At 70.7% G+C, this 55664-nt stretch carries 57 protein-coding genes, 1 tRNA gene and 1 riboswitch (2 of these 59 only partly in view); of the genes, 36 read left to right on the top strand and 22 right to left on the bottom strand.

All coding sequences use genetic code 11. The annotated features are described in order from the left end of the window. Positions 1-330 carry the 3' end of an ABC transporter ATP-binding protein gene (locus tag NVV95_RS09535; protein ID WP_259486304.1) on the top strand. It extends 1494 nt beyond the left edge of the window, so the window shows 330 of its 1824 coding nt (coding positions 1495-1824); the start codon falls outside the window, past its left edge; its stop codon occupies positions 328-330. A gap of 264 nt (positions 331-594) precedes the next feature. Here NVV95_RS09535 and NVV95_RS09530 read toward each other — a convergent pair whose 3' ends face one another. From NVV95_RS09530 to NVV95_RS09515, 4 genes are all read right to left on the bottom strand, one after another. Then, a complete protein-coding gene (locus NVV95_RS09530) occupies positions 595-1848 on the bottom strand; it encodes a DUF222 domain-containing protein (protein ID WP_259486303.1) in 1254 nt (417 codons plus the stop codon). A gap of 65 nt (positions 1849-1913) precedes the next feature. Further along, positions 1914-2294 (bottom strand): hypothetical protein, encoded by a 381-nt coding sequence (locus NVV95_RS09525; RefSeq protein WP_259486302.1) that lies wholly within the window; start codon positions 2292-2294, stop codon positions 1914-1916. Between the two features lie 53 nt (positions 2295-2347). Continuing rightward, positions 2348-2662, bottom strand: a complete 315-nt coding sequence (locus tag NVV95_RS09520) for an MGMT family protein (protein ID WP_259486301.1) — start codon at positions 2660-2662, stop codon at positions 2348-2350. A gap of 16 nt (positions 2663-2678) precedes the next feature. Then, positions 2679-3131, bottom strand: a complete 453-nt coding sequence (locus NVV95_RS09515) for a GNAT family N-acetyltransferase (protein ID WP_259486300.1) — start codon at positions 3129-3131, stop codon at positions 2679-2681. 168 nt (positions 3132-3299) lie between these two features. Here NVV95_RS09515 and NVV95_RS09510 point away from each other — a divergent pair, with 168 nt between their 5' ends. Continuing rightward, a complete protein-coding gene (locus tag NVV95_RS09510) occupies positions 3300-4517 on the top strand; it encodes an NADP-dependent isocitrate dehydrogenase (RefSeq protein ID WP_259486299.1) in 1218 nt (405 codons plus the stop codon). A 61-nt stretch (positions 4518-4578) separates the two neighbouring features. Here NVV95_RS09510 and nagA read toward each other — a convergent pair whose 3' ends face one another. Both nagA and NVV95_RS09500 read right to left on the bottom strand, forming a co-directional pair. Continuing rightward, positions 4579-5730, bottom strand: a complete 1152-nt coding sequence (gene nagA / locus NVV95_RS09505) for an N-acetylglucosamine-6-phosphate deacetylase (RefSeq protein ID WP_259486298.1) — start codon at positions 5728-5730, stop codon at positions 4579-4581. Next, the gene (locus NVV95_RS09500) at positions 5727-6080 is read right to left on the bottom strand and encodes a YrdB family protein (protein WP_259486297.1); all 354 of its coding nucleotides are present in this window, start codon (positions 6078-6080) and stop codon (positions 5727-5729) included. Before NVV95_RS09500 ends, nagA begins: the two co-directional genes overlap by 4 nt. A 99-nt stretch (positions 6081-6179) precedes the next feature. Between NVV95_RS09500 and NVV95_RS09495 the strand changes: the two genes are divergently transcribed. The 7 genes from NVV95_RS09495 (at position 6180) to NVV95_RS09465 (ending at position 13886) form a co-directional block, all read left to right on the top strand. Next, positions 6180-7304, top strand: a complete 1125-nt coding sequence (locus NVV95_RS09495; protein ID WP_259486296.1) for an ROK family transcriptional regulator — start codon at positions 6180-6182, stop codon at positions 7302-7304. Positions 7305-7347: 43 nt separating this feature from the next. After that, complete coding sequence (locus tag NVV95_RS09490) at positions 7348-8625, top strand: extracellular solute-binding protein (RefSeq protein ID WP_259486295.1); 1278 nt, start codon at positions 7348-7350, stop codon at positions 8623-8625. 132 nt (positions 8626-8757) lie between these two features. Beyond that, a complete protein-coding gene (locus NVV95_RS09485; RefSeq protein ID WP_259486294.1) occupies positions 8758-9729 on the top strand; it encodes a carbohydrate ABC transporter permease in 972 nt (323 codons plus the stop codon). Positions 9730-9779: 50 nt separating this feature from the next. Continuing rightward, the gene (locus tag NVV95_RS09480; protein WP_375163803.1) at positions 9780-10577 is read left to right on the top strand and encodes a carbohydrate ABC transporter permease; all 798 of its coding nucleotides are present in this window, start codon (positions 9780-9782) and stop codon (positions 10575-10577) included. Further along, entirely contained in the window at positions 10574-12136 is a 1563-nt protein-coding gene (locus NVV95_RS09475; protein ID WP_259486292.1) for a glycoside hydrolase family 3 protein, read from the top strand. The genes NVV95_RS09480 and NVV95_RS09475 overlap by 4 nt, the downstream gene beginning before the upstream one ends. Further along, a complete protein-coding gene (locus NVV95_RS09470; protein ID WP_259486291.1) occupies positions 12133-13110 on the top strand; it encodes an ROK family protein in 978 nt (325 codons plus the stop codon). The genes NVV95_RS09475 and NVV95_RS09470 overlap by 4 nt, the downstream gene beginning before the upstream one ends. After that, positions 13098-13886, top strand: a complete 789-nt coding sequence (locus tag NVV95_RS09465; RefSeq protein WP_259486290.1) for a glucosamine-6-phosphate deaminase — start codon at positions 13098-13100, stop codon at positions 13884-13886. Before NVV95_RS09470 ends, NVV95_RS09465 begins: the two co-directional genes overlap by 13 nt. A gap of 67 nt (positions 13887-13953) precedes the next feature. Here NVV95_RS09465 and NVV95_RS09460 read toward each other — a convergent pair whose 3' ends face one another. From NVV95_RS09460 to NVV95_RS09445, 4 genes are read right to left on the bottom strand one after another with little or no spacing between them, the layout of a single operon-like run. Then, a complete protein-coding gene (locus tag NVV95_RS09460) occupies positions 13954-14955 on the bottom strand; it encodes a sugar kinase (protein ID WP_259486289.1) in 1002 nt (333 codons plus the stop codon). Then, positions 14952-15587 (bottom strand): bifunctional 4-hydroxy-2-oxoglutarate aldolase/2-dehydro-3-deoxy-phosphogluconate aldolase, encoded by a 636-nt coding sequence (locus NVV95_RS09455; RefSeq protein WP_259486288.1) that lies wholly within the window; start codon positions 15585-15587, stop codon positions 14952-14954. Before NVV95_RS09455 ends, NVV95_RS09460 begins: the two co-directional genes overlap by 4 nt. After that, positions 15584-16351 carry an SDR family oxidoreductase gene (locus NVV95_RS09450; protein WP_259486287.1) on the bottom strand — a complete coding sequence of 256 codons (768 nt, stop codon included), beginning with the start codon at positions 16349-16351 and terminating at the stop codon, positions 15584-15586. The genes NVV95_RS09455 and NVV95_RS09450 overlap by 4 nt, the downstream gene beginning before the upstream one ends. Continuing rightward, entirely contained in the window at positions 16348-17373 is a 1026-nt protein-coding gene (locus NVV95_RS09445) for a zinc-dependent alcohol dehydrogenase (protein ID WP_259486286.1), read from the bottom strand. Before NVV95_RS09445 ends, NVV95_RS09450 begins: the two co-directional genes overlap by 4 nt. Positions 17374-17510: 137 nt before the next feature. Here NVV95_RS09445 and NVV95_RS09440 point away from each other — a divergent pair, with 137 nt between their 5' ends. The 14 genes from NVV95_RS09440 to NVV95_RS09375 all read left to right on the top strand — a co-directional run bounded on the left by NVV95_RS09440 (position 17511) and on the right by NVV95_RS09375 (position 31225). After that, positions 17511-18719 (top strand): CaiB/BaiF CoA transferase family protein, encoded by a 1209-nt coding sequence (locus NVV95_RS09440; protein ID WP_259486285.1) that lies wholly within the window; start codon positions 17511-17513, stop codon positions 18717-18719. After that, positions 18716-19864 carry an extracellular solute-binding protein gene (locus tag NVV95_RS09435; RefSeq protein ID WP_259486284.1) on the top strand — a complete coding sequence of 383 codons (1149 nt, stop codon included), beginning with the start codon at positions 18716-18718 and terminating at the stop codon, positions 19862-19864. The genes NVV95_RS09440 and NVV95_RS09435 overlap by 4 nt, the downstream gene beginning before the upstream one ends. After that, positions 19861-20310: a MaoC/PaaZ C-terminal domain-containing protein gene (locus NVV95_RS09430; protein WP_259486283.1), complete on the top strand. Its 450-nt coding sequence runs from the start codon at positions 19861-19863 to the stop codon at positions 20308-20310. Before NVV95_RS09435 ends, NVV95_RS09430 begins: the two co-directional genes overlap by 4 nt. Positions 20311-20346: 36 nt before the next feature. Next, a complete protein-coding gene (locus NVV95_RS09425; RefSeq protein ID WP_259486282.1) occupies positions 20347-21357 on the top strand; it encodes a LacI family DNA-binding transcriptional regulator in 1011 nt (336 codons plus the stop codon). Between the two features lie 94 nt (positions 21358-21451). Then, positions 21452-22336, top strand: coding sequence for an amidohydrolase family protein (locus NVV95_RS09420; protein WP_259486281.1), 885 nt, complete (start codon positions 21452-21454; stop codon positions 22334-22336). A gap of 130 nt (positions 22337-22466) precedes the next feature. Further along, complete coding sequence (locus tag NVV95_RS09415; RefSeq protein ID WP_259486280.1) at positions 22467-23786, top strand: ABC transporter substrate-binding protein; 1320 nt, start codon at positions 22467-22469, stop codon at positions 23784-23786. A 59-nt stretch (positions 23787-23845) separates the two neighbouring features. Beyond that, on the top strand, positions 23846-24877 hold the full coding sequence (locus tag NVV95_RS09410; RefSeq protein ID WP_259486279.1) for a carbohydrate ABC transporter permease: 1032 nt from the start codon (positions 23846-23848) through the stop codon (positions 24875-24877). After that, a complete protein-coding gene (locus NVV95_RS09405) occupies positions 24874-25809 on the top strand; it encodes a carbohydrate ABC transporter permease (RefSeq protein ID WP_259486278.1) in 936 nt (311 codons plus the stop codon). Before NVV95_RS09410 ends, NVV95_RS09405 begins: the two co-directional genes overlap by 4 nt. Further along, positions 25806-26909 (top strand): Gfo/Idh/MocA family protein, encoded by a 1104-nt coding sequence (locus NVV95_RS09400; RefSeq protein ID WP_259486277.1) that lies wholly within the window; start codon positions 25806-25808, stop codon positions 26907-26909. The genes NVV95_RS09405 and NVV95_RS09400 overlap by 4 nt, the downstream gene beginning before the upstream one ends. Beyond that, the gene (locus tag NVV95_RS09395; protein WP_259486276.1) at positions 26906-27229 is read left to right on the top strand and encodes an L-rhamnose mutarotase; all 324 of its coding nucleotides are present in this window, start codon (positions 26906-26908) and stop codon (positions 27227-27229) included. The genes NVV95_RS09400 and NVV95_RS09395 overlap by 4 nt, the downstream gene beginning before the upstream one ends. A 69-nt stretch (positions 27230-27298) precedes the next feature. After that, positions 27299-28624 (top strand): L-fuconate dehydratase, encoded by a 1326-nt coding sequence (locus tag NVV95_RS09390; protein ID WP_259486275.1) that lies wholly within the window; start codon positions 27299-27301, stop codon positions 28622-28624. Then, the gene (locus NVV95_RS09385; RefSeq protein WP_259486274.1) at positions 28621-29640 is read left to right on the top strand and encodes an aldo/keto reductase; all 1020 of its coding nucleotides are present in this window, start codon (positions 28621-28623) and stop codon (positions 29638-29640) included. Before NVV95_RS09390 ends, NVV95_RS09385 begins: the two co-directional genes overlap by 4 nt. Next, a complete protein-coding gene (locus tag NVV95_RS09380; protein WP_259486273.1) occupies positions 29637-30479 on the top strand; it encodes a fumarylacetoacetate hydrolase family protein in 843 nt (280 codons plus the stop codon). Before NVV95_RS09385 ends, NVV95_RS09380 begins: the two co-directional genes overlap by 4 nt. Beyond that, on the top strand, positions 30476-31225 hold the full coding sequence (locus NVV95_RS09375) for an SDR family NAD(P)-dependent oxidoreductase (protein ID WP_259486272.1): 750 nt from the start codon (positions 30476-30478) through the stop codon (positions 31223-31225). The genes NVV95_RS09380 and NVV95_RS09375 overlap by 4 nt, the downstream gene beginning before the upstream one ends. A 50-nt stretch (positions 31226-31275) precedes the next feature. Here the strand turns inward: NVV95_RS09375 and purU are convergent, their stop codons facing one another. After that, positions 31276-32133: a formyltetrahydrofolate deformylase gene (gene purU / locus NVV95_RS09370; RefSeq protein ID WP_259486271.1), complete on the bottom strand. Its 858-nt coding sequence runs from the start codon at positions 32131-32133 to the stop codon at positions 31276-31278. A 209-nt stretch (positions 32134-32342) separates the two neighbouring features. Here purU and NVV95_RS09365 point away from each other — a divergent pair, with 209 nt between their 5' ends. The 6 genes from NVV95_RS09365 (at position 32343) to NVV95_RS09340 (ending at position 38274) form a co-directional block, all read left to right on the top strand. Continuing rightward, complete coding sequence (locus tag NVV95_RS09365; RefSeq protein WP_259486270.1) at positions 32343-33593, top strand: MFS transporter; 1251 nt, start codon at positions 32343-32345, stop codon at positions 33591-33593. A gap of 7 nt (positions 33594-33600) precedes the next feature. Further along, positions 33601-33682: riboswitch (ZMP/ZTP riboswitch) on the top strand. Positions 33683-33724: 42 nt separating this feature from the next. Then, a complete protein-coding gene (glyA, locus tag NVV95_RS09360) occupies positions 33725-34999 on the top strand; it encodes a serine hydroxymethyltransferase (protein WP_259486269.1) in 1275 nt (424 codons plus the stop codon). Further along, positions 34993-35874 carry a bifunctional methylenetetrahydrofolate dehydrogenase/methenyltetrahydrofolate cyclohydrolase gene (locus NVV95_RS09355; protein WP_259486268.1) on the top strand — a complete coding sequence of 294 codons (882 nt, stop codon included), beginning with the start codon at positions 34993-34995 and terminating at the stop codon, positions 35872-35874. Before glyA ends, NVV95_RS09355 begins: the two co-directional genes overlap by 7 nt. Before the next feature lie 84 nt (positions 35875-35958). Beyond that, a complete protein-coding gene (locus NVV95_RS09350) occupies positions 35959-36888 on the top strand; it encodes an aldose 1-epimerase family protein (RefSeq protein ID WP_259486267.1) in 930 nt (309 codons plus the stop codon). Positions 36889-37002: 114 nt separating this feature from the next. After that, positions 37003-37314, top strand: a complete 312-nt coding sequence (locus NVV95_RS09345) for a DUF7882 family protein (protein WP_445727691.1) — start codon at positions 37003-37005, stop codon at positions 37312-37314. A gap of 27 nt (positions 37315-37341) precedes the next feature. After that, a complete protein-coding gene (locus NVV95_RS09340; protein WP_259486265.1) occupies positions 37342-38274 on the top strand; it encodes a DUF8686 domain-containing protein in 933 nt (310 codons plus the stop codon). Here the strand turns inward: NVV95_RS09340 and NVV95_RS09335 are convergent. Then, complete coding sequence (locus NVV95_RS09335) at positions 38245-38955, bottom strand: M50 family metallopeptidase (protein WP_259486264.1); 711 nt, start codon at positions 38953-38955, stop codon at positions 38245-38247. The two genes, NVV95_RS09340 and NVV95_RS09335, sit on opposite strands and share 30 nt — an antisense overlap. Positions 38956-39089: 134 nt before the next feature. Between NVV95_RS09335 and NVV95_RS09330 the strand changes: the two genes are divergently transcribed. Further along, positions 39090-39500: a helix-turn-helix transcriptional regulator gene (locus NVV95_RS09330; RefSeq protein WP_259486263.1), complete on the top strand. Its 411-nt coding sequence runs from the start codon at positions 39090-39092 to the stop codon at positions 39498-39500. Next, positions 39493-40794 (top strand): HipA domain-containing protein, encoded by a 1302-nt coding sequence (locus NVV95_RS09325; RefSeq protein WP_259486262.1) that lies wholly within the window; start codon positions 39493-39495, stop codon positions 40792-40794. Before NVV95_RS09330 ends, NVV95_RS09325 begins: the two co-directional genes overlap by 8 nt. A 25-nt stretch (positions 40795-40819) precedes the next feature. Here the strand turns inward: NVV95_RS09325 and NVV95_RS09320 are convergent. Then, a tRNA-Lys gene (locus NVV95_RS09320) sits at positions 40820-40892 on the bottom strand. 114 nt (positions 40893-41006) lie between these two features. Between NVV95_RS09320 and NVV95_RS09315 the strand changes: the two genes are divergently transcribed. From NVV95_RS09315 to NVV95_RS09305, 3 genes are all read left to right on the top strand, one after another. Beyond that, complete coding sequence (locus NVV95_RS09315) at positions 41007-41636, top strand: DNA-directed RNA polymerase subunit beta (RefSeq protein ID WP_259486261.1); 630 nt, start codon at positions 41007-41009, stop codon at positions 41634-41636. A gap of 240 nt (positions 41637-41876) precedes the next feature. Further along, positions 41877-42482: an ECF RNA polymerase sigma factor SigK gene (gene sigK / locus NVV95_RS09310; protein WP_375163797.1), complete on the top strand. Its 606-nt coding sequence runs from the start codon at positions 41877-41879 to the stop codon at positions 42480-42482. Beyond that, positions 42479-43384, top strand: a complete 906-nt coding sequence (locus NVV95_RS09305; RefSeq protein ID WP_259486259.1) for an anti-sigma factor — start codon at positions 42479-42481, stop codon at positions 43382-43384. The genes sigK and NVV95_RS09305 overlap by 4 nt, the downstream gene beginning before the upstream one ends. A gap of 91 nt (positions 43385-43475) precedes the next feature. Here NVV95_RS09305 and pstB read toward each other — a convergent pair whose 3' ends face one another. The 9 genes from pstB to NVV95_RS09260 all read right to left on the bottom strand — a co-directional run bounded on the left by pstB (position 43476) and on the right by NVV95_RS09260 (position 54639). Beyond that, positions 43476-44255 carry a phosphate ABC transporter ATP-binding protein PstB gene (gene pstB / locus NVV95_RS09300; protein WP_259486258.1) on the bottom strand — a complete coding sequence of 260 codons (780 nt, stop codon included), beginning with the start codon at positions 44253-44255 and terminating at the stop codon, positions 43476-43478. Between the two features lie 39 nt (positions 44256-44294). Then, a complete protein-coding gene (gene pstA / locus NVV95_RS09295; protein ID WP_259486257.1) occupies positions 44295-45395 on the bottom strand; it encodes a phosphate ABC transporter permease PstA in 1101 nt (366 codons plus the stop codon). Positions 45396-45397: 2 nt separating this feature from the next. After that, a complete protein-coding gene (pstC, locus tag NVV95_RS09290; protein ID WP_259486256.1) occupies positions 45398-46354 on the bottom strand; it encodes a phosphate ABC transporter permease subunit PstC in 957 nt (318 codons plus the stop codon). A 140-nt stretch (positions 46355-46494) separates the two neighbouring features. After that, positions 46495-47598, bottom strand: coding sequence for a phosphate ABC transporter substrate-binding protein PstS (gene pstS / locus NVV95_RS09285; protein ID WP_259486255.1), 1104 nt, complete (start codon positions 47596-47598; stop codon positions 46495-46497). A 139-nt stretch (positions 47599-47737) separates the two neighbouring features. After that, positions 47738-48664 (bottom strand): NUDIX hydrolase, encoded by a 927-nt coding sequence (locus NVV95_RS09280; RefSeq protein ID WP_259486254.1) that lies wholly within the window; start codon positions 48662-48664, stop codon positions 47738-47740. Next, positions 48661-50841 carry an RNA degradosome polyphosphate kinase gene (locus NVV95_RS09275; protein ID WP_259486253.1) on the bottom strand — a complete coding sequence of 727 codons (2181 nt, stop codon included), beginning with the start codon at positions 50839-50841 and terminating at the stop codon, positions 48661-48663. Before NVV95_RS09275 ends, NVV95_RS09280 begins: the two co-directional genes overlap by 4 nt. A gap of 43 nt (positions 50842-50884) precedes the next feature. Next, positions 50885-53077: a glycosyl hydrolase family 8 gene (locus tag NVV95_RS09270; RefSeq protein ID WP_259486252.1), complete on the bottom strand. Its 2193-nt coding sequence runs from the start codon at positions 53075-53077 to the stop codon at positions 50885-50887. A gap of 4 nt (positions 53078-53081) precedes the next feature. Next, a complete protein-coding gene (gene mshD, locus NVV95_RS09265; protein ID WP_259486251.1) occupies positions 53082-53978 on the bottom strand; it encodes a mycothiol synthase in 897 nt (298 codons plus the stop codon). Beyond that, positions 53947-54639: a response regulator transcription factor gene (locus NVV95_RS09260; RefSeq protein ID WP_259486250.1), complete on the bottom strand. Its 693-nt coding sequence runs from the start codon at positions 54637-54639 to the stop codon at positions 53947-53949. Before NVV95_RS09260 ends, mshD begins: the two co-directional genes overlap by 32 nt. Positions 54640-54706: 67 nt before the next feature. Between NVV95_RS09260 and NVV95_RS09255 the strand changes: the two genes are divergently transcribed. Further along, positions 54707-54973 (top strand): hypothetical protein, encoded by a 267-nt coding sequence (locus tag NVV95_RS09255; RefSeq protein WP_259486249.1) that lies wholly within the window; start codon positions 54707-54709, stop codon positions 54971-54973. A 132-nt stretch (positions 54974-55105) separates the two neighbouring features. Further along, positions 55106-55664, top strand: partial view of a nitrobindin family protein gene (locus tag NVV95_RS09250; RefSeq protein WP_259486248.1) — the 5' portion only. It continues 80 nt past the right edge of the window; only the first 559 of its 639 coding nucleotides appear in the window; it begins with the start codon at positions 55106-55108; its stop codon lies beyond the right edge, outside the window.

Genomic DNA, 55664 nt, shown 5'->3' with positions numbered 1-55664 from the left:
AAGCGCGGCGGGCGCGTCTCGGCGGGCCAGCGTCAGCTGATCTCGTTCGCGCGGGCCTTCCTCGCCGATCCCGCGGTGCTCATCCTCGACGAGGCGACGGCATCGCTCGACATCCCGAGCGAGCGCCTGGTTCAGGATGCTCTGCAGACCCTGCTCGCCGACCGCACCGCGGTCATCATCGCCCACCGCCTCTCGACGGTCTCGATCGCCGATCGCGTGCTCGTCATGGAGCGGGGGCGCATCGTCGAGGACGGCACTCCCGACGAACTCATCGCGGGCGACGGACGGTTCTCGCAGCTGCACGCATCCTGGCGCAACTCACTCGTCTAGCCGAAAAGGCCAGTCCTCTGGGGCGAACCAACCATCCATAGAACCGGGCGGAAGTTGCTGGGGCATGTGTACCGGTTGGTGCGTTCCTGACCCGGCGGTGACAATCTCGGGCAAGCGCGTCAGCGCGCGGCAGCCCTGTACTGCCGCGCGCTGACGCGCTTGCCCTCGATGACTGTGGCCGGTTTAGGCAGGTGGGCGCGTTGTCACGCAGCCGGGCGTGTGATGGTGCGCCGGCGGGTGGTCGGGATCGGGGTCTGTTCAGGATCATTCCACCGAGGCGGAATCAGATGCGGGACCCCATCCTGCATGACCAATTTCCATGGCGCCTTGTGCAGGTGGGAGTGGTGGAAGTGGCAGAGCAGAACCCCGTTGTCGATGTCGGTTCTGCCGGGTGGGTGGTCGTCGGAGACCCACTCGTCGGCGTGGTGGGTTTCGCAGTACGAGGGTGGCCGGTCGCAGTTCGGCCACACGCACCCGCCGTCTCGAGCAGCTAGTGCCCCGGTTCTGCGCGGGAGTGAACAGCCGCTTCGTTTTCCCGTGGAAGAGGACCTCGCCCCGGTCACCGAACAGCGTCACCGCCATCGGCGAGCTGCACCGCAGCTGCGCCACGGTCGACGCGGGCACCGGCTCGTCAAGCCCGTCGATGTACCCGACCCCGCGCCCGGCCTCGAGATCGGCGAGCGTCACGTGCAGGTTGAGAGTCGTGGTGGCCCCGTTCAGCCGGGGCATGTCCTCGGCTCCGGCCGTGCGGGCGATGAGCTCGGTGATCGTGTCGGCGTTCTTCTGCGCCGAGGTGCGACCGTCCGCGGTCACATAGTCGCTTTCCTCCATGAATCGGGGCCCGCTCACGCGGGGGCTCTGCATCGCTTGGAGGCTGGACATCCAGATGCCGCCTTGCTCGGGCGCCAGGGCAAACTTCCCCCGGACCATCCCGTCGGAAGACTGCCAGATCGTCAGGGAGCGCAACTGCTGGTGCACCTCGTCCCGCGGTTCGGCACCGTCGGGGTCGAGAATCTCGCGCAGGTGGATAGCCATCTTGGCGGTCTCGTCAGCCGAGAAGTGGCAGGTGAGGGTCCGCTCGACGAGGGTCTCTTCCGCTCCGGCGACGACGTCGGGCGAGCATCCGCGGTCAGCGAGTTCGCCGCAGCGTTTGACGATCGTGGCGGCGGCCTCGATGGGCAGGTCGCCCGAGTCGAGCGCCTCGGAGACCAGGGGGAACGGCGCGGGCCCCTCGCCTCCGCCCAGAAGGATCTCGCCCCGCAGCCGCTTCCCGAGATCGAGCCGGTTCTTGCACTCCTTCGCGGACGCCCCGGTGACAGTGGCGAGCAGTGCCACCGGCGAGGTGAAGTTCTGCGACCGGCTCAACCCCTCGTCGCCGAGCTCGGGCCGCGACCGCACCCCCACCTCACCGGCGAGCCGAATCACCCACGCTTGGACCGCCCGCAGCCGGGCCTCACTAGCTGCGATCTCCTCGAGCAACGCGACGTCGCTCACGGTGGGGAGATCGCCTTGCAGCATACTGAGATTCTATCAGAAACTCCTGATGAATGCTCGGTTACTTCGGGTGCTTCAGTGCCTGAAGGTCAGGGGGTCCAGGCGAAGTACTGCGAGCCGTAGAGGAAGACGATGTGCCAGCCGTCCTGGCAGGTCGCCTCCTGCACCGGGAGGTTCTGCGGCCACCAGGTGTCTTGCATGGGAGGCGCGTTGTCGATGATCGACGGGTCGCAGGTGCCGCCGATCGGCTCGGGAGCCGGGTCGCCGAACTGCATGATCTTGGCGCCGGTCTCGGTGTTCTCCTTGATGCGGATGAGCGACGCGTCGTCGGGCACCCAGCTCGGGATCTCGATGGTGGCGTCGGAGCCTCGAGCCTCGGTGATCGTCGGGTAGAGCTGGGATTCGATCGGCGGGGTGATCGCATTGGCGAGCGTGCAGCCCGACAGCGCCGCTGCGAGGCCCGTGGCCATGACCGCAGCGAGGAGAGCGCGTCTTTTCATCTGCTGTGGGAGGTCCTTCCGAGTCAGGCGGCCGGGTGCGACGGCCGCCACCGTGCTACAGCGTACTCGACGGCGTAACCCGGTTCCCGCGAGATCACCCGGACGGGGGTGCCCTCGGCCTCGTAGTGCTCACGGGCGCGGGCCTCGTGGCCGGCGGGCGGGAGGCCCCCGGAACGCACCACGCGCCACCACGGGTGACCGCCGCCGGACATCCGCAGCGTCGTGCCCACCGCCCGCGCCGCCCGTGACCCGAGCAGTGCGGCCACGTCGCCGTAGCTCAGCACCCGCCCGGGCGGGATGGAGTCGACCACCTCGAGGACGTCGTCGGCGAAGGCCACCGTGCGCCGCCGGCCGTCAGAGCTCGAGCGCGGCGACCGTCTCGCCGTAGGGCGTCTCGCCGTAGGGGGTGAAGCCGATCTTCTCGAAGAAGGCGGCCGGCCCGTCTTCGCCCGGGTCGTAGATGACCGTGATGCGCTCGAGGCCGCGGCGGCGCGCCTCCTCGGCGACCGCGAGCACGGCGAAGCGGCCCACGCCGTGGCCCTGGGCGTCGGCGGCGACGTTGATGCGCCAGATGCAGGCCTTGAACTCCTCCTCGTGCGCGTCGGGGTCGAAGTTGCCCATGATGAAGCCGACGACCTCGTCGTCTTCGAGCACCACGCGCGGCCACGCGGTGGCGGGGTTCACGTACGCCTCGGCGATGGAATGCGAGACCGGGGCGACGAACTGCTCCTGCCCCGGCTTGAGCGACAGGGTGTTCGCCGCGACGATGTTGGATGCCGCCAGCTCTTCGAGCCTCAGTTCACTCATGCGATCAGGGTATCGGGTGGCGGGCAGGGGTGCCAGCCTCTTGCGGGCCGGTGCAGGTGGGCGGTGTCGGGCGGGATGCGCATCCGGAACTATCTCGACGTCGAGATATCTCGACGGAGCGGCTAAACTGACCAGTGGCCCATTTCCGGCGGCTGATGAGGAGCTGAATTGTCCAAGATCAAGGTTGAAGGCACGGTCGTCGAACTCGACGGCGACGAGATGACCCGCATCATCTGGCAGGCCATCAAAGACACGCTGATCCACCCGTACCTCGACGTGAACCTCGAGTACTACGACCTCGGCATCGAGTACCGCGACGCCACCGACGACCAGGTGACGATCGACGCTGCGCACGCCATCCAGAAGCACGGTGTCGGCGTCAAGTGCGCCACCATCACGCCCGACGAGGCCCGCGTCGAGGAGTTCGGCCTGAAGAAGATGTGGAAGTCGCCGAACGGCACGATCCGCAACATCCTGGGCGGCGTGATCTTCCGCGAGCCCATCATCATCTCGAACATCCCGCGCCTGGTGCCGGGCTGGAACAAGCCGATCATCATCGGCCGTCACGCCTTCGGCGACCAGTACCGCGCCACCGACTTCGTGTTCAAGGGCAAGGGCAAGCTCACGGTCGAGTTCACGCCCGAAGACGGCTCCGAGCCGATGAAGTTCGAGGTCTACGACGCCCCCGACGACGGCATCGCGCAGGTGCAGTACAACCAGGACGCCTCGATCCGCGACTTCGCCCGCGCCTCGCTGAACTACGGCCTCACCCGCAACTACCCGGTCTACCTCTCCACGAAGAACACCATCCTGAAGGCCTACGACGGCCGTTTCAAGGACATCTTCCAGGAGATCTTCGACACCGAGTTCAAGGAGCAGTTCGACGCCGCCGGCCTGACCTACGAGCACCGCCTCATCGACGACATGGTCGCCTCGGCCATGAAGTGGGAGGGCGGCTACGTCTGGGCCTGCAAGAACTACGACGGCGACGTGCAGAGCGACACCGTGGCGCAGGGCTTCGGCTCGCTCGGCCTCATGACCTCCGTGCTCGCCACGCCCGACGGCAAGGTCGTCGAGGCCGAGGCCGCTCACGGCACGGTCACGCGCCACTACCGCCAGCACCAGGCCGGCAAGCCCACGTCGACCAACCCGATCGCCTCGATCTTCGCCTGGACGCGCGGCCTCGCGCACCGCGGCAAGCTCGACGGCAACCAGGAGCTGATCGACTTCTCGCTCACCCTCGAAGACGTCGTGATCAAGACGGTCGAGTCGGGCAAGATGACGAAAGACCTGGCGCTGCTGGTTGGCCCCGACCAGCCGTACCAGACCACCGAGGAGTTCCTCGCGACGCTCGATGCGAACCTGCAGGAGCGCATGGCGGCGTAACGCCCTCCGCGCGACGGCCCTCGCCCTTCCGGGTGGGGGCCTTCGTCGTTCGTGGGCGGGGTCAGCGCAGGGGGCGGCCCGCGGCCCAGACGTGCGTGACGTCGAAGGTGGCCGTGAGCAGCACGAGGTCGGCGGCATAGCCGGGGGCGAGACGGCCGAGGTCGGGGCGGTCGAGCACGCGGGCCGGGGTGGCGGTGAGCGCCGTGACGGCGGCGACCGGGTCGACGCCGGCCGCGACGGTGGTGCGCAGGGCGGCGTCCTGGGTGAGGGTCGAGCCCGCGATGGTGGGGGCGGCGTCCGCCAGCGTCGCGACCCCGTCGCGCACCGTCACCGGGAGGGAGCCGAGGTGGTACTCCCCGTCGGGCGCGCCGGCCGCCGCCATGGCGTCGGTCACGAGCGCGATCCGTCCGGGCGCAGCCGCGAACGCCAGAGCCAGCACGGCGGGGTGCACGTGCACCCCGTCGGCGATCAGCTCGAGCGTGATGCGCGGGTCGTCGAGGGCGGCGGTGACCGGCCCCGGTTCGCGGTGGTGAATTCCCGGCATCGCGTTGAAGGCGTGCGTGAGCAGGGTGGCGCCGCGGTCGAAGGCCTCGCGGGCGAGGTCGAGCCCCGCATCCGTGTGCCCGACGGCGACGACGGCCCCAGCGGAGGCGAAGGTGCCGATCGCCTCGAGGGCGCCGGGCAGCTCGGGCGCGATCGTGACCTGCACGAGACGGCCCTCCGACGCCTCGAGCAGCTGCTTCAGCACGTGGTGCGTGGGCACGCCCAGGAAGTCGGGGTCGTGCGCGCCCTTGCGCGACGGCGCGAGGAACGGCCCCTCGAGGTGCGAGCCGAGAACGAGCGGATCGTCGGCGGCGATCCGGGCGATGGCGTCGAGCGAGGCCGCGAGCACGTGCGGCGGGTTGGCGACGAGCGAGATCACCGAGCGGGTGGTGCCGTGGGCGCGGTGCACCGCTAGCCCGGCGCGGATGGCGTCGGCTCCGTCGTCGAACGAGTGCCCACCGCCGCCGTGCGCGTGCAGGTCGATGAAGCCCGGGGTGAGCCAGTCGCCCGTCGCGTCGACGATCTCGGCATCGGCGGGCACGACTCCGGATGCCCGCCAGGAGTCCCCGGTCCCGGTCGCCGTGATGGTGCCGTCGCCCGTGAGCAGCCAGAAGTCGTCCACGACGCCGTCGGCGTCGAGCTTGCGGGCGCCGTGGACGAGCACGGTCACCGCAGGTTCTTCCGACCCGCGATGACGCCGCTCACCACGGCCACCACGCCGAAGACCAGGGCCACGACGGGCTGCCCCAGCATCAGCCAGGCGAGCGCCGCCGAGCCCAGCAGCACGATCTCGACGAGGGCACGCCCGAAGGCGTCGATGTGGATGACGGCCTTGGGGGAGAGGAAGAGCGCCCAGACCACGATCACGAACAGCGGCGTCGCGATGCCGAGGGCGAGGTTCCACGGGAAGGGCCACGCGACGAAGCCCCAGAAGGCGAAGGTGAAGAAGGCGAACAGCTCGACGAGCAGGCGCACGACGTCGTTCACGGAGATGCGGGGCTGGGCGGGGACGTCGGACACACGACAATGCTAGACGCCTGTGTTTCGGGTTTGTAAAGATCGCGAACGAATCCGACGAAAGTCTTGATCCGGATAAGTTCGTAAGCTTTACTAACAAACATGACGGCACTGCGGCCCTTGAGGCCCTCCTCCAAAGTGCTTCCGGTCGACGCCCGGGGTCACAACCGCTCCCTGGTGCTCCAGACGCTCTACCGCGAGGGCACGCGCAGCCGGGCCGACATCGCCCGCGAGACCGGGCTCACCCGCGTCACCGTCAGCGCCCTGGTCGCCGAGCTGATCGCCGACGGACTCGTCGTGGAGCTCGGCCAGCGCGAGGAGACCCGCCCGGGCAAGCCGGCGACGCTGCTCGACCTCGATCGTTCGGCCTTCGTGATCGTGGGGCTCGACCTGTCCGAGCACTCGGTCTTCACCGGGGCGCTGCTCGACCTCGACGGCGCGATCAGCGCCCGGGCCGAGGTCGCGCTCGAGGGCAGCACGGGCGACGAGGCCGTCGAGAAGGTCGAGGCCCTCGCGGCTCGGCTGATCGAGCAGGCGACGGCTCCGGTGCTCGGCATCGGCGTGGGCTCGCCCGGTGTCGTCGACCTCGGCGGAGTGGTGCTCAGCGCGCCGAACCTCGGCTGGAACGGGGTGCCGCTGCAGAGCATCCTGGCCGACCGCTTCGGTGTGCCGGTGCTCGTCGCCAACGACGCCAACGCCGCGGTGCTCGCCGAGCACAGCTTCGGTGGCGCCGACAGCGACGCGATGCTCATCACGATCGGCCACGGCGTGGGCGCGGGGCTGCTGCTCGGCGGCACTCCGCTGTTCGGCAGCCGATTCGCCGCGGGCGAGATCGGTCACGTCGTCGTCGGAACGGACGGGGGCGCGGTCTGCGCCTGCGGGAAGCGCGGCTGCCTCGAGACGTGGCTGAGCATCCCGAACCTGATCGACCGGTTGGAGGGGGAGCAGGGTGCCGCGCGAACGGCCGTGCTCCAGGAGGCGGGCCAGCGGCTCGGCATGTCCCTCGCGCCGGTGGTGGGAGCGCTCGACCTCAGCGAGGTCATCCTGAGCGGGCCCACCGAACTGCTCGACGGACCGCTGATGGCGGCCACCGTCGAGACCCTGCGCAGCCGCACGATGGCCGAGTTCCACGGCTCTCTCACGCTGCGCATGACGACGCTCGGGGCGGACATCGTCCTGCGCGGCGCCGCCGTGATGGTCCTCTCGGGCCAGCTCGGCGTGTCCTGAGAATCAGCAGCAGCACCCATCGCCCTAGGAAAGGCAGAACACCATGAGGAAGACGACACTCGCCGTCACCGCCCTCGGCGTCACGGCGGCGCTCGCGCTCGCCGGCTGCGCCGGAGGCTCGTCCGGAGACAGCGCGGGCGGCGACGGCACGGCCGACATCCGCGTCTGGCTGAACGGCACAGACACCCCGCAAGAGGCCCGCGACTACCTGGTCAGCACCTTCGAGAAAGACCACCCGGGCTCCACCCTCACGATCGAGGAGCAGGCCTGGACCGGTCTCGTCGACAAGCTGACGACGAACCTCTCCGGCTCCGACAGCCCCGACGTCGTGGAGGTCGGCAACACGCAGGCCGCCGCCTTCACCTCGGCCGGCGCGTTCCTCGACCTGTCGGACGTGCAGGAGGAGCTCGGTGGCGACGACCTGCTGCCCGGCTTCGTCGAGGCGGGCAGCCACGACGGAAAGCTCTTCGCCGCGCCGTACTACTCGGGCGCCCGCCTGGTGTTCTACAAGAAGGACCTGCTGGCGAACGCCGGGCTCACCGTGCCGACCACCCTCGACCAGTACGTGTCGAACGGGGTGGCGCTCGCCGCGGCGAACCCGGGTGTCTCGGGCATCTACTTCCCCGGCCAGGACTGGTACAACGCCCTGCCCTACATCTGGGAGAACGGCGGCGAGATCGCCACGCAGAACGGCGATGAATGGACCTCGACCTTCTCGAGCCCCGAGTCGATCGCCGGCCTGAAGCAGGTGCAGGAGGTCATGACGAAGGCCAGCGTCGCGCCGAAGGACGGAAACGAGACCGACCCGCAGGTGCCGTTCTGCGAGGGTGTCGTCGCGAACCTCTCCGCGCCGAGCTGGGTGAAGGGATCCATCCTCGCCCCGGCTGACGCGGACGCCCCCGGCTGCCCCGACCAGGAGGCCAACCTCGGCGTCTTCGCCCTGCCCGGCAAGGACGGCGGCGCCGCCCACGTCTTCGCGGGTGGCTCGAACATCGCCGTCTCGGCGAACTCGGCCCACCCCGAGCTCGCCACCGACGCGCTGGAGATCATGCTGAGCGACGACTACCAGACGATCCTCGGCGTGAACGGCCTTGTGCCGGCGAAGATCTCGCTGGCGTCGACCCTCGGCACCGACGAGGTCGCCGCTGCGATCGCCGAGGCCGCGGCCAACGCGAAGCTCACCCCGGCCTCGCCGAAGTGGGCCGACGTCGAGGCCTCGGGAGCACTGCAGGACTTCTTCGTCAGCATCGCCCAGGGCGGTGACGTCGAGGAGCTCGCGAAGGCGCTCGACACGAAGATCGACGGGATCCTGAACTCCTAGGAGCCGTAGGAGAACCCCAACCGGACGGTGGCCGGCGCGGTGCGCGAACACCGCGTCCGGCCGCCGTCGGCCCGATGCCCATCGCCCTAGGAAGGTGGGGGCACAACCGTAATCGTAGTGGGAGTACCGTCTATGACCTCGTCCGTGCTGCTCGTGCGCGAGCACGAATCCGGGGGTGTGCAGGAGCTGCCGCCCGACCCCGGCACGACCCGGCGCAAGCGCGCCCGGTTCACGCCGATCGTGCTGCTGGTGCCGGCGCTGATCATCCTCGCGGCCGTGATCGGCTGGCCCCTCGTGCAGCTGTTCGTGATGTCGTTCCAGGAGTTCGGCCGCGCCCAGGTGTTCGGTGCCGACGCCCCGTTCGTCGGACTCGACAACTATGCCCGGGTGCTCGGCGACCCGCAGTTCTGGGCCGTGCTCGGCCGCAGCGTGCTGTTCTGCGTCGCGAACGTGATCACGGCGATGGTGCTCGGCACCGCGGTGGCGCTTCTGATGAACCGGGTCAACCGCTTCTTCAAGACCCTCGTCTCGGTGGGGCTGCTGCTCGCGTGGGCGATGCCCGCCCTGACGGCGACGATCGTCTGGGGGTGGATGTTCGACACCCAGTACGGCGTCGTCAACTACCTGATGGAGGCCGTCAGCGGTCAGGACTTCACGAACTATTCCTGGCTGATCGACCCGTTCTCGTTCTTCGTGGTGGCCACGATCATCGTCACCTGGGGTGCGGTGCCCTTCGTCGCCTTCACGATCTTCGCCGGGCTCACCCAGGTGCCCGACGAGGTGCTCGAGGCCGCCCAGCTCGACGGCGCCGGGGCGTGGCAGCGCTTCCGCCTCATCGTCTTCCCGTATCTGCGCTCGATCTTCGTGGTCGTCATCATCCTGCAGGTGATCTGGGACCTCAGGGTGTTCACCCAGATCTTCGCCCTGCAGGGCATCGGCGGCATCAAGGAGCAGACCTCGACGCTCGGCGTGTACATCTACCAGACCTCCATCGGCGGCGGCGACTACGGCACGGGCGGTGCCATCGCGGTGATCATGGTCATCCTGATGGTGGCGATCTCGGTGTTCTACGTTCGCCGGAGCCTCAGGGAGGAGGAGCAGTGAGCGGCGTGCGCACGAAGCGCGGCACGAGCATCCTGCTCGGTGCGGCCTCGATGGTGGTCTTCGTCTTCTCGGTGTTTCCGGTCTACTGGATGGTCAACACCTCCCTGCAGCCGAACAACGAGATCCGCGGCAGCGTGCCGAACTTCGTTCCCCAGCACCTCACGACCGCGAACTACGAGACCGTCATCTTCGATCCGGGGCGCGCGCCCTTCCTGCCGGCCCTCGGCAACTCGCTGATGGTGACCGTGTCGACCGTGGTGATCGCGCTGGTCTTCGCGTTCCTCGCGTCGCTCGCCGTCACGCGGTACCGCTTCCGCAGCCGCAAGACGTTCATCTTCGCCATCCTGATCATCCAGATGATCCCGGCCGAGGCCATGATCGTCTCGACCTACCGGGTGCTCGACGGCTGGAACCTGCTCAACACCATCGCCGGGCTCACCCTGGTCTACGTCGCCACCGTGCTGCCGTTCACCATCTGGACCCTGCGCGGCTTCGTCAACGGCGTGCCCGTCGAGCTGGAGGAGTCGGCGATGATCGACGGATGCTCGCGCACCGGCGCCTTCTGGCGGATCACCTTCCCCCTGCTGGCCCCCGGCCTCGTCGCGACCGGCGTGTTCGGCTTCATCCAGGCGTGGAACGAGTTCCTGCTCGCGCTCGTCGTGAACTCCCGGCCCGAGATGATGACGCTGCCGGTGTGGCTGCGCACCTTCCAGCAGGTCACCGGCACCACGAATTGGGCGGCCATCATGGCGGGGTCGACGCTCATGGCCATCCCGGTGATCGTGTTCTTCCTGCTGGTGCAGGGGCGCATGACTTCGGGGCTCGTGAGCGGGGCGGTGAAGGGATGACCGGGGTGGACGTCTCGGGCGCCGCGACCGGTGGTGCCGGTGGTGGGCGCGATCGCGCGCGCATCCTGGGCACCCTGCTGCCCGGCTTCGAGGGCACGACGCTGCCCGACTGGGTCGAGCGGATGCTCGGCGAGGGCCTCGCGGGGGTGTGCCTGTTCGGCGAGAACATCGTCTCGCCGACGCAGCTCACGGCCTTGACGGCCGCGATCCGCGCGGCCAACCCCGCCGCTCTGATCGCGATCGACGAGGAGGGCGGCGACGTCACCCGGCTGTTCTACGACCGCGGCGCCCCCTGGCCGGGCAACGCCGTGCTCGGCCGGCTCGACGACGTCGATGCGACCCGTGCGGTGGGCGTGGCGGTGGGCCGGGCGCTCGCCGACGCCGGGGTGAACCTCGACTTCGCTCCCGACGCCGACGTGAACTCGAACCCGCTGAACCCCGTGATCGGGGTGCGCAGTTTCGGTGCCGACCCCGCGCTCGCGGCGCGTCACACCGTGGCCTGGACCGAGGGGCTGCAGGCCGCCGGGGTGGCGGCCTGCCTCAAGCACTTCCCGGGCCACGGCGACACGGCGCAGGACTCGCACCTGGCCCTGCCGACGTTGAACGCATCCGCGCCCGTTCTGCGGTCGCGTGAGCTCGTGCCGTTCGCCGCCGGGGTGACGGCGGGCGCGCGCACGGTGATGACGAGTCACATCGTGCTGACGCAGCTCGATCCGGGCACGCCGGCCACGTTCTCCCGGCCGATCCTGGAGGGTGTGCTGCGTGGGGAGCTCGGCTTCGGCGGGGTGATCGTGAGCGACGCCCTGGACATGGCGGGGGCGAGCGGGACGATCGGCATCCCCGCGGCGGCGGTGGCCGCGCTCGCGGCCGGGTGCGACCTGCTCTGCATCGGCACGAAGAACACGGGGCCGCAGCTCGACGGGATCGTCGACGCCGTGCAGGCGGCGATCGACGGTGGGCACCTGCCCGCCTCGCGGGTGGTCGAGGCCGCCGAGCGCAATCGCGCGCTGGCCGAGTGGGCGAGTGAGCCGCCGACCGATGTGGCCGCGGTCGACGCGGCACGGGACGGCGCGGCACAGGCAGACGCGGCACGGGCCGACGCAGTGACCGGGGTTCCGGATGCCCGTGCCGTCGCCTCGGCGTTCCGCTGGTCTCCCGACGCCGACGAGGCGCTGCACGGCTCCGGCTGGCAGTTCGTCCGGATCGACACCGCGGCGAACAGCGCGATCGGCGTCGTGCCGTGGGGGCCGTTCGCGGCGCTCCACGACCTCGGTGTGCACCTGGTCGGGCACGAGGTGCTCGAGGCCTCTTGGCGCGACGACATCGAGAACATTTCCCACGAGGCATACGTGCTCGTGATCGGCAAGGACAACGAGCGTCGGCCCGAGGTCGTCGCCCTGGTCGAGGAGCTTCGGGCCCGGCATCCGCAGGTCGTCGTGGTCGACATGGGCTGGCCCGGCGAGGATGCGCGCTACGCCGGCATCGCCACCTTCGGCGCCTCGGCGTTGGTCGGCGAGGCGTTCGCCCAGGTGCTCGCCGAGCGGGAGGTGCGCTCATGAGGCTGGGGCTCGACATCGGCGGCACCAAGACCGATGCCGTCGCGGTCGACGACCGGGGAACGGTGGTGGAGCGCGTGCGCCTGCCGACGGGCTTCGGGGCGGAGGCGGTGGTGTCGACGGCGCTCGCCGGGATCGCGCGCGTCGCCGAGCTGACCGGGCGGGCGCCGGAGGAGTTCGAATCGATCGGCATCGGCATCCCGGGGCAGGTCGACGTCACCGCGGGCACCGTCTCGCACGCCGTCAACCTGGGCTTCGACGAGCTGTCGCTGGGGCCGCTGCTCGGCGAACGGCTCGGCTGCCCGGTCAAGGTCGAGAACGACGTCAAGGCGGCGGCGCTGGGCGCATACCACCTGATGACCGCGCAGCCGCAGCTCACGGCCCGCTCGATGGCCTATCTCAACCTCGGCACCGGACTCGCGGCCGGGCTCGTGATCGACGGGCGGCTCTGGCGCGGCGCGCGCGGGGCGGCCGGGGAGATCGGACACATCCCCGTCGACCCGAACGGGGTGCTCTGCCCGTGCGGGCAGCGGGGCTGCCTCGAGACGGTGGCCTCCGGCAGCGCGATCGCCCGGCAGTGGACCTCGCCGGGGGCCGCCGACCCGATCCCCGCCCGCTCGCTGATGGCGGCCGCCGACGCCGGTGACCCGGAGGCCGTCGCCATCCGCTCGCTGCTCGTCGACAACGTCGCGGCTGCCGTGCGCGTCTTGGTGCTGACGGTCGACGTGGAGATCGTGATGATCGGCGGCGGGCTGTCGAACCTGGGGGAGTGGCTGCTCGACGAGGTGCGACGGGTTCTGGCATCCTGGGCCGAGGAGTCGCCGTTCCTGGCGTCGCTCGGGCTCGAGAGCCGGGTGCTGCTCGTGCCGGCCGGGTTCCCGGCGGCCGCCGTCGGGGCCGCCCTGGTCGGGGCGCCGAGCACCGCTCCGGCAGCCGCCGACGACACGGACGAGAGGATCCCCACGTGGCAGAAGTGATCGTCGTGGGCAGCCGGAGTGCTGCCGGAGCGCTCGTCGCCGAGGCGATCGAGCGGCTCGTGCAGCAGCGCCCCGACGCCGTGCTGGGCCTCGCGACCGGTGACACACCTCTCCCGGTCTACCGGGCGCTCGCCGAGAGGGTGCGCGCCGGGCTCGACCTGTCGCGGGTGCGGGGGTTCGCGCTCGACGAGTACGTCGGTCTGCCGGTCACCCATCCCGAGAGCTACCACGCGGTGATCGCCCGGCAGGTGACCGGGCCGCTCGGGCTCGAACCCGCCGCCGTGCACGTGCCGGACGGCCGTCCGCTCGGCATCGAGACCGCGGGCGAGCGCTACGAGGACGCGATCCTCGCGGCCGGCGGGGTCGACCTGCAGCTGCTCGGCATCGGCACCGACGGGCACATCGGCTTCAACGAGCCCGGCTCGTCGTTCGCCTCGCTGACACGCGTGAAGACGCTCACCCGGCAGACCCGCGAGGACAACGCGCGGTTCTTCGACGACGTCGAGCAGGTGCCGGTGCACAGCATCACGCAGGGGCTCGGCACGATCCTGCGCGCGCGCCGCCTGGTGCTGCTCGCCTTCGGGCGGGGCAAGGCGCGGGCGGTCGCCGCGGCGGTGGAGGGTCCGCTAACGGCGAGCGTGCCGGCCTCGGCGATTCAGCTGCACCCGCGCGCGACGGTGGTGGTCGACGAGGAGGCCGCCGCCGAGCTCGCCGAGCTCGAGTACTACCGCGACGCCTTCGCGCAGAAGCCGATCTGGGACCCGATCATCCTGTAGCGGGCGCGGGCCCGCGCGATCGCAAGCGCGTGGGCCCGGGCCGAAGTCGGCGCAGCGACTCAGCGGCTCAGCGCCGGACGGGGTCGACCGCGTCGAAGGCCGCCAGGTCGGCCGGGCGGGCGTAGCCCAACCAGTCGCTCGGATGCGTGCACGCGATGGCCCCGGCGATCGCCGCGACCCGCACCGCCTCGGCGAGCGGGGCGCCCTCGAGGCGCCGCGCCAGATACGCGGCGGTGAACGCGTCGCCGGCGCCGACCGTGTCGACGACCGGCACCGCGAAGGCGGCCTGGTGCACGACCTCGCCGCCCGCCGACGCGCTCGCGCCGTGCGGCCCCCGCTTCACGACCGCCTCGCGCGGACCGAGGTCGCGCAGCGCCGCGAGCAGTGCCGTCGGGTCGTCGAGCGCCGACGGCGAACCGGTGACCAGCCGGGCCTCGTCGTCCCCCGCGATGACGATATCGGCGAGGGCGGCGAGCGAGCGCAGCACCGGCGCCGGATCCTCGTCGCGCCAGAGCGACGCCCGCAGGTTCACGTCGAACGAGATCGTGCAGCCGGCGGCACGGGCGCGCTCGACGGCGGCGAAGGCCGTCTCGCGGGCCGACGCCGAGAGCGCCGGGATGATGCCGGTCAGGTGCAGCAGCGAGAACCGGGCGAAGTCGACGCGGTCGAGGTCGGCGGGCGAGAGCCGGCTCCCGGCGCTGCCGGCCCGGTAGTACGTCACGGCGGTGCGACCCGCGTGCGGGGTGTTCTTGATCATCAGCCCCGTGGGCGCCGCCGGGTCGGCGATCGCCACGACGTGCACGCCCTCGCCGCGCAGTTCGCCGGCGACCCGTCGCCCGAGGGCGTCGTCGCCGACCCGGCCGAGCCAGGTGGCGTCGACACCGAGGCGGGTCAGGCCGACGGCCACGTTGCCCTCGGCGCCGCCGGTCTCGATCCGCGCGGTCGCGAGGTGCTCCAGCCCCGCGACCCCGTCGCCCCGGATCAGCGCCATGCTCTCGCCGAGCGTCAGCACCGCCCCCGCCGCCGAAGCCCCCGGCGCCGCCGAACCGGCCACCGCGGCCCCGCTCATCGCGTCACCTCCGCGATCGAGACGACGGCCGCGCGCGCGAGCTCCGCGATGCGCCCGAAGTCGCCGGCGGCGATCGCGTCGCGGGGCACCATCCAGCTGCCGCTGATGGCGAAGACCGCCGGATGCCCGGCCCACGTCGCAGCCGTCGAGGCGTTCACCCCACCGCTCGGCAGGAACCGCACCCCGGGGAACGGTCCCACCAGCGCATCGAGGTAGTCCGTGCCGCCGAGCGCCCCCGCGGGGTAGAGCTTCACGTGGTCGATGCCCGCGCGGAGCGCCCGGGACAGCTCACTGGGCGTCGCGACCCCGGGCACCACGTCGAGGCCGCGCTCGAGGCCGAGCGCCACGACCTCCTCGTCGAAGCCGGGCGCCACCGCGAAGCGCGCCCCGGCGTCGGCCGCCGCGTGCAGCTGCGACGGGGTGATCACGGTGCCGACCCCCGCGACGAAACCGGGCACGGCCGAGACGGCCGCCAGGGCGTCGAGCGCCGCCGGGGTGCGCAGGGTGAACTCCGCGCAGCCGATGCCGCCGGCCAGCAGCGCCTCGGCCAGCCCCACGGCCTGGGCCGCGTCGTCGATCACGACGACCGGCACGATCGGCTGCCCCGCGAGCGACGCCGGCGCCCCGCTCATCGGCCCAGCCAGCCGCCGTCGACGGGCAGGGTGATGCCGTCGACGTAGTCCGAGGCGCGGGAGGCCAGGAAGACGGTGGCGCCCGCCAGGTCGGAGGCCTCGCCCCACCGTCCGGCCGGGATGCGGTCGAGGATCGACTGAGAGCGCGAGGGGTCGGCTCGCAGCGCCGAGGTGTTGTCGGTCGCGATGTAGCCGGGCGCGATGGCGTTCACGTTCACGCCCCGCGACGACCACTCGTTCGACAGGGCCTTGGTGAGCCCGGCGATGCCCGACTTCGCCGCCGTGTAGCCCGGCACGTTGATGCCGCCCTGGAAGCTGAGCAGGGACGCCGTGAAGATCACCTTGCCGCGGCCGCGGTCGAGCATCCGTCGCCCGACCGCCTGGGTCAGCCGGAACTGGCTCGACAGGTTGATCTCGATCACCCGGTACCACGACTCGAGCGGATGCTCGGCCGCCGGTGAGCGCTCGATGGTGCCGGCGTTGTTCACCAGCACGTCGATGTCGCGCTCGGCGAGGGTGGTCGCGAGGGCGTCGACCGCGGCGGGGTCGGCGAAGTCGCACGCCAGGCCCTCGAAGCGGCGCCCGGTCGCCTCGACGGCGGCGCCCACCTCGCTGCCCGACGCAGGAAGGGTCGTGCTCACGCCGATGACGTCGGACCCGGCCTCAGCCAGGGCGACCGCCATGGCGCGGCCGATGCCCCGGCTCGCGCCGGTGACCACCGAGGTCGTGCCCTCGAGCGAGAACAGATCAGCCGTGCCGCTCATGCCTTGCCCGCCACGTCGACGAGGATCTTCATGGCACGACCGCTCTCGAGCTCCTCGAGCGCCGCCTGGGTCTCGGAGAGTGGCACGCGGCTCGTGATGAGCACCTCGGCCGGCACGGTGCCGTCGGCCACCAGCTCGACCGCGCGCTCGAAGTCGGTGCGCTGGTACACGCGGGCGCCCTTGATGGTGAGCTCGCGCCAGAACACGCGCTGCAGGTCGATCTCGCGCGGTGTCGGGTGGATGGCGACCACGACGAGCGTGCCCCGCACCTTCGCCAGCGCGGTCGCGCCGAGCACCGCGGCGGCCGCGCCCGAGACCTCGAACACGACGTCGGCGCCGACGCCGCCCGTCCACTCCTCGACCCAGGCCGTCTGGTCGACGGCGCGGGGGTCGACGGTGGTGAAGCCGAGGGCGTCGACCTGCTCGCGGCGTGCGCCGTCGAGCTCGATCACCGCGACCTCGGCGCCGATCGAGCGGGCCACCGTGGCGATCAGCACGCCGATCGGGCCGCCGCCGATCACGACCGCCTTCTCGCCGGGCTTCAGCTCGGCGCGGCGCACGTCGTGCACGGCTACCGCGACGGGCTCGACGAGCGCGGCGTGGTCGAGCCGGATGCCCGCCGGCAGTGCCACGAGGGTCGACGCCGGCACGTTCCAGAGCGGCTGCAGCGCGCCGGGGGAGTCGATGCCGATGAAGTCGAGGTTCTGGCAGATGTGCTCGTTGCCCGCGAGGCAGGCGGGGCAGGTGCCGTCCCAGTCCAGCGGCATCACGGTGACGGGGTCGCCGACCGACCACCCGGTCACGCCGTCGCCGATCGCGGCGATCTCGCCGCTCATCTCGTGGCCGAACACGAGCGGGGTGCCCACCCGGGCATCCATCGAGCCGTGGAAGATGTGGAGGTCGGTGCCGCAGAGCCCGACGTGCGAGACCGCGATCTGCACGGAGCCGGGCGGCGGGGGCGGGGTGGTCTCCGCCTCGGCGATCTCGATGGTGCGGTTGCGCACGTAGCTGGCAGTCAGCACTGACTAGTCCTTCCGTCGTCGGAGGTCGTGCGCCGCGGGCCCTGAGGCCGCGCCTTGCGCATCGACACGTCGCGACAGTAGCATGAGCAAACGATTGAGCAAAGGGCTCGCCGCAACGATGCGGACAGGGAGACGACGTGACCACTGCACGAGGAGCACTGCCGCTGGACGGCATTCTCGTTCTCGATTTCAGCCAGTTCCTGGCCGGGCCCGTGGCGGCCATGCGGCTCGCCGACCTCGGTGCGCGGGTGATCAAGGTGGAGCGGCCGGGCAGCGGCGACATCGGCCGCACGCTCGCCTTCGCGGGCCGCACCGCCGACGGCGACACGGTCTCGTTCCACGCGATGAACCGCAACAAGGAGTCAATCGCGGCCGACCTGAAGAAGCCCGACGACCTCGAGTACGTCAAGACGCTCGTGGCGAAGGCCGACGTCATCATCCAGAACTTCCGGCCGGGCGTGATGGAGCGGATCGGGCTCGACTACGAGTCGGTGCGGGAGCTCAACCCCACGATCGTCTACGCCAGCGCCACGGGCTACGGCTCCGAGGGGCCCTGGGCCACGAGGCCCGGGCAGGACCTGCTCGCCCAGTCGGTCGCCGGCCTGCCCTGGCTGAGCGGCTCGGCCGCCGACGGACCGGTGCCGGTGGGGCTCTCGATCGCCGACCACCTGCTGAGCTGCCACATCGCCCAGGGGGTGACCGCGCTGCTCGTGCGGCGCTTCCGCACCGGGGAGGGCGGGCACGTCGAGTCGAGCCTGCTCGAGTCGATGCTCGACCTGCAGTTCGAGCTGCTCAGCGTGCGGCTGAACGACGACTCCATCGCGGTGAAGCGGCACGGCGAGCACTCGGCGCACGCCTTCCTCGCGGCGCCCTACGGCACCTACCCCACGCTCGACGGGTATATCGCGCTGGCGATGAACCCGATCCCGAAGCTCGGCGAGCTGCTGGAGCTGCCCGAGCTGGTGGGCATGGTCGATCCGCAGCAGGCGTGGGACGAGCAGGAGCGCATCGAGGCCCTGCTCGCCGAGCGCTTCGCCACGGGCAGCACGGATCAGTGGCTCGCCGTGCTCGACGCGGCCGACGTCTGGTGCGCGCCGGTGCTGACGCTCGACGAGCTGCTCGACAGCGAGGGGTTCGCGGCCATCCGCATGACGCAGGAGGTGGAGCGGCGGGGCACCACCCTGACGACCACCCGTAGCCCGCTGCGGGTCGACGGGAAGGTGCTCACGAGCCGCAAGGCCGCCCCGCTGCTCGGCGAGGACGACGACCGCGTGCGCGCCGAGTTCGGCGGCGCGGCGGCCGCTGCGGTCACGACCGCCGCCACCGTCGGCGAGGGCGCAGCATGACCGTCACCCTCCGCGGCATGACCTGGGAGCACGCCCGCGGTCACGGCAGCGTCGTCGCGGCCGCCCAGGCCTACCGCGCCGTCGCCCCCGACGTCGAGGTGATCTGGGAGTACCGCTCCTTGCAGGCCTTCGCCGACTACCCCCTCGAGAAGCTCGCCGATCGCTACGACCTCCTCGTCATCGACCACCCGCACATCCCGATCGCGGCCACCGAGGGGCTCTTCGCCCCGCTCGACGGAACCGGCCACGACGACGAGCTCGCGCTCCTCGCCCGCCAGTCCGTCGGCGCCTCGCACCGCTCCTACTCCTACGCCGGTCGCCAGTGGGGCCTCGCCAGCGACGCCGCCGCCCAGGTCTCGGCCTACCGCCCCGACCTGCTCGACGCCCCGCCGGCCGACTGGGACGCGGTGATCGCACTCGCCGAGGAGGGCCGCGTGCTCTGGCCCTACAAGCCGGTCGACGCCTTCTCGAGCCTGGTGACGGTGGCCTCCGGCCTGGGGGAGGAGCCGATGCGCACCCCCGGTGTGTTCCTCGGCGCCGAGACGCTGGGCGCCGCGATGACGCTGCTCCGGCGCCTCGCCGCACTCGTTCCGCGCGAGAATGCCGGCTGGAACCCGATCCAGACCGCCGACGCCCTCAGTGAAGGCGACCGCTGGGCCTACTCACCGCTGCTGTTCGGCTACACGAACTACAGCCGGGCGGGCTTCCGGATGCACCGGCTGAAGTACACCGACATCCCGCGCTCGCGGGACGGCGTTCGGGGTTCGCTGCTCGGGGGTGCCGGCATCGCCGTGTCGGCCTCGACCGAGCATCCGGACGAAGCCATCGCCCACGCGTTCTGGCTGGCTTCGGCCGCGGTGCAGGAGGGCGTGTACTACGACGGCGGCGGCCAGCCCGGCAACGCCGTGGCATGGGAGAGCGAACGCACCAACGCCGACAGCCTCGACTTCTTCCGCGAAACCCGCGCGACGCTCGAGGGCGCCTACCTGCGCCCGCAGCACCCGCACTACATCGAACTGCAGAACGAGGCCTCCGAGCACGTCACCGCGGCCCTGCTCGGCGAGTTCGACGAGGACGAGCTGCGCCGCCGCCTCGACGACGCCGTCGTGCGCCACCTCGGCACCGAGAAGGAGAGAACCCCGTGAGCACCGTCGACCGCTACTACGACGACATCGCCATCGGCGAGCGCCGCGAGACCACCGGCCGCACCATCACCGAGGCCGACATCGTGCTGCACGCCGGCCAGACCGGCGACTTCTTCCCGCACCACATGGACGCGGAGTGGATGGCCACCCAGCCGGCCGGACAGCGCATCGCCCACGGCACCCTCATCCTCTCGGTCGCGGTCGGCATGACGGCGGGCGACATCAACCCGCAGGCGATGAGCTACGGCTACGACCGCATCCGCTTCATCAAGCCCGTCTTCATCGGCGACACCGTCCGCGTCAGCGCCGAGATCGTCGAGAAGTCGCCGCACGCCAAGCGCCCGGAGGAGTTCGGCTACGTGCACGAGCTCGTCACCGTGACCAACCAGCGGCAGGAGACGGTGCTCGTGCTCACCCACCTCTACCTGGTGTCGGTGCGCGCCTGAGCATGACGCCGATCCGCCTGAATCTAGACTGAGCGCATGGCGACCCTCAGCGACGTGGCGACCATGGCCGGGGTGTCGGTGTCGGCCGTCTCGCGCGTGCTCACCGGCGCGGCGGACGCCCGGGTCAGCGACGCGACCCGCAAGCGCATCACCGACGCAGCCCGCGAACTCGACTACCGGCCGAACTACGCCGCCCGGGCGCTGAAGTTCTCGCGCACCAACGTGGTCGCGCTCGTGGTGCCCGACCTCACCAACGCGATCGTGAGCGAACTGATGCGCGGCGTCGAGGACGAGGGCTACGAGCGCAAGTACATGGTGCTGCTCGCCCGGGCCGAGAGCGAGCTCGAGGAGTACGCGCTGCCGCGCCTGATCGGCGAGGGCCGCATCGACGGCGCCCTCGTGCAGGCCGCCGACGCGATGGAGCCGGCCGAGCTGAGCGAGCAGATCGACAGCCGCCTGCCCGTCGTCTACGTCAACTCCAACCACCCGGCCGACGGCGGCTACGTCGACCTCGAGGACGAGCTCGGCACCCGCATCGCAACCCGCCACCTGATCGGCCTCGGCCACAAGCGCATCGGCCTCGTGGGCGGGCTGCCCTCCTCGGTCACCGGCCGCCGCCGCGAGCGGGGCTTCCGCGACGAGATGGCGAGCGCGCGCCTGCCCGTCGACGAGCGCCTGGTCACGTCCCTCGGTTACGAGCTCGTCGTGGGCCGGGCCGCGGCGGGCCGGCTGCTCGACGCGGATGCCCGGCCGACCGCCATCGTGGTCGCCAACATCAACGCCGCCTTCGGTGTGCTGCTCGAACTGCGCAGTCGCGGGGTGAGCGTGCCGCACGACGTCTCGGTGGTGGCGATGCACGACGCGTGGACGGCGGACAACACCTGGCCTCCGCTGACCACGGTGAAGATGCCGCGCTACGAGCTCGGGCGGCGGGCGATGGCGGCGCTGTACGACCGCATCCACGGCGGCACGGTGCCGCGGCTCGTGGTCTCCGACCCGGCGCCGCAGCTGATCATCCGCGAGTCGACCGTCGCGCCGCGACCCTGACGACGGAACGGCGCTGCTCTCGACGCGACGGCGCCGGTGATGAACAATCGTTTGTGCATCCGCACGGCGGAGACCTGAGTTCGAGGAGGAACCCATGCCCTTTCCCATCATCGACAGCCACCAGCACGTCTGGGACCCGGCTCGCGCCGAGTACAGCTGGCTCGGCCCGCAGCACGCGCCGATCGACGGGGCGATGACGTTCGACGAGCTGCAGCCCGAGCTCGAGGCGGCCGGAGTCGCCTTCACGGTGCAGGTGCAGTCGGCTGACAACAGCGCCGACACGGAGCTGATGCGGGAGTCGGCGGCCGCGCATCCCGAGGTCGCCGGCATCGTCGGCTGGGTGCCGCTCGACCGCCCCGATGAGGCTGCCGCGACGCTCGCGGGATGGCGGGGTGACAGCGTGATGGTGGGGGTGCGCAACCTCATCCACGACCGCGCCGACGCCGACTGGCTGCTGCGCCCCGAGGTCGACGAGGGGCTCGGGCTACTCGAGGAGGCGGGGCTGCCGTTCGACGTGGTGGCCGTGCTGCCGCGCCACCTGGAGCTGGTCCCGATCATCGCCGAGCGGCATCCGCGGCTGCGGATGGTGATCGACCACCTCTCCAAGCCGCCGATCGGGCTGGACTCCTGGGAGCCGTGGTCGACGCTGATCGCCGAAGCCGCCGCCGTGCCCACCGTGTACGGCAAGGTCAGCGGTCTCTACTCCGCCACGGCCGACCCGGGATCCTGGACCACCGACTCGGTGCGGCCGGCCCTCGAACGGGCCCTGGAGGTGTTCGGCGCCGACCGGCTGATGTACGGCGGCGACTGGCCGATCTCGGTGCTGGCGGGCGGCTACACCCGCGTCTGGCAGGGCCTCGCGCCGCTGTTCGCCGAGCTCTCCGACGCCGATCGGGAGCAGCTGCTCGGCCGCACAGCGGCCACGTTCTACGCCCTCGACCCCGCTCGTCTGGGCCTCGCGGGCCCCGCCGCGAATTGATTTGAGCAAACGTTTGACTAGCGGGCCTTCATCGGGATAACGTGACACCGGCACCAAGCGGGGAATCCCGTTCGCCAGGCAAACCGCAGTGTCCGGCCCTTGCCCGCACTGCTCTCAACAGGGAGTGTCAATGAAGACAACAAGATTCCTCACAGCAGGTGTCGCCCTTGCCGCAACCGCCCTTCTGATGGCGGGTTGCGCGAGTGGTGGTTCCACCACGTCCGGAGGCGCGCAGACCGACTCCGGCGGCAAGATCACGGTCTGGGTCGACCCGCCCCGGGTGCCCGCGGCCGAGGCCTTCAAGGAGGCCTACCCCGACATCGACATCGACATCGTGCAGATCGACGGCACCGTCGGCGGTCAGACGGTGCGGCAGTCGTTCGCGAACTTCGACTCGGCCGGGAAGGGCTGGCCCGACGCCATCTTCTTCCCGTCGAACGACGACATCGCCTGGGCGACGAACTCGACCAGCAACTACGCCGCCGACCTCACCGAGCTGATGTCCGACACCATCGAGGGTTACGACCCCGCGGTCATCTCGTTCTGCGACATCGACGGCAAGATCCGCTGCCTCCGCAACGACGCCGCGCCCGACGTGTTCTGGTACAACAAGGCGTTCTTCGACGAGAAGGGCTACACCGTTCCCACCACCTGGGAGGAGTACGGCGACCTGGCCGTGAAGATCGCCCAGGAGAACCCGGGCAAGATCTCGGGCTTCCTCGGCGACGCCTACGCGATCAACCGCTATCTGCAGGCCGCGGGATGCCCGACCAACGACCGCGTGTCGGAGTCGGAGGCCCACATCGACCTGTCCGCCGACGGCTGCGTCAAGGCGACGAAGCTGCTCGACACGATGCAGGCCGGCGGAGCGCTCTCGACCCAGGGCATCTTCGACGGCGACGCCGCCGAGGCCGGCGCCAACCTGGTGATGAGCCCCGGTGCGGTGTGGTGGGGCAACTACCTCTTCCGCGACACCTGGAAGATCCCGGCCGGTCAGATGACGGCCGCCGCACCCCTGAAGTGGGAGGGCGACTCGAAGGCCTCGACCGGCAACGAGGGCGGCGGACTCTGGGGCGTCTCCTCGCACATCACGGGCAAGCAGCTCGAGAACACGCTCACCTTCGCCAAGTTCGTGGCCACCGACCCGCGCTGGCAGGTCGACCTGAGCACGGGCCTGCCCGGCTACGGCCCGGTGCAGGAGGACTGGCTCGCCAAGATCGCCGACGACAAGTACTTCGCCGACATCCCCACCACGCAGGCCGCCTTCAAGTCGGCGCTCGGTGACGTGCAGCCGTACTCGTACATGCTCTACGACACCGGTTCGGTCTGGACCCAGACGGTGCCGTCGACGTTGATCGGCGGAGGCTCCGCCACCGACGCGATCAAGGCGTTCGGCGACGAGCTCGTCAACCAGGCCAAGTCCGTCGGCTACACGATCGTGACCGAGTAGCCGAACACCGAGCGGGCGGGCGCCGGCCTCGGTCGGCGCCCGCCACAGGGGAACACACTGTGACCAATCACGTACTGGAGGACCGGGCGTCGGCGACGACGACCGCGACGTCCTCCGACACCAAGGGCGGGGGCCCAGCCGCCCGCCGCCGCCGCTCGTGGCTCCGCCGCGACGAGACCCTCGGGGCCTGGGTGCTGCTGGCGCCCTACACGATCCTCTTCCTCGTGGCCGCCGCCATCCCGATCGGCTACGCCTTCGCGATCAGCCTGCAGAAGGCGCCGACGCTGGTGAACCCGAACTCCGGGTTCGGCGGGCTCGACTCCTTCGCCACCGTCGTCGGCGACTATCGCTTCTGGTCGACGTTCATCAACATCTTCACGCTGATGGCGATCTGGCTGCCGATCATGATCGTCGGCATCGTGGCCCTCGCGCTCCTCATCCACGCGAGCCCGGGCCGCTTCGGCGGCGCGATGCGCTTCGTGTACTACATCCCGGGCGCCCTGGGCGGCATCGCCAACTTCGTGCTCTGGGTCTACCTGATCGACCCGGTGAACTCGCCCATCGCCTTCCTCTGGCAGGGCATGGGGGCGAGCACCTACAAGGAGGTGATCACCCCGGGCAACATGCCCTTCATCCTCACCGCGATGCTCTTCTTCCAGGGCATCGGAACCTGGATCGTCGTGGTCAACGGCGGCCTGAACGGCATCTCCGACGAGGTGCTCGAGGCGGCCCGCATCGACGGGGCGAACGCCTGGCAGCTCGCCTGGCACGTCAAGCTCCCGCTGATCCGGCCCTGGGTCGGCTACGCCGCGCTGATGAACCTGGCCTACGGCTTCCAGCTCTTCCTCGAGCCCTATCTGCTCCGGCAGATCTCCTCGGGTTCGGTGGTCGCCGAGTGGGCGCCCACCCAGCTCGGTTACGCATTCGCGTTCACCAACCGCAACTTCCCGGCCGCGGCCGCGCTGTCGATCATCCTGCTGCTGATCACGCTCGGCATCGGCATGATCATCGTCACCCGCAGCGGACTGTTCGGCGACGAGGCCCGCACCCGCCCGACCCGCGCCCAGCGCAAGGAGAGGAGGACCGCATGACCCGCGTCAGTGACGTCCCCCGCGTCGTCGGCTCCCACCGGTGGAACGCCGGCCGCATCGCGCGCATCGTCGTGATGGTGGTGATCGCGGCAGGGTTCATCCTGCCGATCGTCGGCTTCATCGCCCTGGCCTTCGGCAGCCAGGAGAACATCGAATCCGGTGCCAGCGGCTTCCTCAACCTCGGCGGCATGTCGTGGGAGAACGTGGTCTACAGCTGGAACCAGATCACCGGTTTCGGCCCCGGCGACGGCGGCCTGTTCCAGCAGTGGATGATCAACTCGGCCATCGTCTCGGTCGGTGGCGCGGCCCTCGCGCTGGTCGCCGGCATCCCCGCCGGCTACGCCTTCGCCCGGTTGCGCTTCCGCTTCCGCAAGGCCTTCCTGATGGCCACCCTGCTCGCGATGGTGATGCCCAACACGGTGCTCGTCATCCCGATCTTCCTCGAGGTGAACGCCGTGAACGCGGTGGGTCAGCTCTGGCCGGTCGCGGTGATCATGGGCTTCTACCCCTTCGGCGTCTACCTCGCGTACATCCACTTCATGACCACGATGCCGCACGAGCTGGTCGAGGCGGCCCGCATCGACGGGCTGAGCGAGCTGCGCACCTTCTTCGAGATCGCCCTGCCCATCTCGAAGCAGGCCATCGCACTGGTGGCGTTCTTCAGCTTCGTGGCGAACTGGACGAACTTCTTCCTGCCGCTCGCCCTGCTGACCTCCAGCCAGCAGAACAAGACCATCTCGATCGGCATCCAGGAGCTCATCGGCGCCAGCCCGCTCTTCAACGCCACCGTGGCCGCCGGCCTCGACGTGAAGCTCTACCTGCCCCAGCTCGCCCTGGCCACCGTCATCTCGATGGTGCCGCTCCTGGCGATGTTCATCGGGGCCCAGCGCTTCCTCGTGCGGGGCCAGACCATCGGGGCGGTGAAGGGATGAGCCCCGACGACCTCCCCGAACGCCACCCGGCCGCGGCCTACACGCCGGCGCCGCCCGAGCGGCCGAGGCCCATCGTCGTCATCGGCGCGGGCGGCATCGTCAAGGACGCCCACCTCCCGGCCTACCGCAAGGCGGGCTACCCGGTCTGGGGCATCGTCAACCGCACCGTCGAGAGAGCGGATGCCCTCGCCGCCGAGTTCGGCATCGAACACGTCTTCGGCACCGTCGAGGCGGCCGTCGCCGCGGCCCCCGCCGACGCCGTCTACGACATCGCGCTGATGCCGGAGCAGTACGAGGCGGCCCTCGAGGCGCTGCCCGACGGGGCACCCGTGCTCATCCAGAAGCCGCTCGGCCACAGCCTCGAGCAGGGGGAGGCGCTCGCCGCCCTGTGCCGGCGCAAGGGTCTCGTGGCCGCGGTGAACACCCAGCTGCGCTTCGCGCCCTATGTCGCCGAGGCCCGGCGGCTGATCGCCGCGGGTGCCATCGGCGAGGTGCACGACCTGGAGGTGCGCGTCTCGGTCGACACCCCGTGGCACCTCTTCCCGCACGTGTTCGGCATGGAGCGGCTCGAGCTGACGATGCACAGCGTGCACTACCTCGACCTCGTGCGCTCCTTCTTCGGCGACCCCGGCGGCGTCAGCGCGGTGACGAGGCGCCACCCCGAGAAGACCGACATCGCCACGACGCGCTCCACGATCATCCTGCGCTATCGGGGACGTGACCTGCGGGCCGTCGTGAGCACGAACCACGACCACGACTACGGGCCGGCGCACGAGGAGAGCTTCATCAAGTGGGAGGGCACGAAGGGCGCGATCCGCGCCCAGCTCGGCCTGCTGCTCGACTACCCGCGGGGCCGGGAGGACTCGCTGGAGCTCGCCGTGGCGGGGGAGAAGGGCTGGACGCCCCTGCCGTTCGAGGGCTCGTGGTTCCCCGACGCCTTCATCGGCTCGATGGGCGCCCTGCAGCGCTACGTGGAGGGCTCGGTCGACACCCTGCCCACCTCGGTCGAGGACGTGCTGCACACGATGGCGGTCGTCGAGGCCGCCTACGAGTCCGACGAGCGCGAGGGCGTTCCCCTACGCGTGGCGGTGACCTCGTGAAGCGGGTCGCGTCGGTGATCGGGCTGCCGCCCGAGAACCGCGAGGAGTACGAGGCGTACCACGCGGCCGTCTGGCCCGAGGTGCTCGCCCGTCTCGCCGCGAGCCACGTGCACAACTACTCGATCTTCCGCTTCGGCGCGCTGCTGTTCTCGTACTTCGAGTACACCGGCGACGATTACGAGGCCGACATGGCCGCGATCGCCGCCGACGAGGCCACCCAGCGCTGGTGGGCGGTGCAGGAGCCGCTGCAGCGCCCGCTCGAGAGCCGCGCCCCGGGGGAGTGGTGGCAGGAACTGCCCGAGGTCTTCCACACCGACTGAGCGTCCCCGCTCCTCGGCCCCTTTTCCACCGCGAACCGAACGGTTCACCCTGATGACACGGAATGACTCATGACACAGATCACCGGCGTGGACGTCTACGACGTCCGCTTCCCCACCTCCCTCAGCCAGGACGGCTCGGACGCCATGAACAAGGACGGCGACTACTCCGCCGCCTACGTCGTGCTGCGCACCGACGGCGAGCTGCGCGGCCACGGCTTCACGTTCACCATCGGCCGCGGCAACGACCTCTGCGTCGAGGCCTCCCGGCAGCGCGCCCTGCCGCTGATCGGCCGCGACATCGACGAGCTGGTCGGCGACCTCGGCGGCACCTACCGCTCGCTCAAGTCCGACTCGCAGCTGCGCTGGCTCGGCCCGGAGAAGGGTGTCGAGCACCTCGCCATGGCGGCCGTGATGAACGCGGTCTGGGACCTCGCCGCCCGCAAGGCCGGCAAGCCCCTGTGGCGGATGCTCGCCGAGATGTCCCCCGAGGAGCTCGTCGACGTGGCCGACCTGCAGTACCTCTCCGACGCGCTCACCCGCGACGAGGCGCTCGAGATGCTGCGCGAGATGGAGCCGACCCGAGGCGAGCGGATCGCCGACCTGGAGGCCCGCGGCGGCTACCCCTGCTACACGACCAGTGCCGGCTGGCTCGGCTACAGCGACGACAAGCTGCGCCGACTGCTGCAGGAGTCGGTCGACGAGGGCTACCGGCACCTGAAGCTCAAGGTCGGCGCGAACCTCGAGGACGACATCCGGCGCCTCGGCATCGCCCGCGAGGTGATCGGCTGGGACGCCCACCTGATGATCGACGCGAACCAGGTCTGGGACGTGCCGCAGGCGATCGAGTGGGTCAACCGGCTCGCCGAGTTCAAGCCGCTCTGGATCGAGGAGCCGACGAGTCCCGACGACGTGCTCGGTCACGCCGCCGTGCGCCGCGCGGTCGCACCGATCGGTGTGGCGACCGGCGAGCACGGGATGAACCGGGTGCTGTTCAAGCAGATGTTCCAGGCCGAGGCCATCGACTTCTGCCAGCTCGACTCCGCGCGGCTCGCGAGCATCAACGAGATCCTCGCCGTGTACCTGATGGCGAAGAAGTTCGGCGTGCCCGTCTGCCCGCACGCGGGCGGCGTCGGGCTGTGCGAGCTGGTGCAGCACCTGTCGATCTTCGACTACGTGGCCGTGTCGGGATCGCTCGAGGGGCGGGTCACCGAGTACGTCGACCACCTGCACGAGCACTTCACCGATCCCTGCATCGTCATCGACGGGAACTATGTGCTGCCGGGCCTGCCGGGGTACTCTGCCGAGATGTACGAGCAGTCCGTGGCCGAGTACTCCTTCCCCGACGGCGGCTATTGGAGCCGTGCCCTGACACCCGCCGTGGAGGCCGTTCGGTGAAGACCCGCTCCCTCCGCACCGGCCTGGCCCTGACCGAGCTGGGCCTCGGCACCGCCCAGTTCGGCAACCTGTTCAAGGAGACCACCGACGACGAGGCCGCCGGCGCCTACGACGCCGGCTTCGCCGCCGGCGTGCGCTACTTCGACACAGCGCCCCACTACGGGCTCGGGCTCTCGGAGCGGCGGCTCGGGGCGGCGCTCGCCGCGACCCGCAGCCGAGACGAGATCGTGCTCTCGTCGAAGGTCGGCAAGCTGCTCGTCGACAGCCCGGAGACGGCCGACCGGCTCGACGACGAGGGCTTCGTGGTGCCCGCCTCCGTGCGGCGGGTCTGGGACTACAGCCGTGACGGCATCCTGCGCTCGGTCGAGGCCAGCCTCGCCCGGCTCGGCACCGACCGGCTCGACATCGCCTATCTGCACGACCCCGACGAGCACTGGGAGGCCGCGTCGACGACCGGCGTCGACACCCTCGTCGAGCTGCGCGAGCAGGGCGTCGTGGGTGCGATCGGGGCCGGGATGAACCAGACGGCGATGCTCGTCGAGTTCGTGCGGCGCACCGACGTCGACGTGGTGATGGCCGCGGGCCGGCTGACGCTGCTCGACCGCAGCGCCTCCGACGAGCTGCTCCCGCTCGCGGTCGAGCGGGGCGTCGGCGTGGTGGCGGCGGCCCCGTTCAACTCCGGTCTGCTGAGCAGCGACCGGGTGCCGGAGGCCGCGACCTTCGACTACGCCCAGGCCCCCGCCGAGCTGCTGCAGCGCGCGCGGTCGATCGCCGAGGTCTGCGCCCGGCACGGCGTCCCCTTGCCCGCGGCGGCGCTGCAGTACCCGCTCGGCTTCCGCGGCGTCGTCAGTGTCGTCGCCGGGGTGCGCTCCGCGGCCCAGGCCTCCTCGACCGCCGAGCGGTTCACGGCTCCCGTGCCCGACGAGCTCTGGAGCGAGCTCGACGAGGCCGGCCTCGTGCCCCGCCCGCCGGCCACCCCGACCACCCCCCTCACGACGAAGGACAGCACGCGATGAGATTCAGCCGGATCGGCGCCCCCGGACACGAGACCCCCGCGGTCGAGCTCGACGGGACGTACTACGACCTCTCGACGGTCACCCGCGACATCGACGGGGCGTTCCTCACCGGAGGACTCGACGCCGCCGCCGCGGCGCTGGCTGCGGGCTCCCTGCCCGAGCTGCCCGCCGGGGGGCGCATCGGTGCCCCGCTCGCGGCCCCCGGCAAGATCGTCTGCATCGGTCTGAACTACCGCGACCACGCCGACGAGACCGGAGCCGCCTACCCGGCGGAGCCCGTCATCTTCATGAAGGACCCCTCGACCATCGTCGGGCCCTTCGACGACGTGCTCATCCCGCGCGCCTCGACCAAGACCGACTGGGAGGTCGAGCTCGGCGTCGTCATCGGCGAGACCGCCCGCTACCTCGACTCGCCCGCCGACGCCCGGGCCCACATCGCCGGCTACGTGCTCTCGCACGACGTCTCCGAGCGGGAGTTCCAGCTCGAGCGCGGCGGCCAGTGGGACAAGGGCAAGAGCTGCGAGACCTTCAACCCGCTCGGCCCTGTGCTCGTCACCGCCGACGAGGTCGCCGACCCGCAGAACCTGGGCCTGCGGCTCTGGGTCGACGGGGTGCAGCGCCAGAACGGCAGCACCGCGAACATGATCTTCGGCATCGACCACGTGATCTGGTACCTCAGCCAGTTCATGGTGCTGCGCCCGGGAGACCTGATCAACACCGGCACCCCGGCCGGGGTCGCACTCGGCCTGCCCGACAAGCCGTACCTGCGCGCCGGCTCCACGGTCGCCCTCGAGATCGACGGCCTCGGCCGCGCCGAGCAGACGATGGTGCAGGCATGAGCGGCGCGTTCGACGGCCTCGCCGCGATCGTCACGGGAGGCGCATCCGGGATCGGAGCCGCCACCGCGACCGCGCTGCTCGCCGCCGGGGCCCGCGTCGCCGTGCTCGACCGCTCGACCGAGGGTGCGCCCGAGGGTGCGGTGCTCGTCACCGCCGACGTCACCGACCGCGCCTCGGTGCAGCAGGCCGTCGACACCGCCGGCGAAGCGCTCGGCGGGCTCGACATCGTGGTGAACAACGCCGGCATCAGCGCCGTCGGCACCGTCGAGCAGAACGACGACGAGCAGTGGGCGCGGGTGCTCGACGTCAACGTCGTCGGCATGGCCCGCGTCTCGGCCGCCGCGCTGCCGTGGCTGCGCCGCTCGGAGCACGCCGCGATCGTCAACCTGTGCTCGATCGCCGCGTTGAACGGGCTGCCCGACCGCGCGCTCTACAGCGCCTCGAAGGGTGCGGTGCTCGCGCTCACCTTCGCGATGGCCACCGACCACGTCGCCGACGGGGTGCGCGTCAACGCGGTCTCGCCCGGCACGGTGGCCACCCCGTTCGTCGAGCGCATGCTGCAGGGCTTCGACGACCCGGTGGCCGAGCGGGCGGCACTGGACGCGCGTCAGGCCACCGGTCGGATGGTCACGCCCGACGAGGTCGCCCAGGCGATCCTCTACCTCGCCAGCCCGCTGTCGGCGTCGACCACCGGCACCGCGCTCGAGGTCGACGGGGGCGTCACGCACCTGCGCGTGCGGCGCTGAGACGCGGGGCGCCGCTCGTTGGCGGCGCCCCGCCCCCGCCGCCTGGCGCCCTACCGGAAGATGATCGTGCGCGCGCCGTCGAGCAGCACCCGGTGCTCGGCGAACCAGGTCACCGCGGTCGTCAGCGTGCGGCTCTCCTCGTCCTGCCCGATCGCGACCAGCTCGGCCGGGGTGCGGGTGTGGTCGACACGCACGACGTTCTGCTCGATGATCGGGCCCTCGTCGAGGTCGCTGGTGACGAAGTGGGCGGTGGCGCCGATGAGCTTCACGCCGCGGGCGTGCGCCTGCTTGTAGGGGTTCGCCCCCTTGAAGCCCGGCAGGAAGGAGTGGTGGATGTTGATCATCCGCCCCGCCAGCCTCTCGCAGAGCTCGGGCGAGACGATCTGCATGTAGCGCGCGAGCACGACCAGCTCGATGTCGTGCTCCTCGACGACCTCGAGCACCCGGCGCTCGAAAGCGGCCTTCGACTCGGGCGAGGTGACGGGCAGCGACTCGAACGGCACGTCGTAGAAGCCGGCCAGGTCGCGCAGCACCCCGTGGTTCGACAGCACCAGCGGGATCTCGACAGGAAGCTGACCCGCCCGGCGCCGGAACAGCAGGTCGTTCACGCAGTGCGCCGCCGTCGAGCCGAGCACGAGGGTGCGCAGGGGCCGGCCGACGGTGTCGAGCCGCCAGTCCATCGCGTAGCGCTCGACCACGGGGGCGAGGGCCGCCTCGAACACCTCGCGGCCGGCCTCCGACTCGACCTGGAGGCGCATGAAGAAGCGGCCGGTGTCGGAGGAGGAGAACTGCTGACTCTCGGTGATGTTGCCGCCCGACTCGACCACCGCTCCGCTGACCGCGTGCACGATCCCGGGAAGATCGGCGCAGACGAACGTCAGCACCCAGTGGTTTCGCGGCAGCGACATCGGTTCTCCTCTTGCCTGGAACGGGCTCTCCGCTAGAATAGTGAATGGTCGCGCGGTCATCGTCCGGCCACGGGCATGTACGAAGTCGTCGCCGTCTGCGAGCACCTTCTCGCCATGACCTTCACGCGGGGTCGTCAAGTCGGCGCTTCAGGTCGTCAGGAACGGGCACTCGAGCCTCCTCTGTCCGCCGAATTTCGAGAAGTCTTCGAATGGTGCGCACTGCTGTGACCACATTTCTTCCTCAGACCGGTTCGATGCCGGTCGTCAAGCGTTTCCCCTGGGGCGGCCTGATCATCCTCGCCACCGCCGTCTTCCTCTCGGTCACGGCCGAGATGATCCCCACCGGCCTCCTGCCCGAGATGAGCTCGAGCCTCGGCGTGACCGAGTCGCAGACCGGTCTGCTGATCAGCTTCTTCGCCTTCGCGGTCGTGCTCACCAGCGTGCCGCTGAGCCTCCTCTTCCGACGGGTGCCCCGGCACCTGCTGCTCGTCGGCGTGCTCGTCGTCGTGGCCGTCACGAGCGTGCTCGCCTCATTCGCCCCGGGCTACGAGTTCCTCGTCGTGGTGCGCGTCATCGGCGGCATGGCGCACGGCGTGTTCTGGGGCGTCGTCGGCGCCTACTCCGCGCACCTCGTGCCGAAGGAGCAGATCGGCCGCGCCGTCGCCCTCACCACCGGCGGCGGAACGCTGGCCTTCGTGCTCGGCGTGCCGCTCGCCACGGCGGTCGGTCACGCCTTCGGCTGGCGCATCCCGTTCCTCGCGGTGGGGCTCCTCGCCCTCCTGGGCGCCGTGCTGCTCTGGTTCATGCTGCCCCGAGTCGACCACCTCAAGCACGCGGCGACGGATGCACGGCTCACCGAGTCCGGCCGCCGACGCCGTTTCGTCTGGAACGACAGCATCCCCGCCGTGGCCCTCGTCTGCATCTTCGCCGCCGTGGTCACCGTCGGGCACTACTCCTTCTACACCTACATCGCGCCGTTCATGATCGACCGCATGGGCGTCGCCGAGGGCGACGTCGGCCTGCTGCTGCTCGTCTACGGCGTGGCCGGAGCCATCGGGCTAGTCATCGCCGGATCGGTGTTCGGCAAGCGCCCGTCGACCGGGCTGCTGATCTCGCTCGCCGTCACGGCCGCCTCCGTGCTGGTGCTCGCCGTGTTCACGTCGAACCCCGTCATCGCCATCGGCTCGTTCGCGCTGTGGGGAGTGGTGTTCGGCATCATCCCGACGCTCATGGCGACGCGGCTGATGCACGTGGCCGACCCGGCGATCCGCGACGCGTCGAGCGCGTTCTACTCCACCGCCTTCAACATCGGGATCGGACTCGGCGCCGTGGTGGGCGCCCTCTTCCTCGACGCCTTCGGGCTCGAGGTGCTGCCCTGGGTCGACCTCGTGGCCATCGTGCTCGGCGCCTCGCTGCTGCTCGCGACCCCGATGATCACTCGCCGCGCGGCCCGCTCCTGAGGTAGGCTGACCCCGTCGCAACTGGCGTTCAGATGGTCACCATCGGGAAGCGACGGACAGGGATTCGGCCGCGCGCCTGGGTCGATACGAATCCTCCCCTTCACGTCCGTCACGCCGAAAAGGAGCCCGTCATGTCCGACACGTTCAATCTGCCCCTCTCCGAGGTCGACCCCGAGATCGCCGAGGTGCTGAAGCTCGAGCTCGGCCGCCAGCGCGGCACCCTCGAGATGATCGCCTCCGAGAACTTCGTGCCCCGCGCGGTGCTCGAGTCGCAGGGCTCCGTGCTCACCAACAAGTACGCCGAGGGCTACCCCGGGCGCCGCTACTACGGCGGCTGCGAGTTCGTCGACATCGCCGAAGAGCTCGCCATCGCCCGCGCCAAGTCGCTGTTCGGCGCCGAGTACGCCAACGTGCAGCCCCACTCCGGCGCCACCGCGAACGCGGCCGTGCTCTCGGCCATCGCCACCCCCGGCGACACGATCCTCGGCCTCGAGCTCGCCCACGGCGGGCACCTCACCCACGGCATGAAGCTCAACTTCTCGGGCAAGCTCTACAACGCGGTGTCGTACGGCGTCGACCCCGAGACCTTCCTCGTCGACATGAACGTGGTGCGCGACAAGGCCCTCGAGCACAAGCCGCAGGTCATCATCGCCGGCTGGTCGGCCTACCCGCGCCAGCTCGACTTCGCCGCCTTCCGCGCCATCGCCGACGAGGTCGGCGCGAAGCTCTGGGTCGACATGGCCCACTTCGCCGGCCTCGTGGCCGCGGGCCTGCACCCCTCGCCCGTGCCCTTCGCCGACGTCGTCTCGTCGACGGTGCACAAGACCATCGGCGGCCCGCGCTCCGGCTTCATCGTCAGCCGCGACACCGAGCTGGCCAAGAAGCTCAACTCGAACGTCTTCCCCGGCCAGCAGGGCGGCCCCCTGATGCACGTCATCGCCGCCAAGGCCACCGCGTTCAAGCTCGCGGCCGAGCCGGAGTTCCACGACCGCCAAGTGCGCACCCTGAGCGGCGCGCGCATCCTGGCCGAGCGCCTCGTCGCCGACGACACCCGCGCCGCCGGCGTCGACGTGCTCACCGGTGGAACCGACGTGCACCTCGTGCTCGCCGACCTCCGCACCTCGGAGCTCGACGGCCAGCAGGCCGAGGACATCCTGCACGAGGTGGGCATCACGGTGAACCGCAACTCGGTGCCCTTCGACCCGCGCCCGCCGATGGTCACCTCCGGCCTCCGCATCGGCACGCCGGCCCTCGCCACGCGCGGTTTCGGCGACGCCGAGTTCACCGAGGTGGCCGACATCATCGCCACCGCGCTGAAGCCCGCGCCCGACGTCGAGGCCCTGCGCGCCCGCGTGCTGACGCTCACCGACGGCTTCCCGCTGTACCCGGGCCTCGAGCAGTGGTAGCCGAGCGACTCGACGGTGTCGCCACCGCCTCCGCGCTGAAGAACGAGATCCGCGCGCGGGTCGACGCCCTACGTGAGCGCGGCATCCGCCCGGGGCTCGGCACGCTGCTCGTGGGCTCCGACCCCGGGTCGATCTCGTACGTCGCCGGCAAGCACCGCGACTGCGCCGAGGTCGGCATCGAGTCGGTGCGCGTCGACCTGCCCGACACGGCCACCGAGGCCGACGTGCGCGCGGCGATCGAGCAGCTGAACGCCGACGACTCGGTCACGGGCTACATCGTGCAGCTGCCGCTGCCGAACGGCATCGACGAGAACGCGATGCTCGAGCTGATCGACCCCGCGAAGGACGCCGACGGCCTGCACCCCACGAATCTCGGGCGCCTGGTGCTCGGCGTCGGCGGCGAGCTCCACTCGCCGCTGCCCTGCACCCCGGCCGGCATCGTCGAGATGCTGGGTCGCTACGACGTGCCGCTCGCGGGCAAGCACGTCGTGGTCGTCGGCCGCGGCCTCACGGTCGGGCGCCCGCTGGGGCTGCTGCTCACCCGCAAGGGCGTCGACGCCACGGTCACCCTCACCCACTCGCGCACGGCCGACCTGGCCGCCGAGGTGCGGCGGGCCGACGTGGTCGTCGCCGCGGTGGGCGTGCCCGGTCTCATCCAGCCCGACTGGGTGAAGCCCGGGGCCGCCGTGCTCGACGTGGGCATCACCCGCGTCGTGAACGAGGAGACCGGCAAGGCGCGGCTGATCGGCGACGTCGATCCCGGGGTCGCCTCGGTGGCGGGTCACCTGTCGCCGGTTCCCGGCGGGGTCGGGCCGATGACGCGCGCGATGCTGCTGGCGAACGTGATCGACGAGGCGGAGCGCCGGGCGGGCTGAGCCACCCGACGGGGTTCGCCCGTCGGCGGCGCACCTCTGCTGGCACCCGTCGACCGGCGTCCGCCGCCGTCCTAGGGTGGAGCCATGCGCGCACCCACCGGAGACCAGTACCGCCTCGAGCTCGCGGCCGAGGGGCGCCGGGTGTCGGCCGTCGTCACCGAGGTGGCGGCGGGCATCCGCTCGCTCTCGATCGACGGGGTCGATCTCGTGGAGCCCTTCGCCGAGTCGGCCATCCCGCCGGGCGGGGCCGGCATCGTGCTCGTGCCGTGGCCGAACCGGGTCAGGGACGGGCGGTGGACGCTCGACGGCGAGCCGCAGCAGCTCGACCTGACGGAGCCGAAGGCGGGCAACGCCATCCACGGGCTGCTGCGCAACACCGCCTACCGCGTGCTCGAGCAGGAGGGGCACCGCGTGCGGCAGGCGGCCACCGTGCACCCGCAGCACGGGTATCCGTTCCTCGTCGACACCACGGTCGAGCACCGGCTCACGGCCGACGGGATGACCGTGACGCACACTCTCTCGAACGCCGGCACCGCGGCGGCGCCCGTGGCGGTGGGCGCGCATCCGTATCTCAGGGTCGGCGACGTGCCCGTCGAGGAGCTGACCCTCACGGTCGACGCGGCCACCCGCTTCGTCACCGACGAGAAGCAGATCCCGGTGACGGAGGAGCCCGTCGCCGGCACCGAGTTCGACCTGTCGGGCGGCCGGCGCATCGGCGACCTCACCATCGACCAGGGCTACGGCTCGGTGCGGGTGACGAATGGCCGCAGCCGCCATCGGGTCGAGGCCCCCGACGGCCGTGCGGTCGAGCTCTGGGCCGACGCGGAGTTCGGCTACGCGCAGGTGTTCACGCCTCCGGCCTTCGCGTCGATCGACGGGCCGCGGCGGGCCGTGGCGATCGAGCCGATGACCGCGCCGGCCGACGCACTCAACAGCGGGGCGGGCCTTCGCTGGCTCGCGCCGGGGGAGCGGTGGGAGCTCGCCTGGGGCATCCGCTTCGTCGCCAGCGCCTGACGATCACGGGCGTTGTCAAGCCCCGGCCAGATTTTTTGGGGAGGATTTCTCGCGCCGTTAGGCTCGATTTCAGGAGTGCGGCTGGGGCTCCGGTGACGTTTTCGGGAGTGTGGCTTGGGCCTGTTGATCTATGGGCCGATGTCGGCGGAGATCGAGCTGGACGACCGCCTGCTCGCCCACCTGCGCCTGGTCATCCTGACCAAGATGCGCAACCACGAGGCCTTCTCGCTGTCGTGGACGCTGGAGCCCGGACAGGGTAGCGGACGCGAGACGCTGTGGGTGCATCCGTCCATCCCGCTGCGGTTCCGCTTCTACGGCAGCCGGCACGCCGCCATCAACCGCGCGTGGATCGAGCAGATGGTGCAGGCGGCCAATCGCGGCGATCTGCGGATCATGCCGGAACCGCTGCCCGACGGCGAGAGCTGAGCGCTCGCTGATCGCTATGCTCGGCCTATGACTGAGCTCAGCCCCCGGCCCAGGCGCCGGAGATGGCTGACGGTGCTCGTCGCGGTCGTCGCCGTCGTGGTCTACGCCGTCGTCGTGCTGCTGTACGCGAGCGGGCTGCGGTCGTCGAGCAACGGGTGCGAGACGGTGATCGAGGGCGACGACGGGGTGACCGTGCTGCTGCAGCCGGCGGCCGTTCAGGCGGCGGCGCAGCGGCTGGAGTTCCAGGTGTCGCTGGAGCCCGCCAAGAGCCTGATGTCCGACGACAACTACACGCCCAAGCACCGCATCAGCCTGCTGACCTTCCCGGTCGACGGCACGCGCGTGCAGTCGTTCGCCGAAGGCGAGGCGCTGGCGAGCTCGCTGCAGTCGGACTACGCCGAGGGCGTGGTGGAGGAGTGGCCCTTCGACAGCTACCGTTCGGAGCTCACCACCTTCGCGTTCACGGGCGAAGGCGCCGACCGCGTGGCGGTCCCCACCGTCGTCTGTCTGCACGACTCGGTGCCCGGCTGGCAGCTCGACATCGAGCGCCTCGACGTTACCGGCAACAGGGTGACCGTCGAGAGCGGGGAGATCCCCCTGCCGTCCGTCGTCATCACCGCCACCCGCTCCGCCAGCACCGTGGCCTTCGGCATCGTGCTGCTCGGCCTGATGGCGGTCGTGCCGGTGCTCGTGCTCTTCGTGGCGATCAGCGCCTACACCGGCCGGCGCAAGGTCGAGGCGACCCTCACCAGCTGGATCGGAGCGATGATCTTCGCCACGATCCCGCTCCGCAACTTCCTGCCCGGTTCGCCGCCGGTCGGCTCGTGGATCGACTACCTCGTCGTGCTGTGGGTGATCGTCGGCCTCGTCACGGGCCTCACGATCTACATCCTCGCCTGGAACCGCTGGGGCACCCGGGCGACACCGAAGTCACGGGAGCTCGGCCAGCCCGAGCACTAAAGCCGTCGCGACCGCCGCCCCACCCGTGACCCCCACGAAGGCGGCCACCCACAGGGCGGCGGGCACGTGGGTGAGGCGGGCCAGAGCATCCGCGTCGGACGTGCCCCGGCCCCGCCGCCTCGAACGCCCCAGCTCGACCGTCGACCGCACGGCCCCCGCCACGAGCACCAGGCACAGCACGAGCGGCAGCGCCGACCCCACGCCGCTCGGCAGCAGCAGCAACCCGCCCACCAGCCCGGCCGCGGTGCCGAGCACCACGATCGCGCCGACGACGTTCCGCACGAGCACGAGCACGAGCGCCGCGAGCAGCAGCGCCCCGAGCCCGGCCGCCACGGCGACCGCCTGCCCCTCGACCGTCAGCCACACCCCGGCCAGCCCCAGCAGCCCCGGCGCGGGGTAACCGGCGGCGGCCGTCAGCACCATCCCGGGCCCCCGGGGTCGCCCGCGCGACACGGTCAGCCCACTCGTGTCCGAATGCACCCGGATGCCCGCCAGCCGCCGCCCCGTCAGCACCGCCGCCAGGGCATGCCCGCCCTCGTGCGCCAACGTCACGACGAACCGCGCCACCCGCCACACGGGCCCGACCCCCACGACCACCAACGCCACCCCCACGGCGCCGACCACCCCCACCCCCGACGGCGCACCGGCCCGCGCCACCAGCACCTCCCATACCGCGCCCACCCCCGAACGCTACCCCGCCCCCCTGAACCCGCCCCTGGTCGCATCTGAAAAGTACGATCCGCATGACATCTCCATGATGTACGATCAGTGTGACATTTCGCAGAAGTCGCATTGGTGTTACAGAAGGAGGTCGCGTGCGGATCAGATCGACCGATGAGCTGGGCGGCGTCGTCCGCCAGCGTCGACGCGAGCTGGCGCTGTCGCAGAACGAGCTCGCCGAGCGGGCGGAGGTCACCCGGCAGTGGCTGGTCCGATTCGAACGGGGCAACACCGAGGTCTCCCTGTCGAAGGTGTTCGCGGTGCTCCGCGAACTCGGTCTCTCCGTCCGCGTCGCGGCACCGCCTTCGCCGGCCGCGGCGCGCACCCGCGCCGACGACCACGTCGTCGGGTCGATCACCCTCCCGCAGGTCGACGACGGCCTGCTCCAGCGCTCGGCGGATCAGGTCCGTGGCATCGGCGACGACAAGCTGCTGCGGTCGCTGCGCGAGAAGATCGCCCAGCTGCCGCCGGCGACCCACGGCGCCCATGGAGCGGACGATGACTGAGACCCTCGACGTCCTGCTCTCCGAGCATCCCATCGCGCAGCTGAGGCGAGACGGCGTGGAGGATTACACCCTCGAGTACCGGCCCGAGTGGACCGACGCCGAGAACGCGGTGCCGCTATCGCTGTCGCTGCCGCTCGGCAGCCGCCGCCATCGCGGACGCACGGTGGCGGATTACCTCGACAACCTCCTCCCGGACGACCCGGAGGTGCGTCAGCGCTGGGCGACCGATGCCGGTCTCGACACCGTCGAGCCGTTCTTCCTGCTCCGCGAGTACGGGCAGGACGTGGCCGGCGCCGCCTCCTTCCGGCCGGAAGGATCGCCTGCTGTCGGGGGCCGGCGGCCGATGAGCTCCGATGACGTCGCAGACCGGATCCGGGTCATTCGCGAGGACGATGCGGCGTGGCACGACGAGCTCGTCGACGTCGCAGGCCAGTTCTCGCTCGGCGGAGCCCAGTCGAAGTTCTCATTGGCGCGTCACGACGACCGCTGGTTCGAGACGACGGGGTCGGACGCGTCGACGCACCTGTTCAAACCGCAGGTCACGGGCGTGAGGGACGGCGAGCTGATCGAGTACCTGGTCATGCGGACCGCCTATCTGCTCGGCATCCCGACCGCCCGCGTCGAGCTGTTCGACCACGACGAGCAGCACTCCCTGGTCGTCGAGCGATTCGACCGCCGCACCGAGGGCCCGTCGACCGTCCGGCTGCATCAGGAGGACCTGCTCCAGGCGCTCGGCCGTCCGAGACTGCTCAAGTTCGAGAAGCACGGCGGGCCGGGGATCGACGACATCGCGGGGCTGTTGGCCGCCCAGGCCGATCGGGACTCCCGCCGTCGCTATGCCACGATGCTGTTCTTCTCGTGGATCGTGCTGTCGACCGACGCCCACGCCAAGAACTTCTCGATCTTCATCGAGCCCGACGGCGCGCGGTTGACGCCCCTCTACGACGCCTCGTCGGTGATCCCCTACCTCGGACCGGATCGCCTGCTCGACCTCCCATCCCTGCTCGATCGAGCGGGCGATCGCAACCTGGCCGTGCGCTACGGGGCGAGCTACCTCGCCCGTGACGTGGCGCGCTTCGAACTCGGCGTCGTGGCCCGTCGCTGCGGTCTGCCGGGAGACGAGCTGCTCGCGCTCGTCGCCGCGCAGCTGATCGACATCTCCGACGTCATGGCCGAGGTCGCCTCGACGATGCCGCCGCGGCTGCAGACCGACATCGTCGCCCGGGCCGTCGAATGGATGCCCGTGCGGGCCCGCCAGGCCGCCGAGCAGCTGGGCATCGGCACCCTGCTCTGAGTAGAAGCAGCATTGCACGGGAGGGTGGGCCCGGAGGGGCTCGAACCCTCGACCCGCGGATTAAAAGTCCGATGCTCTGCCAACTGAGCTACAGGCCCTCGGGCTCAAGGGTAGCGCGAAATGCTGGGGCTTCGGGCGGTGCGGGAAGGCGGGGAGGGTGGCTAGCGTTGGAAACTGCGACCGCTAACCGCCGACCGGCAGGACATCACCGTATGGCAGACGACTTCCACCGCCCCGTGCTCTTCACCAGCTCCGCCTTCGAGGCCTTCCAGGGCGGCGACGACCCCGCCACAGTGAACCGGGTCGCGCATGAGACCGCCGGCGCGCTGCTGAGCCGGGTGCGCGACGACCCGCAGCCCGAGGTGATCGAGCGGCTGCTGGCGTTCACCGACGACCACGGGATCGATGCGATCGCCGAGCTGTGGGCGCGAGCATCCGCTCATTCTCTGCCCGGGAGCCTCTGGCGTATCTACCTGCTGCGGGTGCTGATCAGGCAGGACCCGGAGCTCGCCAGCTACTTCTTCGAGCGCGGCACCACGATGACGCAGGGCATCGACCCGGTGGTCGCCGGCGCCGAGTCGCCGACCGGGCCGAAGGAGATCACCGAGCTGGCCGACCGCATCTTGCGCGGACTGTTCACGGGTGACTTCGCGGCGGCGCTGGATCGGGCGGCCGCGTTCTGCCGCATCATGGCGCAGGGCTGCGTGAGCATCGCCGACGACGCCGAGATCGGGGCGCCCGAGACCGCGACGACGCTCACCACCAGGGCCTTGCGGTTCGAGACGATCGGTGACGATCTGGCCGAGTCGGCCTCGCTCTGGCGGCACGACGGGCTCGACTGACGTTGTAAAATGGAGCTGTCGGGCCGCAGTAACCCCGGGCTCCAAAATTCGCCGCTACGAGCGGCCTTCCGCCGAGAGGCGTTTCTGCGGCCCGGCACCTCTCCACCCGGTGTCGGCGCCCCCGCCTGCCGATCTCCTCCGAATCCGTGAGGCCGAAGGGCAATCCACGGCCCGCACGGTTCCGAATAACGATCGTGACCAGACGAGGCGCCATCGACACGGAAGAGAGCGTGACCTGTCATGCTTGAACTCGTGACGACCGACAGAGGGCAGCGCGACGACGCCGAGGGCGTCGACTCCGCGGCGACCCTCGAGAGCCTGCTGCTGCAGGTGGCCCAGGGCGACGCCCAGTCGTTCTCCGAGCTCTACGACCGCGTGGCGGCCCGGGTGCTCGGTCTCGTCAGGCGCGTCCTGATCGACCACTCGCAATCCGAGGAGGTCACTCAGGAGGTGCTGCTCGAGGTCTGGCGCACGGCGTCGCGCTTCGAGCAGGCACGCGGCAGCGCCATGGCGTGGATCCTCACGATGGCCCACCGCCGCGCGGTCGACCGGGTGCGCTCGTCGCAGTCCAGTCATGACCGCGACGAGAAAATCGGCCTCCGCGACATCGAGGCGGATTACGACAGCGTCAGCGAGACCGTCGAGATCCGCATCGAGCACGAGAGGGTGAAGCGGGCCATGACACAGCTCACCGCCCTCCAGCGCGAGGCCATCTCGCTCGCCTACTACGGCGGCTACAGCCACACCGAGGTCGCCGCCCTGCTCTCCGTGCCCGTGGGCACGGTCAAGACACGATTGCGCGATGGAATGATCCGACTTCGAGACGCCCTGGGGGTGACATCATGACCGACCGCACCGACGACACGAACGGCGAGGGCTTCGACCCCCGCGTCTCCACCGGCGCCTACGCTCTCGATGCCCTCTCCGCAGCCGAGACCGCCGAGTTCGAGCAGGCGGTCCGCACGTCGGCCTCCCTGCGCGAGGAGACCGACGAGCTGCGGGAGACCGCCGCCCTGATCGGGCTGTCGGTCACCCCGGTGGAGCCCTCGCCCGAGCTCAAGCGCGAGCTGATGGCGAAGCTGCTGCTCACGCCCCAGCTTCCCGCGCTCCCCACCCGCACGGCCGAGGCCGAGACGGTGGCGGATGCGCGTGCCGCCCTCCCCGACATCACCCCCGCCGCCCCCTCCGACGAGGGCCTGCCGACCGCCGTGGGGCAAGCGGCCCCCGTCGAGGCGCGCCCGGCCGGAGGCGCCGAGAACCGTGCCCGCCTGCGCTGGTTCGCCCGGCCCACCACCCTCGTGGCCGCGGTCGCCGCTGCCGCCGCCCTGTTCGTCGGCGGCGGCTTCGTCGGCAGCGCCCTGGTCAACGGCACCTCCACCTCCGACGTGGCCGACTCCTCGGCCGGCGAGCTCGCCCGCATCACGGCGGCCTCCGACGTGCAGCGCGCCTCGGTTCCCGTCGCCGGCGGCGGCAACGCCACCGTCGTCTGGTCGAACGAGCTCGGCCGCTCGGCGGTGCTCGCCGAGGGCCTGCCCGAGCTGCCCGAGGGCAAGGTCTACGAGGCCTGGTACATCGACTCGAAGGGCCCCGTCGCGGCCGGCACGTTCAGCGCCGCCTCGGCCGGAACGTCGTGGCACGTGCTCGAGGGCACGATGAGCGCCGGCGACGTCGTCGGCGTCACGGTCGAGCCGGCGGGCGGCTCGCAGCAGCCCACCACCGAGCCCATCTTCGCGGTGCAGTCGGCCTAGCCGGCGACCTCAGGGCCACGGCCCCGCACAGACCGAAGCCCCCTTCCGATCCGATCGGGAGGGGGCTTCGTCGTGTGCGGGGAGCGTCAGCTCATCCGAAACGACCGCTCACGTAGTCCTCGGTGTCCTTCACGGTCGGGTTCGAGAAGATCGTCGTGGTGTCGGCGTACTCGATCAGCTTGCCGGGCTTGCCCGTGCCCGCGATGTTGAAGAACGCGGTGCGGTCGCTGACGCGCGAGGCCTGCTGCATGTTGTGGGTCACGATGACGACCGTGTACTCCGACTTGAGCTCCTCGATCAGGTCTTCGATCGCGAGCGTCGAGATGGGGTCGAGGGCCGAGCACGGCTCGTCCATCAGGATGACGTCGGGGGAGACGGCGATCGCGCGGGCGATGCACAGGCGCTGCTGCTGACCGCCCGAGAGGCCGGAGCCGGGGGCGTTCAGGCGGTCCTTGACCTCGTTCCAGAGGTTGGCGCCGCGCAGCGACTTCTCGATCAGCGCGTCGGAGTCGCTCTTCGACATGCGCTTGTTGTTCAGCTTCACGCCGGCCAGCACGTTCTCGCCGATCGACATGGTGGGGAACGGGTTCGGGCGCTGGAACACCATGCCCACCTGACGGCGCACGAGCACCGGGTCGACGCCGGGGCCGTAGAGGTTGTTGCCGTCGATCAGCACCTCACCCTCGACGTGGGCGCCGGGGATGACCTCGTGCATGCGGTTCAGCGTGCGCAGGAAGGTGGACTTGCCGCAGCCCGACGGGCCGATGAAGGCGGTGACGGTGCGGGGCTCGATCGTGAGCGAGACGCCCTCGACGGCCAGGAAGCTGCTGTAGTAGACGTTGAGATCGTTGACTTCGATGCGCTTGGACACTCGAGTTCCTTCGGGTTGCGGTGGGTTCGACAGGCCGGGTCAGCGGCCGAGCTTGGGGGAGAAGACCTTGGCGACGATGCGCGCCACGAGGTTCAGGGCCATCACGATCACGACGAGGGTGAGGGCGCCGGCCCACGCGCGGTCGAGGTAGGCCTGGGCATCCGTGCCCTGGTTGGCGTACTGGGTGTAGACGAACACCGGCAGCGTCATCATGCGCTCGCTGAACAAGTTGTAGTTCATGCTCTGCGTGAAGCCGGCGATGATGAGCAGCGGCGCGGTCTCGCCGATGACGCGGGAGATGGCGAGCATCACACCGGTCGTGATGCCGGCGATCGAGGTGGGCAGCACGACCTTGACGATGGTGAGCCACTTCGGCACGCCGAGGGCGTAGGCCGCCTCGCGCAGCTCGTTCGGCACGAGCTTCAGCATCTCCTCGCTCGAGCGCACCACCACCGGGATCATCAACACCGACAGCGCGACGGCGCCGCCGAAGCCGAAGCGGATACCCGGCTGGTTCAGGATGAGCGCGAAGAACGCGAAGGCGAACAGTCCGGCGACGATCGAGGGGATGCCCGTCATCACGTCGACGAGGAAGGTGATCGCGCGGGCGAGGTGTCCGCGGCCGTACTCGACCAGGTAGATGGCGGTGAGCAGGCCCACCGGCACCGAGATCAGCGTGGCCATGCCCGTGATCTCGAGCGTGCCGACGATGGCGTGCAGCGCGCCGCCGCCCTCGCCCACCACGTTGCGCATCGACTCGCTGAAGAACGGCAGGTCGAAGCGGGGGATGCCGTTCGAGATCACGGTGTACAGCAGCGAGATCAGCGGCAGCAGTGCGATCACGAAGGCGAGCGACACCAGTGAGGTGACGAAGCGGTTCATCGCGGGCCGCGGGCCCTCGTAGACCCGGGAGACGACGTAGTTGACGATCACCCAGAGCACGGTGCCGAAGAACACGGCACCGACGACGTTGAAGTTCTCGTTGACGCCGGCGGCCATCAGGATGACGAAGACCGAGCCGACGATGACCCAGCTGGTGACGAGCAGCAGCCACGGCACGTACTTGGGCAGGATGCCCGTGGTGAGCGAGTTGGCGATGGGCTCCGCCTGCCGCGTGGGGGGAGTGGTGGTCGTCGTCATGACTAGTTGGCTCCCGAGAAGGCCTTGCGGCGGTTGACGATGGCACGGGCGATGAAGTTCACCGCGAAGGTGATGACGAAGAGGATGAGGCCGGTCGCGATCAGCACGTTCACCCCGACGCCGTGGGCCTCGGGGAAGTTCAGGGCGATGTTCGCGGCGATCGTGGTGGGGTTCGTCGACTGCAGCAGGGCGAAGGAGATCAGAACCTGGGGCGAGAGCACCATCGCGACGGCCATGGTCTCGCCGAGCGCGCGGCCGAGGCCGAGCATCGAGGCGGACACGATGCCGGGGCGGCCGAACGGCAGCACGGCCGTGCGGATCATCTCCCAGCGGGTGGCGCCGAGGGCCAGGGCGGCCTCCTCGTGCAGCTTCGGCGTCTGCAGGAAGATCTCGCGGCTGAGGGCGGTGATGATCGGCAGGATCATCACCGCCAGCACGATGGCGACGGTGAGGATGGTGCGGCCGGTGCCGGAGACCGGGCCGGCGAAGAGCGGGAACCAGCCGAACAGGTCGACCAGCGTGGACCAGAAGGGCTGCACGAACGGTGCGAGCACCGTGATGCCCCAGAGGCCGAAGACGACACTCGGCACGGCGGCCAGCAGGTCGATCACGTAGCCGAGGCCCTGGGCGAGCCGGCGGGGCGCGTAGTGCGAGATGAAGAGGGCGATGCCGATGGCGAGCGGCACGGCGATCAGCAGGGCGAGGAACGCCGCCCAGATGGTGCCGAACACCAGCGGGCCGACGTAGGCCCAGAAGTTCTCGGCGCCGCCCTTGAGGTCGCCCGGCTCCGCGGTGAAGGCGGGGATGCTCTGGGCGATCAGGAAGATCGTGACGGCGGCGAGGGTGACGAGGATGAGCGAGCCCGCGGCGACCGTGGCGGTCGAGAAGATGCGGTCACCCGGCCGTTGCTTGGCCTTGAGCCGCGGCGGTGCGGCCGGCTTGACGGGGGCGGTGGTCATGGAGCTCGTCTCCTGTCGTCCTGGGTGAGGAGTCATCGGGTGCTGGTGTGGGGCGGGGTTCGGGTTGGGCCCTGACCCGGTTCTGTCCGGTTCCGGATCCCCGAGCGGGGACCGGAACCGGACAGAGGTGACAAGCGGTGTTACTTGATGGTCTCGATCGCGGCGGCGACCTTCGACGACAGGTCGGCCGAGAGCGGCGCGGCACCGGCGGCGTCGGCGGCCACCTGCTGGCCCTCCTCCGAGGCGATGTAGCCGATGTAGGCCTTCACGAGGTCGGCCTGGGCGGCGTCGGCGTACTCCTGGCACGCGATCGCGTACGACACGAGCACCAGCGGGTAGTGGCTCGGGTCGGTGGTCGAGCGGTCGAGGGCGACGGCGAGGTCGTTGGCCTCACGGCCCTCGACCAGCGGCGACTCCTCGACGACGGCGGCAGCGCCCTCGGCGGTGTACTCGACGAACTCGTCGCCGACCTTGATCTTGGCGACACCGAGGTCGCCGGCCTTCGAGGCGTCGGCGTAGCCGATGGTGTTCACGCCGTTGGTGACGGCCTGGATGACACCGGAGGTGCCCTGCGCGCCCTCACCCGACTGGAAGGGGAACGCGTCGGCGGCCTTCTCGGCCCACGCCTCGGGGGCGACCTTGCCGAGGTAGTCGGTGAAGTTCTTCGTGGTGCCCGAGTCGTCCGAACGGTGAACGGCGGTGATCGGGGCCGAGGGGAGCGTCGCGTCGGCGTTCAGCGCGGCGATGGCCGGGTCGTTCCAGGTGGTGATCTTGCCCGAGAAGATGTTCGCGATGGTGGTCGCGTCGAGGTTCAGGTCCTTCACGCCCTCGACGTTGAACACGACGGCGATCGGCGAGATGTAGACCGGCAGGTCGATCGCCTTGGTGTCGGGGGCGCAGCTGGCGAACGAGCCGGCGAGCTCGTCGTCGTTCAGGGCCGAGTCGGAGCCGGCGAAGGCGGACGCGCCGGAGATGAAGCTCTCGCGACCGGCGCCGGAGCCCTGCGGGTCGTAGTTGACGGTGACGTCGGGGTTCGCGGTCTGGAACGCGGCGATCCAGGCCTCCTGGGCCGAGCCCTGGGCCGAGGAGCCGATACCGGTCAGGGTGCCGGTGAGAGTCGAGGCGGCGGCGTCGGAGGAGCCGCCGGCGGCGGGAGCGCCGCCTTCGTTCGAGGCGCAGGCGCTCAGGGCGAGGGCTGCGGTGATGGCGATGACCGCGGGGGCGGCATAGCGCTTGAGCTTCACGAGGAATCTCCCTTTCGGAGTGATGTCAGGTCGGGCCGGTGCGGGCCCGTCTGAGACGCTAAGCGCCACGGCTTAAGAGCCTGCCGCCCAGGGGTGAACGGAAGGTGAACAGCCGGAGTTCCTCGTGAGGGTGCCGTGCCTACTGCGGCACGTGCGTCTCGATCGCGATGATGCCGGAGCCCGGGCGGTCGACCGAGAGGTGCAGCACCGAGAAGCCCGCCACCGGCAGGTCGCCGGCCCGCGAGGCGCTCACGCGCGACGCCGTTCCGGTGGCCAGGGCGACCTCGCGCACGATCTCGGGCAGCACGGGGCCGTGGCTGCAGAGCACCGTCGTGATGCGCTTGCGGATGCGCTTGCCGACCACCTCGCGGATTCCGTCGTCGCCCGACTCGAACGCGTCTTGGCTGATCGCATCCGTCGTCTTGACGTCGAGGTGCAGGGTCTTCGAGAGCGGTTCGACGGTCTGCCGGCAGCGCTTCGCGGTCGAGCTGACGATGCGCGCGGGGCCGAAGCTGGCGAGGGCGGGGACGATGGACTTCGCCTCGCCGCGTCCGCGTTCGGTGAGGTGCCGGGAGGCGTCGGGCCCGTCGAACTGGTAGGGCGGGACGGCCTTGGCGTGGCGGAGGGCGATCACGGCGAAGGTGCGCGTGACACCCTCGTCGACGAGCATCCTGAACCGCTCGACGATCTCGGCGTCGCGCTCGTAGGTGAGGGCCGAGAGGGCCTTGCGGATGGGCAGCCACTCGAGCGCCGCGACCTCGCCGTTGGGCAGGAACGACGACGCGAGCACGGCGGCGTCGGTGACCTCGGCGGCCCAGTAGTGCACGACCTTCTCGCGGCCGTTCGGCATGGTGTAGTTCGTCATGCCGAGGGGCACGCCGAGGGTGACGGCGAGCCCGGTCTCCTCGACGACCTCGCGCACGGCGGTCTGCGGCAGGGTCTCGCCGGGGTCGACCTTGCCCTTCGGCAGCGAGACGTCGCGGTGGGCCGAACGGTGGATGACCAGCACCTTCACCTTGCCGTCGACGACCCGCCAGCACACCGCTCCCGCGGCGAAGACCGTCACCGCGTGGTGCCCGGGCGCTTGCGGCGGCTGACGATGTGCATCAGCTCGTCCTGCAGGTCGATCAGCGGGGCGCCCTCGGCGTCGAACTCCGAGCGGGTCCAGGTGCCGTCGGCGTCGAGTGCCCACGACGAGGTGGAGTCGCTCATGGCCATCTCGAACAGCGCGTCGATCTCCTTCAGGTGACCGGGGTCGACGAGGCGCACCAGGGCCTCGACGCGGCGGTCGAGGTTGCGGTGCATCATGTCGGCGCTGCCGATGTAGACCTGCGGGTCGCCGTCGTTGACGAACGAGAAGATGCGCGAGTGCTCGAGGTAGCGGCCGAGGATCGAGCGCACCCGGATGGTCTCGCTGAGCCCCTCCTGGCCGGGCTTCAGCGCGCAGATACCGCGCACCCAGATGTCGATCGGCACCCCGGCCTGGCTGGCGCGGTAGAGCCCGTCGATGATGGCCTCGTCGACGATCGAGTTGAGCTTGATGCGGATGCCCGACGGCAGCCCCTTGCGCGCGTTCTCGGCCTCGACGGCGATGCGCTTGAGCAGGCCCTTGCGCAGGTGCAAGGGCGCGACGAGCAGGCGCTTGAATTTCTTCTCGATGGCGTAGCCCGAGAGCTCGTTGAACAGTCGGGTGAGGTCTTTGCCCACCTGGTCGTCGGCGGTGAGCAGGCCCAGGTCTTCGTAGATGCGCGAGGTCTTGGGGTTGTAGTTGCCCGTGCCGATGTGGCTGTAGCTCTTCAGCCGGCCCTTCTCCTGACGGATGACCAGCGCGAGCTTGCAGTGGGTCTTCAGCCCGACGAGGCCGTAGACGACGTGCACGCCGGCCTTCTCGAGCTTGCGGGCCCAGGAGATGTTGGCCTGCTCGTCGAAGCGGGCCTTGATCTCGACCAGCGCGAGCACCTGCTTGCCGGCCTCGGCGGCGTCGATCAGGGCCTCGACGATGGGGCTGTCACCGCTCGTGCGGTAGAGCGTCTGCTTGATGGCGAGCACGTTCGGGTCGGCCGCGGCCTGCTCGAGGAAGGCCTGCACGCTGGTCGCGAACGACTCGTAGGGGTGGTGCAGCAGGATGTCGCCGCGCGAGATGGCCTTGAAGATGTCGGGCTTCGCGTTGGGCTCGGGCGGCAGCAGCGCGGCGGCCGTCGTGGGCACGTGCTTGGGGTACTTCAGGTCGGGCCGGGGGATGCGCGTGAGGTCGAACAGGCCGCCGAGATCCAGCGGCGACGGCAGGCGGTAGACCTCCTGCTCGGTGATGTCGAGCTCGCGCACGATCAGCTCGAGGGTGACGGCATCCATGTCGTCGCTGACCTCGAGGCGGATGGGAGGACCGAAGCGGCGTCGGAGCAGCTCCTTCTCGAGCGCCTGCAGCAGGTTCTCGGTCTCGTCCTCCTCGACCTCGACGTCCTCGTTGCGGGTGACGCGGAAGACGTGGTGCTCGACGATCTCCATGCCGGGGAACAGGTCGCCCAGGTGGTTGGAGATCAGGTCTTCCAGCGTGATGAAGCGCACCTCGTCGGAGGTCTCGCGGTGGTCGACCCGGATGAAGCGGCTGAGCACCTGGGGCACCTTGAGGCGCGCGAACTCCTCCTTGCCGGTCTTGGCGTTGCGCACGCGCACCGACAGGTTGAGCGACAGGCCCGAGATGTAGGGGAACGGATGCGCGGGGTCGACCGCGAGCGGCATCAGCACCGGGAAGATCTGGTTCGAGAAGATGTCGCGCAGGTTGACCCGGTCGGCCTCGTCGAGCTCGTCGTAGGTGGCGATGCGGATGCCCGCCTCCGCCAGTGCCGGACGCACGAGGTCTTGGTAGGCCGCTGCGTGCCGGGCCTGGAGCTCGTGGGCCTTGATCGAGATGTCCTCGAGCACGTCGGTGGGACGGCGGCCGATGTTGGTGGGCACCGCGAGGTCGGTGAGGATGCGGCGCTTCAGGCCGGCGACCCGCACCATGAAGAACTCGTCGAGGTTCGAGGCGAAGATGGCGAGGAAGTTGGCGCGTTCGAGCACCGGCACCGTCGGGTCTTCGGCGAGCTCGAGCACGCGGGTGTTGAAGGCGAGCCAGCTCAGCTCGCGGTCGAGGTAGCGGCCCTCGGGCAGCGGCTCGCCGGTGGTCTGCGGGGCGGCCTCGTCGTAGTCGTCGTCGAAGTCGGTCACGACGCCGGCGTCGAGCGAGATGATGTCGTCGTCCATGCGAACATCATGTCACCCACGACGTGTCCAGCGGATGAACGGGTCAGCCCGACGGGGCGAGATAGGCCCGCAGGGCGGCCTCGGTCGCCGAGGAGACCGGGGCGGTTCCGCCGAGCACGACGATGCGAGCCGGCTTCAGGCGCTTCAGCTCGGCCGCGATGGCGGCGGGGATCGCGTCGCGCGTGACGAGGAGCACGGGGGCGCCGACCGCGATCGCCGCGGCCGAGCCCGACAGGGCGTCGGGGAAGGTGGCACCCGAGGCGACGTAGACGGTGGAGGTGCCGGGCGCGGGGAAGACGCGGGCCGAGAGCGAGGCGGCCACGGCGAAGCGGTCGGCGCCGGAGACCCGCGAGACGGGGGCGATCGTCGCCAGCGCGGCCTTCGTGGTCTCGGAGACGGCGTTCGGACCGCCGAGGAGCACGATGGACGTCGGCTGCAGGCGGCGCAGCTCGATGCCGATCGGCGTCGGCACGCCGTCGCGGCGCACGAGCAGCACCGGACCGCGGTCGTGGCCGGCGGCGGCCGAGCCGGCGAGGGCGTCGGGGAAGGTCTCGCCCGAGGCGACGTAGACGGTTCCGGCGCCGCGCGGGAACGCCGCCGCCGACACGCGGGCCGAGACCTCGAAGCGGTCGGCGCCGCCGATGCGGGTGACGGGGGCGACGGCGGCGAGGGCTCGCTCGACGGCGGCGCCGACGGAGTTGGGGCCGCCGAGCAGCACGATGCGGTCGGGCTCGAGTCGGGTGAGCTCGTTCAGAACGTCGGGCGGCAGGGAGTCGCGCCGCACCAGCAGCACCGGGCCGCCGAACGCTCCTGCCGCGGCGGAGGCCGAGAGGGCGTCGGGGAAGTTCTCGCCCGAGGCGACGTAGACGGTGGGCGTACCGCGCGGGAAGGACGCGGCGGAGATGGCCGCGGAGACCACGAAGCGGTCGGCGCCGCCGATGCGATGCACTCCCGCCGGTGCTCGCGTGGTCGGCTGCCAGGCGTTGTTCGAGACGAGCAGCATCGCCTGGAGGCGGAGGGTGTCCGAATAGTAGCCGGCGGTCCCCGCTGTGACGAGCTGGGGCCAGCCCGCGTTCACCCAGCTCTGCCGGCTGGAGGAGACGGCGGCGCCGGCGACCATGGGCGCGAGGAAGGCGACGTCGGAGAAGTCCGCGGTGGGGGTGCCGTCGAGCTGGTAGCCCGCGCGCAGGAGGGCGGGGTCGCCCTTCGTGGCGCCGACGGCCCAGCCCGCCATCCGCCCGGCCGCGGCCGCGGCGCGGGTGTCGCCGGCGAGCAGCGCCGAGGAGGCGAGTCGCCACGGGGTGCGGCAGGCGTTGTAGCCGAAGGTGCCGTCGTTCACCGATTCCAGGTACTTCGGGGGAGCGGGCACGGGAGTCGTGCCGGTGCGGATCGCGAAGTCGGGGAGGAGGCCCGTGTCTGCAGCCGCCGTGCGCTGCAGCGTCTCGACCAGGTCGAGCGCCGCCGTGGCCGCCTCGCCCCAGTACGGGTCGCCCGTCGCCGCCTGGAAGGCCCGGAAGTGACCGACCATGAGGTCGGAGGTGCGCACCCCGTCGCGGTAGTCGCTGTCGGGGCCGACCCAGTCGCCGAGCAGGGGGAGTGCGGTGTCGGGGCTCATGGCGCTGCGCTTGATCGCCGCGATCACCCGGCGGGCCTCGCCGGCGTAGTCCACGGCACCGGCCGAACCCCACTGGGTGTCGGCGAGCAGGAGCGCGTAGGCGATGTCGAGGTCGCCGTCGCTCGCCGAGCTGTCGCTGCCCGGCTCGTCGCTGCAGTCCTTCAGCTGGTGCCAGGCCATCAGCTGCGGGTCGCCCGAGCTCGGGTGGTCGAGCACGTAGCGGTAGAGCCCGTCGAAGTACGCTCGCGCCTTCGGGTCGTGGCCGGCCATCAGGGCGGTGACGACCATCCCGTAGCCCTGCCCCTCGGAGACCACGAGGTACTTCGTCGCCGTGGAGGCGTCGACGTAGTAGCGGCCGTCACCGCACCCCGCCTTCAGATAGCGCGACTTCCACGCGTCGTAGGCGGCCGCGGTGGCGGAATCGGCAGCCGAGACGCCGCCGGGCGGGGAGGCGGCACCGGAAGCGCGCGGTACCGGGTGCGAGCCGAACGGCCGGGCCGGGGAGTCGGCGGCGCTCGCCGACGGCACGGCCCCGGGGTTCAGCGGCGTCAGCGCCAGCAGGGCGCCGAGCGCCAGGGCGATGCCCGCGGCCAGCCGTCGTCGCCCGCGCGGCGCCCCCATGCCGCTACCGGGCCGACCGTCGCGCCGTGCGCTGCGCGTACTGCACGTCGATGGTGTGGTCGGTGAAGCCGAGCGAGCGGTAGAGCGCGACGGCCCGCGTGTTGTCGGCGTCGACGTAGAGGGCGGCCTGGGTGCAGCCGCGTTCAGCGAGGCGGCTGAGGCCGGCGTTCATCAGATGGCGGCCGAGCCCCTGCCCGGCGTGACCCTCCTCGACCCCGATCACGTAGATCTCGCCCACCGTGTCGCCCGGCTCGATCTTCAGCCAGTTGTAGCCGATGAGGCGGCCGCGGTCGTCGCGCAGCAGCAGGAAGTCGTCGGGGTCGAACCAGGCCTCCGACTGGCGGAAGCGCAGGTCGTCGGCCGTGATCGAACCCTGCTCGGCGTGGCCGGCGAAGACGCGGGAGTTCAGTTCGACCCAGTCGTCGGCGTCGCGGCCACCGCGGTAGGGCACGACCTCGAAGCCCGAGGGGATCTCGGTGCGCGGGGCGGACACCCCGGGCGACAGGTCGCGGCGCAGCTGCAGCAGTGTGCGCACGGCGTCGAAGCGGTAGTTCTCGGCGAGCCGGCGGCTGGCCGGGTGGTCGCCGTGCGCCCAGGCGAGCAGCGGACCCTGCGCGTTGTTGCGCAGCACGATGCTGAGCAGCTGACGGCCGAGGCCCTCTCCGCGCCACTCGGGGTCGATCACGAACTCGAGCTCGCCCTGGCCTACGATCGCCGCACCCACCACGGTGCCGCCGCGCTCGGCGAGCAGCAGCGACCGGGCGCCCTTGCCCGCGTCGATCTGAGCCTGATCGTTGAAGGGGTGCTGTCCGTCGACGAGCGCCGCCCGGGCGACGAGTCGGAGGAACGGCTCCCGCGCCTCGTCGGGGCTACTGACCGAGAGTGTGAGCGAGTCGGTCATTGTCGTCCTCGAAGAAGTTGAACCGGTAGCCGACGTTGCGCACGGTGCCGATCAACGACTCGAGGTCGCCGAGCTTCGCGCGGAGGCGCCGCACGTGCACGTCGACCGTGCGGGTGCCGCCGAAGTAGTCGTAGCCCCACACCTCGCTGAGCAGCTGCTCGCGGGTGAACACCCGGGATGGGTGCATGGCGAAGAAGCGCAGCAGCTCGAACTCCTTGAAGGTGAGGTCGAGCGGACGCCCGTGCACGCGGGCCGAGTAGCTGGCCTCGTCGATGACGACTCCCGAGGCCTGGATCTTCGAGGTCGACTGGTCTTGCACCTGACGGCCGATGGCGAGCCGGATGCGCGTGTCGACCTCGGCCGGACCGGCCGATTCGAGCACCACGTCGGCCGCGCCCCACTCGGCGCTGACGGCGGTGAGCCCGCCCTCGGTGAGGATGAGCACGACCGGCACGCCGATGCCGGTGGTGCTGAGGATCTTGCAGAGCGAGCGGGCCGAGGCGAGGTCGTGCCGGGCGTCGACGAAGATGAGGTCGCTGTTCGGGGTGTTCACGAGCTGCGAGGGTTCAGCGGGGATCTGGCGCGTTCGATGACTGAGGAGCGAGAGCGCCGGAAGCACCTCGCGGTCGACCGCAGAGGTCAGGATCAACAACTGCGCCACGTGGGATCCTCCAGAGAATGACTGCGCTTCATACTACTCGGGCAGAATGGCGGGTATGAGTCTGCTCATGAGAAGCGTAGTGCCGGTGTGGATCCTGTCCCTCGTGGCGGTCGTCGCGGTCGGGCTGTTCGTGCCGCCCGCGAGCTTCCTGGTCTTCCTGCCCGTGGTGCTGGGGCTGGCGCTCGTCGTCACCTTCGGGGTGCAGCTGCTGGTGCCCGTGCGCAAGGGTTTCGTCGACCGCGTCTCGGCGAGCCTCGGCGGCGCGGTGGTCATCCTGGCCGTGGCGACGGCCGTGCTCGCGCCCATCGCGTTCGCGGCGGGGGCTAAGATCTAGTCATGTCCTACGTCGCGCTCGAACTCCTGTTCATCGGCCTTCTCGGGCTCGCGTCTCTCGCGATCGCCTGGACCTCCGGGGTCGTCATCTACAAGCTCTTCCGCGGCCAGCGCTGAGCGGGCGGGCTCGAGCGTGATCGAGATCCCGACGGGGCTCCCCGCAGAACTCGTCCCCCTCTCCTGGCTGATCGGCGTGTGGGAGGGCACCGGCGTCATCGACTACGCCATCGACCCGCCCGAGGGCACCGACGAGGGCACCGAGCCCACGCGCATCTCGCGCGAGTTCGGCCAGCGCATCAGCTTCAGCCATGACGGCCTGCCGTTCCTGAACTACAGCTCGTCGAGCTGGCTGCTGCCCCAGGGCGACGAGACCGAGCCCACGCCGCTCACCGCCGAGACCGGGTTCTGGCGCCTCAGCCGTCTGCACATCGAGGGCGACACCGGCCCCGGCATGCTCCCGGGCGAGGGCCCGCGCCCGTTCAACACCGCCCAGTCGGTCGAGACACTCCGCAACGCGGCCGAGGGCTTCGACATCGAGGTGGCCATCGTGCATCCCACCGGCGTCAGCGAGCTCTACCTCGGCCAGGTCAAGGGCCCGCGCATCGACCTCGCCACCGACGCGGTCGTGCGCACCCGCTCGGCCAAGGAGTACGCGGCCGCCACCCGTCTCTACGGTCTCGTCGACAACCACC

This window comes from Herbiconiux gentiana (genome assembly GCF_024978135.1).
GTDB lineage: Bacteria > Actinomycetota > Actinomycetes > Actinomycetales > Microbacteriaceae > Herbiconiux > Herbiconiux gentiana.
This window is presented reverse-complemented; position numbering and strand designations above follow the sequence as displayed.

Excerpts from the sequence above, each read along its gene's own strand:
- NVV95_RS09530 (WP_259486303.1), bottom strand. The coding sequence starts at position 1,848 with ATGCTGCAAGGCGATCTCCCCACCGTGAGCGACGTCGCGTTGCTCGAG.
- NVV95_RS09525 (WP_259486302.1), bottom strand. The coding sequence starts at position 2,294 with ATGGCCACGGGCCTCGCAGCGGCGCTGTCGGGCTGCACGCTCGCCAAT.
- NVV95_RS09515 (WP_259486300.1), bottom strand. The coding sequence starts at position 3,131 with ATGAGTGAACTGAGGCTCGAAGAGCTGGCGGCATCCAACATCGTCGCG.
- NVV95_RS09495 (WP_259486296.1), top strand. The coding sequence starts at position 6,180 with ATGACGGCACTGCGGCCCTTGAGGCCCTCCTCCAAAGTGCTTCCGGTC.
- NVV95_RS09490 (WP_259486295.1), top strand. The coding sequence starts at position 7,348 with ATGAGGAAGACGACACTCGCCGTCACCGCCCTCGGCGTCACGGCGGCG.
- NVV95_RS09485 (WP_259486294.1), top strand. The coding sequence starts at position 8,758 with ATGACCTCGTCCGTGCTGCTCGTGCGCGAGCACGAATCCGGGGGTGTG.
- NVV95_RS09480 (WP_375163803.1), top strand. The coding sequence starts at position 9,780 with ATGGTGGTCTTCGTCTTCTCGGTGTTTCCGGTCTACTGGATGGTCAAC.
- NVV95_RS09475 (WP_259486292.1), top strand. The coding sequence starts at position 10,574 with ATGACCGGGGTGGACGTCTCGGGCGCCGCGACCGGTGGTGCCGGTGGT.
- NVV95_RS09470 (WP_259486291.1), top strand. The coding sequence starts at position 12,133 with ATGAGGCTGGGGCTCGACATCGGCGGCACCAAGACCGATGCCGTCGCG.
- NVV95_RS09460 (WP_259486289.1), bottom strand. The coding sequence starts at position 14,955 with ATGAGCGGGGCCGCGGTGGCCGGTTCGGCGGCGCCGGGGGCTTCGGCG.
- NVV95_RS09455 (WP_259486288.1), bottom strand. The coding sequence starts at position 15,587 with ATGAGCGGGGCGCCGGCGTCGCTCGCGGGGCAGCCGATCGTGCCGGTC.
- NVV95_RS09450 (WP_259486287.1), bottom strand. The coding sequence starts at position 16,351 with ATGAGCGGCACGGCTGATCTGTTCTCGCTCGAGGGCACGACCTCGGTG.
- NVV95_RS09435 (WP_259486284.1), top strand. The coding sequence starts at position 18,716 with ATGACCGTCACCCTCCGCGGCATGACCTGGGAGCACGCCCGCGGTCAC.
- NVV95_RS09425 (WP_259486282.1), top strand. The coding sequence starts at position 20,347 with ATGGCGACCCTCAGCGACGTGGCGACCATGGCCGGGGTGTCGGTGTCG.
- NVV95_RS09420 (WP_259486281.1), top strand. The coding sequence starts at position 21,452 with ATGCCCTTTCCCATCATCGACAGCCACCAGCACGTCTGGGACCCGGCT.
- NVV95_RS09415 (WP_259486280.1), top strand. The coding sequence starts at position 22,467 with ATGAAGACAACAAGATTCCTCACAGCAGGTGTCGCCCTTGCCGCAACC.
- NVV95_RS09405 (WP_259486278.1), top strand. The coding sequence starts at position 24,874 with ATGACCCGCGTCAGTGACGTCCCCCGCGTCGTCGGCTCCCACCGGTGG.
- NVV95_RS09400 (WP_259486277.1), top strand. The coding sequence starts at position 25,806 with ATGAGCCCCGACGACCTCCCCGAACGCCACCCGGCCGCGGCCTACACG.
- NVV95_RS09390 (WP_259486275.1), top strand. The coding sequence starts at position 27,299 with ATGACACAGATCACCGGCGTGGACGTCTACGACGTCCGCTTCCCCACC.
- NVV95_RS09380 (WP_259486273.1), top strand. The coding sequence starts at position 29,637 with ATGAGATTCAGCCGGATCGGCGCCCCCGGACACGAGACCCCCGCGGTC.
- NVV95_RS09375 (WP_259486272.1), top strand. The coding sequence starts at position 30,476 with ATGAGCGGCGCGTTCGACGGCCTCGCCGCGATCGTCACGGGAGGCGCA.
- purU (WP_259486271.1), bottom strand. The coding sequence starts at position 32,133 with ATGTCGCTGCCGCGAAACCACTGGGTGCTGACGTTCGTCTGCGCCGAT.
- NVV95_RS09365 (WP_259486270.1), top strand. The coding sequence starts at position 32,343 with ATGGTGCGCACTGCTGTGACCACATTTCTTCCTCAGACCGGTTCGATG.
- glyA (WP_259486269.1), top strand. The coding sequence starts at position 33,725 with ATGTCCGACACGTTCAATCTGCCCCTCTCCGAGGTCGACCCCGAGATC.
- NVV95_RS09350 (WP_259486267.1), top strand. The coding sequence starts at position 35,959 with ATGCGCGCACCCACCGGAGACCAGTACCGCCTCGAGCTCGCGGCCGAG.
- NVV95_RS09340 (WP_259486265.1), top strand. The coding sequence starts at position 37,342 with ATGACTGAGCTCAGCCCCCGGCCCAGGCGCCGGAGATGGCTGACGGTG.
- NVV95_RS09325 (WP_259486262.1), top strand. The coding sequence starts at position 39,493 with ATGACTGAGACCCTCGACGTCCTGCTCTCCGAGCATCCCATCGCGCAG.
- NVV95_RS09315 (WP_259486261.1), top strand. The coding sequence starts at position 41,007 with ATGGCAGACGACTTCCACCGCCCCGTGCTCTTCACCAGCTCCGCCTTC.
- sigK (WP_375163797.1), top strand. The coding sequence starts at position 41,877 with ATGCTTGAACTCGTGACGACCGACAGAGGGCAGCGCGACGACGCCGAG.
- NVV95_RS09305 (WP_259486259.1), top strand. The coding sequence starts at position 42,479 with ATGACCGACCGCACCGACGACACGAACGGCGAGGGCTTCGACCCCCGC.
- pstA (WP_259486257.1), bottom strand. The coding sequence starts at position 45,395 with ATGACGACGACCACCACTCCCCCCACGCGGCAGGCGGAGCCCATCGCC.
- pstC (WP_259486256.1), bottom strand. The coding sequence starts at position 46,354 with ATGACCACCGCCCCCGTCAAGCCGGCCGCACCGCCGCGGCTCAAGGCC.
- NVV95_RS09275 (WP_259486253.1), bottom strand. The coding sequence starts at position 50,841 with ATGGACGACGACATCATCTCGCTCGACGCCGGCGTCGTGACCGACTTC.
- NVV95_RS09270 (WP_259486252.1), bottom strand. The coding sequence starts at position 53,077 with ATGGGGGCGCCGCGCGGGCGACGACGGCTGGCCGCGGGCATCGCCCTG.
- mshD (WP_259486251.1), bottom strand. The coding sequence starts at position 53,978 with ATGACCGACTCGCTCACACTCTCGGTCAGTAGCCCCGACGAGGCGCGG.
- NVV95_RS09255 (WP_259486249.1), top strand. The coding sequence starts at position 54,707 with ATGAGAAGCGTAGTGCCGGTGTGGATCCTGTCCCTCGTGGCGGTCGTC.